The 56,093-nt window shown below is 70.2% G+C and carries 58 protein-coding genes and 4 pseudogenes (1 of these 62 cut by a window edge); 23 read left to right on the forward strand and 39 right to left on the reverse strand.

Annotated features, from left to right (window positions below; genetic code table 11):
* On the forward strand, positions 1 to 642 hold the end of the coding sequence (locus tag ACN27F_RS07315) for a 3-hydroxyacyl-CoA dehydrogenase NAD-binding domain-containing protein (RefSeq protein ID WP_421431846.1). Its footprint begins 1,428 nt before the window's first position; only the last 642 of its 2,070 coding nucleotides appear in the window; its start codon lies off the left edge, out of view; the stop codon is at positions 640 to 642.
* 31 nt (positions 643 to 673) lie between these two features.
* Here the strand turns inward: ACN27F_RS07315 and ACN27F_RS07320 are convergent, their stop codons facing one another.
* From ACN27F_RS07320 to ACN27F_RS07350, 7 genes are all read right to left on the reverse strand, one after another.
* Positions 674 to 1,864, reverse strand: coding sequence for a sensor histidine kinase (locus ACN27F_RS07320; protein WP_421440028.1), 1,191 nt, complete (start codon positions 1,862 to 1,864; stop codon positions 674 to 676).
* An 86-nt stretch (positions 1,865 to 1,950) separates the two neighbouring features.
* Positions 1,951 to 2,634 (reverse strand): response regulator transcription factor, encoded by a 684-nt coding sequence (locus ACN27F_RS07325; RefSeq protein ID WP_421431847.1) that lies wholly within the window; start codon positions 2,632 to 2,634, stop codon positions 1,951 to 1,953.
* An 80-nt stretch (positions 2,635 to 2,714) separates the two neighbouring features.
* Positions 2,715 to 3,047, reverse strand: a complete 333-nt coding sequence (locus ACN27F_RS07330) for a hypothetical protein (protein ID WP_421431848.1) — start codon at positions 3,045 to 3,047, stop codon at positions 2,715 to 2,717.
* Entirely contained in the window at positions 2,995 to 3,942 is a 948-nt protein-coding gene (locus tag ACN27F_RS07335) for a hypothetical protein (protein ID WP_421431849.1), read from the reverse strand. Before ACN27F_RS07335 ends, ACN27F_RS07330 begins: the two co-directional genes overlap by 53 nt.
* The gene (dxs, locus tag ACN27F_RS07340; protein ID WP_421431850.1) at positions 3,839 to 5,872 is read right to left on the reverse strand and encodes a 1-deoxy-D-xylulose-5-phosphate synthase; all 2,034 of its coding nucleotides are present in this window, start codon (positions 5,870 to 5,872) and stop codon (positions 3,839 to 3,841) included. The genes ACN27F_RS07335 and dxs overlap by 104 nt, the downstream gene beginning before the upstream one ends.
* Positions 5,873 to 6,034: 162 nt before the next feature.
* A complete protein-coding gene (locus ACN27F_RS07345) occupies positions 6,035 to 7,327 on the reverse strand; it encodes a class I SAM-dependent RNA methyltransferase (RefSeq protein WP_421431852.1) in 1,293 nt (430 codons plus the stop codon).
* On the reverse strand, positions 7,317 to 9,350 hold the full coding sequence (locus ACN27F_RS07350; RefSeq protein WP_421431853.1) for an APC family permease: 2,034 nt from the start codon (positions 9,348 to 9,350) through the stop codon (positions 7,317 to 7,319). Before ACN27F_RS07350 ends, ACN27F_RS07345 begins: the two co-directional genes overlap by 11 nt.
* A 175-nt stretch (positions 9,351 to 9,525) precedes the next feature.
* On the opposite strand from ACN27F_RS07350, the gene ACN27F_RS07355 reads away from it, so the two are divergent.
* Together ACN27F_RS07355 and ACN27F_RS07360 are read left to right on the forward strand one after the other, a co-directional pair.
* Positions 9,526 to 10,191 carry a potassium channel family protein gene (locus tag ACN27F_RS07355; RefSeq protein ID WP_421431855.1) on the forward strand — a complete coding sequence of 222 codons (666 nt, stop codon included), beginning with the start codon at positions 9,526 to 9,528 and terminating at the stop codon, positions 10,189 to 10,191.
* A gap of 1 nt (position 10,192) precedes the next feature.
* Positions 10,193 to 10,882 (forward strand): potassium channel family protein, encoded by a 690-nt coding sequence (locus ACN27F_RS07360; RefSeq protein ID WP_421431857.1) that lies wholly within the window; start codon positions 10,193 to 10,195, stop codon positions 10,880 to 10,882.
* Positions 10,883 to 10,934: 52 nt separating this feature from the next.
* Here the strand turns inward: ACN27F_RS07360 and ACN27F_RS07365 are convergent, their stop codons facing one another.
* From ACN27F_RS07365 to dut, 4 genes are all read right to left on the reverse strand, one after another.
* Complete coding sequence (locus ACN27F_RS07365) at positions 10,935 to 11,624, reverse strand: DUF3159 domain-containing protein (protein WP_421431859.1); 690 nt, start codon at positions 11,622 to 11,624, stop codon at positions 10,935 to 10,937.
* 62 nt (positions 11,625 to 11,686) lie between these two features.
* Entirely contained in the window at positions 11,687 to 12,064 is a 378-nt protein-coding gene (locus ACN27F_RS07370; protein ID WP_421431861.1) for an OB-fold nucleic acid binding domain-containing protein, read from the reverse strand.
* Between the two features lie 118 nt (positions 12,065 to 12,182).
* Positions 12,183 to 12,836, reverse strand: a complete 654-nt coding sequence (locus ACN27F_RS07375; RefSeq protein WP_421431863.1) for a DUF3710 domain-containing protein — start codon at positions 12,834 to 12,836, stop codon at positions 12,183 to 12,185.
* 89 nt (positions 12,837 to 12,925) lie between these two features.
* Complete coding sequence (dut, locus tag ACN27F_RS07380; protein ID WP_421431864.1) at positions 12,926 to 13,405, reverse strand: dUTP diphosphatase; 480 nt, start codon at positions 13,403 to 13,405, stop codon at positions 12,926 to 12,928.
* A gap of 106 nt (positions 13,406 to 13,511) precedes the next feature.
* Between dut and ACN27F_RS07385 the strand changes: the two genes are divergently transcribed.
* Positions 13,512 to 14,030 (forward strand): DUF3093 domain-containing protein, encoded by a 519-nt coding sequence (locus ACN27F_RS07385; RefSeq protein WP_421431865.1) that lies wholly within the window; start codon positions 13,512 to 13,514, stop codon positions 14,028 to 14,030.
* Positions 14,031 to 14,033: 3 nt separating this feature from the next.
* Here the strand turns inward: ACN27F_RS07385 and ACN27F_RS07390 are convergent, their stop codons facing one another.
* Both ACN27F_RS07390 and ACN27F_RS07395 read right to left on the reverse strand, forming a co-directional pair.
* On the reverse strand, positions 14,034 to 14,849 hold the full coding sequence (locus ACN27F_RS07390) for a hypothetical protein (RefSeq protein ID WP_421431867.1): 816 nt from the start codon (positions 14,847 to 14,849) through the stop codon (positions 14,034 to 14,036).
* A 118-nt stretch (positions 14,850 to 14,967) separates the two neighbouring features.
* A complete protein-coding gene (locus ACN27F_RS07395) occupies positions 14,968 to 15,264 on the reverse strand; it encodes a DUF4193 domain-containing protein (protein WP_282226412.1) in 297 nt (98 codons plus the stop codon).
* A gap of 433 nt (positions 15,265 to 15,697) precedes the next feature.
* Between ACN27F_RS07395 and ACN27F_RS07400 the strand changes: the two genes are divergently transcribed.
* On the forward strand, positions 15,698 to 16,216 hold the full coding sequence (locus tag ACN27F_RS07400; RefSeq protein ID WP_421440029.1) for a LytR C-terminal domain-containing protein: 519 nt from the start codon (positions 15,698 to 15,700) through the stop codon (positions 16,214 to 16,216).
* Between the two features lie 76 nt (positions 16,217 to 16,292).
* Here ACN27F_RS07400 and ACN27F_RS07405 read toward each other — a convergent pair whose 3' ends face one another.
* A complete protein-coding gene (locus ACN27F_RS07405; protein WP_421431868.1) occupies positions 16,293 to 17,108 on the reverse strand; it encodes an inositol monophosphatase family protein in 816 nt (271 codons plus the stop codon).
* A 337-nt stretch (positions 17,109 to 17,445) separates the two neighbouring features.
* On the opposite strand from ACN27F_RS07405, the gene ACN27F_RS07410 reads away from it, so the two are divergent.
* Together ACN27F_RS07410 and ACN27F_RS07415 are read left to right on the forward strand one after the other, a co-directional pair.
* Positions 17,446 to 19,188, forward strand: a complete 1,743-nt coding sequence (locus ACN27F_RS07410) for an RNA polymerase sigma factor (protein WP_421431869.1) — start codon at positions 17,446 to 17,448, stop codon at positions 19,186 to 19,188.
* Between the two features lie 242 nt (positions 19,189 to 19,430).
* Positions 19,431 to 19,661, forward strand: a complete 231-nt coding sequence (locus ACN27F_RS07415) for a DUF7455 domain-containing protein (protein ID WP_123604458.1) — start codon at positions 19,431 to 19,433, stop codon at positions 19,659 to 19,661.
* 149 nt (positions 19,662 to 19,810) lie between these two features.
* Here ACN27F_RS07415 and ACN27F_RS07420 read toward each other — a convergent pair whose 3' ends face one another.
* On the reverse strand, positions 19,811 to 21,535 hold the full coding sequence (locus ACN27F_RS07420; RefSeq protein ID WP_421431871.1) for a DEAD/DEAH box helicase: 1,725 nt from the start codon (positions 21,533 to 21,535) through the stop codon (positions 19,811 to 19,813).
* 138 nt (positions 21,536 to 21,673) lie between these two features.
* Entirely contained in the window at positions 21,674 to 21,892 is a 219-nt protein-coding gene (locus ACN27F_RS07425; RefSeq protein WP_421431872.1) for a DUF3039 domain-containing protein, read from the reverse strand.
* A gap of 92 nt (positions 21,893 to 21,984) precedes the next feature.
* Here ACN27F_RS07425 and ACN27F_RS07430 point away from each other — a divergent pair, with 92 nt between their 5' ends.
* Both ACN27F_RS07430 and ACN27F_RS07435 read left to right on the forward strand, forming a co-directional pair.
* On the forward strand, positions 21,985 to 22,965 hold the full coding sequence (locus ACN27F_RS07430; RefSeq protein WP_421431875.1) for a pseudouridine-5'-phosphate glycosidase: 981 nt from the start codon (positions 21,985 to 21,987) through the stop codon (positions 22,963 to 22,965).
* On the forward strand, positions 22,962 to 23,894 hold the full coding sequence (locus ACN27F_RS07435; RefSeq protein WP_421431877.1) for a carbohydrate kinase family protein: 933 nt from the start codon (positions 22,962 to 22,964) through the stop codon (positions 23,892 to 23,894). Before ACN27F_RS07430 ends, ACN27F_RS07435 begins: the two co-directional genes overlap by 4 nt.
* Here the strand turns inward: ACN27F_RS07435 and ACN27F_RS07440 are convergent.
* Positions 23,875 to 24,237, reverse strand: coding sequence for a DUF3099 domain-containing protein (locus ACN27F_RS07440; RefSeq protein ID WP_421431879.1), 363 nt, complete (start codon positions 24,235 to 24,237; stop codon positions 23,875 to 23,877). The two genes, ACN27F_RS07435 and ACN27F_RS07440, sit on opposite strands and share 20 nt — an antisense overlap.
* Positions 24,238 to 24,309: 72 nt before the next feature.
* On the opposite strand from ACN27F_RS07440, the gene ACN27F_RS07445 reads away from it, so the two are divergent.
* A complete protein-coding gene (locus ACN27F_RS07445; protein WP_421431880.1) occupies positions 24,310 to 26,004 on the forward strand; it encodes an RICIN domain-containing protein in 1,695 nt (564 codons plus the stop codon).
* Between the two features lie 61 nt (positions 26,005 to 26,065).
* On the opposite strand, the gene ACN27F_RS07450 is transcribed toward ACN27F_RS07445, so the two are convergent.
* Positions 26,066 to 26,641: an HhH-GPD-type base excision DNA repair protein gene (locus ACN27F_RS07450; RefSeq protein ID WP_421431881.1), complete on the reverse strand. Its 576-nt coding sequence runs from the start codon at positions 26,639 to 26,641 to the stop codon at positions 26,066 to 26,068.
* Positions 26,642 to 26,703: 62 nt separating this feature from the next.
* Here ACN27F_RS07450 and ACN27F_RS07455 point away from each other — a divergent pair, with 62 nt between their 5' ends.
* The 4 genes from ACN27F_RS07455 to sigB all read left to right on the forward strand — a co-directional run bounded on the left by ACN27F_RS07455 (position 26,704) and on the right by sigB (position 30,410).
* Positions 26,704 to 27,153 (forward strand): cupin domain-containing protein, encoded by a 450-nt coding sequence (locus ACN27F_RS07455; RefSeq protein WP_421431883.1) that lies wholly within the window; start codon positions 26,704 to 26,706, stop codon positions 27,151 to 27,153.
* A 73-nt stretch (positions 27,154 to 27,226) separates the two neighbouring features.
* Complete coding sequence (locus tag ACN27F_RS07460) at positions 27,227 to 28,723, forward strand: DUF7059 domain-containing protein (protein ID WP_421431885.1); 1,497 nt, start codon at positions 27,227 to 27,229, stop codon at positions 28,721 to 28,723.
* Positions 28,724 to 28,736: 13 nt separating this feature from the next.
* Positions 28,737 to 29,210: a D-aminoacyl-tRNA deacylase gene (dtd, locus tag ACN27F_RS07465; RefSeq protein ID WP_421431887.1), complete on the forward strand. Its 474-nt coding sequence runs from the start codon at positions 28,737 to 28,739 to the stop codon at positions 29,208 to 29,210.
* Positions 29,211 to 29,456: 246 nt separating this feature from the next.
* Positions 29,457 to 30,410, forward strand: a complete 954-nt coding sequence (gene sigB / locus ACN27F_RS07470) for an RNA polymerase sigma factor SigB (RefSeq protein ID WP_421440031.1) — start codon at positions 29,457 to 29,459, stop codon at positions 30,408 to 30,410.
* Between the two features lie 113 nt (positions 30,411 to 30,523).
* On the opposite strand, the gene ACN27F_RS07475 is transcribed toward sigB, so the two are convergent.
* From ACN27F_RS07475 to ACN27F_RS07485, 3 genes are all read right to left on the reverse strand, one after another.
* Positions 30,524 to 33,136 (reverse strand): GNAT family N-acetyltransferase, encoded by a 2,613-nt coding sequence (locus ACN27F_RS07475; RefSeq protein ID WP_421431889.1) that lies wholly within the window; start codon positions 33,134 to 33,136, stop codon positions 30,524 to 30,526.
* 5 nt (positions 33,137 to 33,141) lie between these two features.
* Entirely contained in the window at positions 33,142 to 34,326 is a 1,185-nt protein-coding gene (locus ACN27F_RS07480; RefSeq protein ID WP_421431891.1) for an acetoin utilization protein AcuC, read from the reverse strand.
* Between the two features lie 82 nt (positions 34,327 to 34,408).
* A complete protein-coding gene (locus ACN27F_RS07485) occupies positions 34,409 to 35,266 on the reverse strand; it encodes a sulfurtransferase (RefSeq protein ID WP_421431893.1) in 858 nt (285 codons plus the stop codon).
* Between the two features lie 99 nt (positions 35,267 to 35,365).
* Between ACN27F_RS07485 and ACN27F_RS07490 the strand changes: the two genes are divergently transcribed.
* Entirely contained in the window at positions 35,366 to 36,097 is a 732-nt protein-coding gene (locus ACN27F_RS07490) for a metal-dependent transcriptional regulator (protein ID WP_421440033.1), read from the forward strand.
* Between the two features lie 117 nt (positions 36,098 to 36,214).
* Here ACN27F_RS07490 and ACN27F_RS07495 read toward each other — a convergent pair whose 3' ends face one another.
* On the reverse strand, positions 36,215 to 36,823 hold the full coding sequence (locus tag ACN27F_RS07495) for a hypothetical protein (protein WP_421431895.1): 609 nt from the start codon (positions 36,821 to 36,823) through the stop codon (positions 36,215 to 36,217).
* Positions 36,824 to 36,945: 122 nt separating this feature from the next.
* The gene (locus ACN27F_RS07500) at positions 36,946 to 37,194 is read right to left on the reverse strand and encodes a DUF5522 domain-containing protein (protein ID WP_421431897.1); all 249 of its coding nucleotides are present in this window, start codon (positions 37,192 to 37,194) and stop codon (positions 36,946 to 36,948) included.
* Positions 37,195 to 37,219: 25 nt separating this feature from the next.
* Between ACN27F_RS07500 and ACN27F_RS07505 the strand changes: the two genes are divergently transcribed.
* The 3 genes from ACN27F_RS07505 (at position 37,220) to ACN27F_RS07515 (ending at position 41,407) form a co-directional block, all read left to right on the forward strand.
* Complete coding sequence (locus tag ACN27F_RS07505) at positions 37,220 to 38,320, forward strand: TRM11 family SAM-dependent methyltransferase (RefSeq protein WP_421431899.1); 1,101 nt, start codon at positions 37,220 to 37,222, stop codon at positions 38,318 to 38,320.
* Positions 38,321 to 38,483: 163 nt separating this feature from the next.
* Complete coding sequence (gene helR, locus ACN27F_RS07510; RefSeq protein WP_421431901.1) at positions 38,484 to 40,676, forward strand: RNA polymerase recycling motor ATPase HelR; 2,193 nt, start codon at positions 38,484 to 38,486, stop codon at positions 40,674 to 40,676.
* 11 nt (positions 40,677 to 40,687) lie between these two features.
* Positions 40,688 to 41,407, forward strand: coding sequence for a DNA alkylation repair protein (locus ACN27F_RS07515; protein ID WP_421431903.1), 720 nt, complete (start codon positions 40,688 to 40,690; stop codon positions 41,405 to 41,407).
* A gap of 82 nt (positions 41,408 to 41,489) precedes the next feature.
* On the opposite strand, the gene ACN27F_RS07520 is transcribed toward ACN27F_RS07515, so the two are convergent.
* From ACN27F_RS07520 to ACN27F_RS07550, 7 genes and pseudogenes are all read right to left on the reverse strand, one after another.
* Positions 41,490 to 41,921, reverse strand: a complete 432-nt coding sequence (locus ACN27F_RS07520) for an SHOCT-like domain-containing protein (RefSeq protein ID WP_421431905.1) — start codon at positions 41,919 to 41,921, stop codon at positions 41,490 to 41,492.
* A gap of 21 nt (positions 41,922 to 41,942) precedes the next feature.
* Positions 41,943 to 42,203, reverse strand: a complete 261-nt coding sequence (locus tag ACN27F_RS07525) for a hypothetical protein (RefSeq protein ID WP_421431907.1) — start codon at positions 42,201 to 42,203, stop codon at positions 41,943 to 41,945.
* Positions 42,200 to 42,598, reverse strand: coding sequence for a DUF2089 domain-containing protein (locus ACN27F_RS07530; RefSeq protein ID WP_421431908.1), 399 nt, complete (start codon positions 42,596 to 42,598; stop codon positions 42,200 to 42,202). The genes ACN27F_RS07525 and ACN27F_RS07530 overlap by 4 nt, the downstream gene beginning before the upstream one ends.
* 311 nt (positions 42,599 to 42,909) lie before the next feature.
* On the reverse strand, positions 42,910 to 43,566 hold the full coding sequence (locus tag ACN27F_RS07535; protein ID WP_421440035.1) for a GNAT family N-acetyltransferase: 657 nt from the start codon (positions 43,564 to 43,566) through the stop codon (positions 42,910 to 42,912).
* Positions 43,563 to 44,012, reverse strand: coding sequence for a GPP34 family phosphoprotein (locus ACN27F_RS07540; RefSeq protein ID WP_421440037.1), 450 nt, complete (start codon positions 44,010 to 44,012; stop codon positions 43,563 to 43,565). The genes ACN27F_RS07535 and ACN27F_RS07540 overlap by 4 nt, the downstream gene beginning before the upstream one ends.
* 28 nt (positions 44,013 to 44,040) lie before the next feature.
* Positions 44,041 to 44,319 (reverse strand): annotated as a pseudogene (locus tag ACN27F_RS07545) (GPP34 family phosphoprotein); the annotation flags it as partial.
* A complete protein-coding gene (locus ACN27F_RS07550; RefSeq protein WP_421431910.1) occupies positions 44,316 to 44,696 on the reverse strand; it encodes a hypothetical protein in 381 nt (126 codons plus the stop codon). The pseudogene ACN27F_RS07545 and the gene ACN27F_RS07550, both read right to left, overlap by 4 nt.
* Positions 44,697 to 45,108: 412 nt before the next feature.
* Here ACN27F_RS07550 and ACN27F_RS07555 point away from each other — a divergent pair, with 412 nt between their 5' ends.
* From ACN27F_RS07555 to ACN27F_RS07575, 5 genes are all read left to right on the forward strand, one after another.
* Positions 45,109 to 46,383, forward strand: coding sequence for a helix-turn-helix domain-containing protein (locus tag ACN27F_RS07555; RefSeq protein ID WP_421431912.1), 1,275 nt, complete (start codon positions 45,109 to 45,111; stop codon positions 46,381 to 46,383).
* 2 nt (positions 46,384 to 46,385) lie between these two features.
* Entirely contained in the window at positions 46,386 to 46,922 is a 537-nt protein-coding gene (locus ACN27F_RS07560; protein WP_421431914.1) for a flavoprotein, read from the forward strand.
* A 237-nt stretch (positions 46,923 to 47,159) separates the two neighbouring features.
* A complete protein-coding gene (locus tag ACN27F_RS07565; RefSeq protein WP_421431916.1) occupies positions 47,160 to 47,528 on the forward strand; it encodes a hypothetical protein in 369 nt (122 codons plus the stop codon).
* On the forward strand, positions 47,525 to 48,898 hold the full coding sequence (locus tag ACN27F_RS07570; protein ID WP_421431917.1) for a caspase, EACC1-associated type: 1,374 nt from the start codon (positions 47,525 to 47,527) through the stop codon (positions 48,896 to 48,898). The genes ACN27F_RS07565 and ACN27F_RS07570 overlap by 4 nt, the downstream gene beginning before the upstream one ends.
* Positions 48,899 to 49,171: 273 nt before the next feature.
* On the forward strand, positions 49,172 to 50,194 hold the full coding sequence (locus tag ACN27F_RS07575) for a hypothetical protein (protein ID WP_421431919.1): 1,023 nt from the start codon (positions 49,172 to 49,174) through the stop codon (positions 50,192 to 50,194).
* Between the two features lie 17 nt (positions 50,195 to 50,211).
* Here the strand turns inward: ACN27F_RS07575 and ACN27F_RS07580 are convergent, their stop codons facing one another.
* From ACN27F_RS07580 to ACN27F_RS07620, 9 genes and pseudogenes are all read right to left on the reverse strand, one after another.
* Positions 50,212 to 50,400, reverse strand: a complete 189-nt coding sequence (locus ACN27F_RS07580) for a hypothetical protein (protein WP_421431921.1) — start codon at positions 50,398 to 50,400, stop codon at positions 50,212 to 50,214.
* 210 nt (positions 50,401 to 50,610) lie between these two features.
* Positions 50,611 to 50,806: pseudogene (locus tag ACN27F_RS07585) on the reverse strand (LuxR C-terminal-related transcriptional regulator); the annotation flags it as partial.
* Between the two features lie 232 nt (positions 50,807 to 51,038).
* Positions 51,039 to 51,789 (reverse strand): annotated as a pseudogene (locus tag ACN27F_RS07590) (ABC transporter ATP-binding protein).
* 91 nt (positions 51,790 to 51,880) lie between these two features.
* Entirely contained in the window at positions 51,881 to 52,222 is a 342-nt protein-coding gene (locus tag ACN27F_RS07595; protein WP_421431923.1) for an ABC transporter substrate-binding protein, read from the reverse strand.
* Positions 52,223 to 52,385: 163 nt separating this feature from the next.
* The gene (locus ACN27F_RS07600) at positions 52,386 to 53,213 is read right to left on the reverse strand and encodes an MBL fold metallo-hydrolase (RefSeq protein ID WP_421431924.1); all 828 of its coding nucleotides are present in this window, start codon (positions 53,211 to 53,213) and stop codon (positions 52,386 to 52,388) included.
* Positions 53,210 to 54,004 (reverse strand): alpha/beta hydrolase, encoded by a 795-nt coding sequence (locus tag ACN27F_RS07605; protein ID WP_421431926.1) that lies wholly within the window; start codon positions 54,002 to 54,004, stop codon positions 53,210 to 53,212. The genes ACN27F_RS07600 and ACN27F_RS07605 overlap by 4 nt, the downstream gene beginning before the upstream one ends.
* An 18-nt stretch (positions 54,005 to 54,022) precedes the next feature.
* A pseudogene (locus ACN27F_RS07610) lies at positions 54,023 to 54,855 on the reverse strand (alpha/beta fold hydrolase).
* Positions 54,855 to 55,004, reverse strand: coding sequence for a hypothetical protein (locus ACN27F_RS07615; RefSeq protein ID WP_421431927.1), 150 nt, complete (start codon positions 55,002 to 55,004; stop codon positions 54,855 to 54,857). The pseudogene ACN27F_RS07610 and the gene ACN27F_RS07615 overlap by 1 nt, the downstream one beginning before the upstream one ends.
* A gap of 136 nt (positions 55,005 to 55,140) precedes the next feature.
* Positions 55,141 to 56,019 (reverse strand): hypothetical protein, encoded by an 879-nt coding sequence (locus tag ACN27F_RS07620; RefSeq protein ID WP_421431928.1) that lies wholly within the window; start codon positions 56,017 to 56,019, stop codon positions 55,141 to 55,143.
* Positions 56,020 to 56,093 lie beyond the last annotated feature (74 nt).

Here is a 56,093-nt window from a genome sequence, read left to right on the forward strand (position 1 = left end):
CGCGGCGAACAGACCGACGACGCCACCTTGGCGACCGCCTTCGCCGTCGGCAAACAGTTGCGCAAGTCCTGCGTGCTGGTGTCGGACGCGCCGGCGTTCGTGGTGAACCGGCTGTTGACCCGCTTCCTCGGCGAGATCTTCGCCGCGGTGGACGCCGGCACCCCGCTGGAGGTCGCCGACGCGGCGCTGGATCCGCTCGGCCTGCCGATGCGGCCGTTGGCCCTGCTGCAGCTGGTCGGTCCGGCGGTGGCGCATCATGTCGGCGGTACGCTGCACGCCGCCTTCCCGGACCGGTTCGCCCGCAGCGGAAACCTGCGCCGAATCGCCGAGTCCGGGCTGCGGGTGATGATCGACGACGAGATCAACCCCGAACTCGCGGCCATGCTGGATGTCGGCTCCGATCCGCTCGACGCCGAGCAGGTCCGCCAGCGGGCGCTGGAGGCGCTGGCCCAGGAGACCCGACTGATGCTCGACGAGGGTGTGGTCGCCGAGCCGCAGGACATCGACCTGTGCCTGATCCTCGGTGCCGGCTGGCCGTTCCACCTGGGCGGGATCACCCCGTACCTGGACCGTAGCGGCACCGCCGAACGGGTCACCGGCCGACGGTTCCTGCCACCCGGCGTCGCGAGCCTGCCGGAGTAGGCGAGCGTCGCGTCACCGCACGTACGGCAGATCAGCCGGCGGAGCGGACGGTCCGGCCGGCGGGTTCGATGGCCGTCGGCAGCGGGGCGTCGGCGGCCGGCAGCAGCACGGTGACCTCGAGGCCACCGCCGGGCTGGGCGACGGCGGACACCGTCCCGCCGTGCGCGTCGGTCACCGCCCGTACGATCGACAGCCCCAACCCGGACCCGCGCGCGCCGGTCCGTTCCCGCCCACCCCGACGGAACGGCTCGAACAGCCCCGGCACGTCGGCCTGCTCCACCTCGAAGCCGGTGTTGCCGACCAGCAGGTAGACGGTGGATTCGTAGCTGCCGGTGCGCACCCACAGCCGGCCCCGCAGGTGGTTGTAGCGGACCGCGTTCTCGATCAGGTTGCCGGCGAGCCGGTCCAACAGGCTCGGGTCGCCGACCACCAGGGCCGGCTCCAGCACGGTCCGCACGTCCAGCTTGAGCCGGTTCGCCTCGGCCCGCACCGCGGACAGCGCGGCAGCGGCACCGGCGGCCAGATCGGCCGGGACCTTGCGAACCAGCCGACGCCCGGACTGTGCCTCGCTGCTGGCCAGCACCAACAGCGCGTCGAACAGGCCGTTCGCCCGCTCCGAGGCGTCGCGTACGACGGTCGCCATCCGCCGGTACTCGGCCAGGTCGGCGGTGTCGTCGGCCATGGTCACGTCGATCTCGGTACGCATCACGGCGAGTGGGGTACGCAATTCATGGGAGGCGTTGGCGACGAACCGCTTCTGCGCCTCGAACGCCGTGCTGAGCCGGTCGAGCATGTCGTCGAACGTCGCCGCCAGCTCCGCCACCTCGTCGCCGGCGCCCGAGTAGCCGATCCGCTGGTCCAGGGTCTGCTCGCCGAGCCGACGCGCGGTCGCGGTCACCTGCTGCAGCGGGCGCAGCGCGCGGCCGACCACGACGTACGCCCCGGCCACCCCCACCACACAGATCGCCAGCAGCGCGACGAAGGACTTGGCCAGCAGCTCCCGGGACGCCTGGTCGGCGATCTGGTCCTGCCAGGCGGCGGCGTCGAGTTCGCGGCCGTCGGCCAGTACGACCACGGTGCCCGGCGCGAGCTCCTCGGCCGGGCGCAGCGAATCGACCACCAGCAGCCAGGCGAGCAGCACGAACACCGCGCCGGCACCGACCAGCAGCACGCCGTTGAACAGGGTCAGCCGCAGCCGCAGCGTAGGGCGCGGGGCCCGCAGTGCCGGCCGGCGTCGGTGCCGGTCCGACCCGGCCGTCGGGTCGACGCTCGGGCCAGCGGCCCGGTCGGTCGCCGTGATCTTCGCCTTCACGGCTGCTCGCCGCCAGGTGCCGGCGGGCCGACCCGGTAGCCGGCACCGACCACTGTCTCGATCAACGGCGGGTCGCCGAGCTTCTTCCGCAAGGTCATCACGGTCACCCGTACGGTGGTGGTGAACGGGTCGGTGTTGGCGTCCCAGACCCGTTCCAGCAGTTCCTCGCTGGACACCACCGCGCCGCGTGCCTTCACCAGCTCCTCCAGCACGCCGAACTCCTTGCGGGTCAGGTCGACCGGCGCGCCGGCCCGGGTCGCGACCCGGCGGGCCGGATCGACGCTCAGGTCCGCCACGGTCAGCACCGGTGGCGCCGCCGGGGTCGCCCGCCGGCCGAGTGCCTGGACCCGGGCGACCAGCTCGGTGAAGGCGAACGGTTTGGGCAGGTAGTCGTCGGCACCGAGCTGGAGCCCTTCGACCCGGTCGGCGACCGTACCGCTGGCGGTGAGCATCAGCACCCGGGTGAGCGCACCGGAGCTGACCAGGTCGGCGCAGATCTGGTCGCCGTGTACACCGGGCAGGTCACGGTCGAGCACCACGACGTCGTAGCGGGTCACGAACGCCATCTCGTGCCCGGCGGAGCCGTCGTAGGCGACGTCCACCGCCATACCCTGCCGGCGCAGCCCGCGAACGATCGCGTCGGCGAGATTGCGTTCGTCCTCCACCACCAGCACCCGCACGGCGACCTCCTGTCATCGTCCGCTCTCACCCTGCGCAGGACGGCGTTAAGCCCGCGTGAAGCTGCGAGGTGGCTTCAAAACTAGCCGGGCAGCCGCCAGACGCTCAGCGCGCCGTCGGTACGGCGGCAGACCAGCGTGGTGCCGTCGCTCTGGCAGGCGTCGGTCACCCCGGTCAGCCGCAACAGCATCCTGGGTGGGTCCTGATTCGGACCGAGCCGGGCGACCCACACGTCCCTGGTGTCGAGGGTGCGCCGCATCGCCAGCCAGTCCGCCCCGGCAGGGGCGAGTTCGATCCAGTCGAGCCGGCCGCCGGACGGCCAGCCGCCGGCGGTGTGCGCCACCGGCTGCCCGGTCGCCGGGTCAACGACCTGCTCGGCACCGGCCGGTGGGCCGCCACTGGCGCCGGTGGCCACCGCCAGCAGGTTGTCGCCGAACGCGCGGACGCGAAACCAGTCGTGGCGGGTCCACACCAGGGCGCCGTCGGCCGGGTCGACGGCCCGCACTCCCCCGCTCAGTCCCTCGACGCAGAGCAGCTCGCCACAGCCGAACACGTTGCCGACCGGCGGCACCGGCACCGACCACCTCGCCGGTTCCCGCGTCCCGGACGGACACCCGCCCGGCGGGATCCGTCTCCACGACCTGCTGGAGCCGACCGCCGATCGAGTATCCCGCGACGCTGTGCTCCGCCGGTATCCGCCGGCTCCACCGCTGCCGCCCGCTGGCGACGTCCACCGCACGCAAGGTGGCCAGTTCGGCGGGCCACGACAGGTTCCGGTCGTCCCTCGTCGGCGGCTGCCACAGCACCACCGCACCGCTGGCGGTCACCTTCCACACCCACCCGTCCGCCTGCCATCCGACGGTGCCGTCGGTGAGGTCGAGCGCCGTGGTACGCGTCGCGACCGCGGATCCGTACGAGTTGAGTAGCAGATGCCCGGCGACGAGGTCGTACCCGTATCCGGTCGCGCTGCCGTCGTCACCGACGAACTGAAGGCTGGTCCGCCACCGCACCGCGCCCTGTGGCAGCTGGTACGCGGTCACGGTGTCCGTCGGCTCGCCGGTGGTCGCCCGCTCGACCACGACCAGCTTGTCGTCGTGCGGCACGATCAGCGCGTCGGCTCCGGCGCTGATCGTCGCCGGCTCGGGCGGCACCGGCAGTGGGGCGGCGGCGACCAGGCTGGCGGGTGCCCGCTGGTGACGGCGGCCATCAACCGCGACCGGCGCGACGGCCGGCGGCGCTGCGGCCGACCGCAGGGTCCTGGTGGCCGGCGGCAGGGTCCTGGTGGCCGGACGGGTCGGCTGCGGTGGCACCGGCGGGGCCGTGCGCCCCGGCGTCGGTCGGATCGTCCAGTCCGGAGATCCAACCGGTCACGTCCCGAGCCACGTCCTGGGCGGTCAGGCCAAGGTCGGCGAGGATCTGCGCTCGGGTGCCGTGCGGATGCCAGTCGGCGGGTACGCCGAGATCACGCAGCGGCACCCGCACGCCGACGTCACGCATCGCCTTGGCCACCGCGTCACCGACGCCACCGGTCCGTACCCCGTCCTCCACGGTGACCACCAGCCGGTGTGCGGTGGCCAGGTCGACCAGCTCGGCCGGGACCGGGCGCACCCACCGCGGGTCGACCACGGTCACCCCGTAGCCGTGCCCGGCGACCCGGGCGGCGACCTCGACCCCGAGCTGCGCGAACGCGCCGACCGCGATCAGCAGGACGTCGCGGCGGTCGGCCTCGACGAGTACGTCGACCGGGCCGGTGCGGCGCAGTGCCGGCAGGTCCTTGGCGACCGTCCCGGTCGGGAACCGCAGCACGGTCGGGCCGTCGGCGACGGCCACCGCCTCACGCAGCTCCTCCCGCAGGGTGGCGGCGTCGCGCGGCGCGGCGATCCGCAGACCGGGCACCACTCCGAAGACCGACATGTCCCAGATGCCGTAGTGACTCGGCCCGTCGGGCCCGGTCACCCCGGCCCGGTCCAGCACGAAGGTCACCGGCAGCCGGTGCATCGCCACGTCGAGCAACACCTGGTCGAAGGCACGGTTGAGGAAGGTGGCGTACACCGCGACGACCGGATGCAGCCCGCCCATCGCCAGGCCGGCGGCCGAGGTGGCGGCGTGCTGCTCGGCGATGCCGACGTCGTACACCCGCTGCGGGTGCTTGCGGGCCAGCTTGGCGATGCCGGTCGGCTCGGCCATCGCCGCGGTGATGCCGACCACGTCGGGTCGTTCGTCGGCGATCGCGACCAGTTCGTCGGCGAAGACGTGCGTCCACTTGACCGCCGGGGCGGCGAGCAGCTTGCCGGTCTGGACGTCGAACGCGCCACCCGGGCCGTGCAGGCAGTCGGCTTCGTCCTCCTCGGCGGGGCGGTAGCCGTACCCCTTGCGGGTCACCGCGTGCACGATCACCGGGCCGCCGAACCCCTTGGCCCGGTGCAGCGCCGACTCGACCGCGGCCAGGTCGTGCCCGTCGATCGGGCCGACGTACTTGATGCCGAGGTCTTCGAACATGGTCTGCGGGGCCACCGCGTCCTTGATGCCCTTCTTGACCGCGTGCAGCACCTCGTACATCGGCTTGCCGACCAGCGGGGTCGCCCCGAGCGACTCCTTGACCAGGTCGAGCACCCGTTCGTAGCCGGGGTTGAGCCGCAACGCGGCCAGATGCTCGGCCAGCCCGCCGGTGGTCGGCGCGTAGGACCGGCCGTTGTCGTTGACCACGATCACCAGTGGATTGCGGGCACCGGCGATGTTGTTCAACGCCTCCCAGCACATGCCGCCGGTCAGCGCGCCGTCGCCGACCACGGCGACCACGCTGCGCGCCTCGCCCCGCAGCGCGAACGCCTTGGCCAGCCCGTCGGCGTAGGACAGTGCGGTGGAGGCGTGCGAGTTCTCGATCAGGTCGTGCTCGCTCTCGGCCTGGCTCGGGTAACCGGACAGACCGTCGCGCTGGCGGAGCTGGTCGAAACCGGCCTGCCGGCCGGTGAGGATCTTGTGTACGTACGCCTGGTGCCCGGTGTCGAACAGGAACCGGTCCCGGGGCGAGTCGAAGACCCGGTGCAGTGCCAGGGTCAGCTCGACCACGCCGAGGTTCGGCCCCAGGTGCCCACCGGTACGGGAGACCTTGGCGACGAGGAAGTCGCGGATCTCCGCGGCCAATATCGCGAGCTCGTCAGCGGACATCCGCTTGACGTCCTGCGGTGTGCGTACGCTGGCCAGCAACCGGCCGTCGACTCCTGCCTCTGCCTGGCTCATCTCGCTCCCAACTGCCCTCACGCGCGGCCACACGGCACGCCGGACGGCTTCCCGGCGGCGGTGCGCGCTCCGGCCGACGCGCGGCGTCCGCCCATGACCGCAGAGTCTATCGGCATCTCTGCAATGCGCAGCCGTCGCGAGCAGGACGACCGGCGACCGACGCTAGGCCGGGGTCAGCAGGGCGACGCATTCGACGTGCTGGGTCATCGGGAAGCAGTCGTATCCACGCAACTCAGCCAGCGTCCACCCGTACTCGGTGAAGGTACGCACGTCGCGGGCGAACGCGGCCGGGTCGCAGGCCACGTAGGCCACCGCGCGGCGGGCCGCGACCGTGATCGCGCGCACCACCCGGGCACCGGCGCCCGAGCGTGGCGGGTCGAGCACGACCAGGTCGACCGGGCCGGTGACCCGACGCCGGGTCAGGGCCGCCTCGACCCGGGCCGCGACCACCTCGACCTGCGGCAGGTCGGCCAGGTTCGCCCGGGCGGCCGACACGGCGGCGGGAGCGGACTCGACCAGGGTGATCCGGCCACGTGGTCCGGTCCGCCCGGCCACGGCGGCGGCGAACAAGCCGGCCCCACCGTACAGATCCCAGGCGGATTCGTCGTCGCGGGGATCGAGCAGGTCGAGGACCGAGTCGGCGAGAGTCTCGGCGGCGGCCGGGTGGACCTGCCAGAACGCGCCGGCCGGCAACTGCCAACGCCGGCCCAACGCCGTCTCGGTGACCGCCGCGCCAACTCCGGCCCCGGTCACGGCCGGTCCACTGGTCCGGTCCGTCGAACCTGCCGGGACCGTCGAACCTGCCGGGACCGGGGTGACCGTCACCTCACCGGTCCCCGACGCGACCAGTTCCACCGCGTCGACGCCCGGCCAACGGCGACCGGTCACCGACAGCACCGGCTGGTGCTGGATCCGGGGGTGGGCGATCAGACACCGCCGCACCGGGACGACCTCGTGCGAACGGTGCTTGAGCAGGCCCGCCCGGTCGGCGGCGTCGACCGCGTACCGCACCCGGGTGCGCCAGCCCAACGGGCCGCCGGGCAGCTCACGGACCCGGACCGACAGCGCGTCGACCTCGGCCGCGCTCAACCCGCCGAGGCGCAGCAACTGCTCCCGGAGCACGGCCTCCTTCCACTGTCGCTGCCCGGCCGGGCTGACATGCTGCAGGTCGCAGCCGCCGCAGCGGTTCGGGCCGGCGTCCGGGCAGGGCGGGGTGACCCGTTGCGGTGCCGCCTCGTGCACCGCGACCGCCTCGGCCCGCAGGTAGCCACGGCGAATCTCGGTGATCGAAACGGTCACCAGCTCGCCAGGTAGCGCGTGCCGGACGAAGACCACCTGACCGTCGACGCGGGCGACGCAGTGCCCGCCGTGCGCGACCCGGTCGACCCGGGCGACGACCTGGTCGCCCTCGACGAATCCGCCGGGTCGATCCGGACCTGACCGGTCAGCCGTCACCGGGCACCTCCCGGGCGGTGGTGGCCGGATCGCTCGGCAGCGGGCGCGGACCACGGGCCGGGCCACGGCTGAGCGTCTCGTCGTAGCGGTCCAGGTCCCGGTTCGCGCTCGACGCCAACTGCCAGGGCACGCTGGTCACCATCACCCCCGGTTCGAACAGCAGCCGGCCCTTGAGCCGCAGCGCGCTCTGGTTGTGCAGCAGGTTCTCCCACCAGTGGCCGACCACGTACTCCGGGATGAAGACGGTGACCACGTCTCGCGGCGCGTCCCGACGCACCGACTTGACGTAGTCGATGATCGGGCGGCTGATCTCCCGGTACGGCGAGTCGACCACGGTCAGCGGCACCGGTAGGCCGCGCCGCTCCCATTCCGCCTGCACCGCCCGGGTGTCCGCGTCGTCGACCCGCACGGTCAGGGCGGCGAGCGAGTCCGGCCGGGTGGCCTGTGCATACGCCACCGCTCGCAGCGTCGGTAGGTGCACCTTGCTGACCAGGACGATCGCGTGGTTACGGGCGGGCAGCACCGGGCGCCCCTCGGCCGGCGTCAACTCGCGCGCCACCGTGTCGTAGTGCCGCCGGATGGCCAGCATCAGCACGTAGATGACCGACATCGCGGCGATCGCGATCCAGGCGCCGAGGGCGAACTTGGTGACCAGGACGACGATCAGCACCGCGCCGGTGAGCGTCATACCGAAGCCGTTGATCACCCGGGCCCGGTGCATCCGGCGGCGGACGGCACCGTCCCGTTCGGTACGCAACCGCCGGTTCCAGTGCCGCAGCATGCCCGCCTGGCTCAGCGTGAACGAGACGAACACGCCGACGATGTAGAGCTGGATCAGCCGGGTCAACTCGGCCTGCAGGACCACGACCAGCAGGATCGCGAACCCGGCCAGGAACAGGATGCCGTTGGAGAAGGCCAGCCGGTCGCCGCGGGTGTGCAACTGACGCGGCAGGTAGCGGTCCTGGGCCAGGATCGACCCGAGCACCGGGAAACCGCTGAACGCGGTGTTCGCGGCCAGGAAGAGGATCAGTGCGGTGACCCCGGCGACCCCGAACAACAGCGGTCCGGCACCGAAGACGGTCTCGCCGAGTTGGGCGACCACGGTCTTCTGCTCGTACCCGGGCGGACCGGACTCGATCTGCACCGCCGGGTTCTCCACGAACTGCAGCCCGGTCAGCCGGGCGAGCCAGATGATCCCGCCGATCATGGCGACCGACAGGGTGCCGAGCAGCAGCAGCGTGGTGGCCGCGTTGCGGCTTTTCGGCGGCTTGAACGCCGGCACTCCGTTGGAGATCGCCTCCACACCGGTCAACGCGGCGCAGCCGGAGGAGAAGGCGCGCAGCAGCAGGAACGCCATGGCGAACCCGGTCAGGTCGGTCCATTCGGCGCTGATCACCAGGTCGGCGCTCGGGGCGCGCAGGTCGTGACCGAGGACGAAGATCCGTACCAGACCGGTGAGGATCACCGCGCTGATCACGATGATGAAGCCGTAGGTGGGGATGGCGAACATCCGCCCGGATTCCCGTACCCCGCGCAGGTTGAGCGCGGTGAGCAGGGCGATCGCCGCGACCGCGACGGCCACCTTGTGCTCGGCGACGAACGGCAGCACCGAACCGAGGTTGGCCACCCCGGAGGCGACCGACACGGCGACGGTGAGCACGTAGTCGATGAGCAACGCGCTGGCCACCCCGACGCCGAAGCGCGGGCCCAGGTTGACGGTGGCCACCTCGTAGTCGCCTCCCCCGGATGGGTAGGCGTGCACGTTCTGCCGGTAGCTGGCGACCACGGTGACCATCACCACCGCCACCGCCAACGTCACCCAGGGTGAGTAGACGAACGACGCCGCCCCGGCGATGGACAACGTCAGCAGGATCTCGTCGGGGGCGTACGCCACCGACGAGATCGCGTCCGAGGAGAACACCGGCAGGGCCACCCGCTTGGGCAGCAACGTGTGCTGGAGCCGGTCGGAGCGAAACGGCCGCCCCAGCAGCAGCCGTTTGATCAGGGAGGTGGGACTGGCCACAAGCGCTAAGGGTACGGCTGCCCCGGCCGCCGTGAATCCGGGTGCCTGATCACGCGGCGTGCGCGCCGGCAGGGTACGGTCGGCGCGTCACACTGGCTGCCACGTGGCAGGCTGGCAGGTGAGCGCGTGTCCAGGCCGGCACGCGCCCGGCTGATCCCGTTGCGGGAGGGCTCTCGTGCACGTCGTGATCATGGGTTGCGGCCGGGTCGGCTCGACCCTGGCGCAGACCCTGTCCGGTCACGGGCATTCGGTCGCGGTGATCGACAAGGACGCCAACGCGTTCCGCCGGCTGCCGGGCGACTTCACCGGTGCCACCGTCACCGGTACCGGCTACGACCGGGACGTGTTGCGGGCCGCCGGTATCGAACGGGCCGACGCGTTCGCCGCCGTCTCCAACGGCGACAACTCGAACATCATCTCCGCCCGGCTGGCCCGCGAGACGTTCGGCGTTTCCCGGGTCGCCGCCCGCATTTACGACCAGCGGCGGGCCGAGGTCTACGAACGCCTCGGCATTCCGACGGTGGCGACCGTACGATGGACCGCCGACCGGATGCTGCGTCACCTTGTCCCGGAAGGCAACGTCGAGATCTTCCGGGACCCCACCAGCACGGTGTCGATCATCGAGGTGCCGCTGCACCGGGAGTGGATCGGTCGGCCGTTGCGGGCGTTGGAGGACGCCACCGGCACCCGGGCGGCGTACCTGATGCGCTTCGGGATCGGCACCCTGCCCACCTCCTCGACCGTGCTGCAGGAGGGTGACCAGGTGTTCATGCTCGTCACCGACGACATCGCGAACGCGGTGACGTTGGCCGCCAGCAGCCTGCCGGAAGGAGCGCGCTGACATGCGGGTCGCCATCGCCGGAGCCGGCAACGTCGGTCGTTCCATCGCTCAGGAGCTGATCGACAACGGGCATCAGGTGCTGCTCATCGAGCGCAACCCGGACATGCTGCACCACGACCGGGTGCCGGGGGCGGACTGGATCCTCGCCGACGCCTGCGAGGTGGCCAGCCTGGAGGACGCCGACCTGGCCGGGTACGACGTGATGGTCGCCGCCACCGGTGACGACAAGGTCAACCTGGTGGTGTCCCTGCTGGCCAAGACGGAGTTCAGCGTGCCGCGGGTGGTAGCCAGGGTGAACCGGGCCGAGAACGAGTGGCTGTTCACCGAACAGTGGGGGGTCGACGTGGCGGTCAGCAAGCCCCGGGTGATGGCGGCGCTGGTCGAGGAGGCCGTCACCGTCGGCGACCTGGTCCGGTTGATGACCTTCCGGCAAGGTGAGGCGAACCTGGTGGAGATCACCCTGCCGACGGACGCGCCGCACGTCGGGCACGCCGTACACACCGTGCCACTGCCACGCGACTGCGCGCTGGTGGCGATCGTGCGGGGCAAGCGGGTACTGGCACCGGGGCCGGACGATCCGCTCGAACCCGGCGACGAACTCGTCTTCGTCTGCACCACCGACGTGGAGGACGAGGTGCGGGCGGTGGTCCTCGGCGCGGACAGCGTGGAACGCACCCGGCGGGGCGAGTAGCCGACCGCGCGACCGCGCCCGCCGGGGCGCAACCGACCGCGCCGGTGCCCGCTCAGCCCGACGGCGCCAGCAGTGGCTGCATCTCGCGTCGTTCCCGGTCGACCTTGCGGACCACCCAGATCGTGATCGCCAGCAGCGCGGCGTAGGGCGGATAGCTGAGCAGCAACCGGGAGACACCCAGCGCGGTCTCCATCTCGGCCAGGTAGAAGCCGGCCTGGATGCCGACCTTGATCAGCCAGACCACGCCCCACAGCACGGTCAGCCGGTTGAAGGTGCGGATCAGCACCGGATCGGCCCGCCAGTCCGATCGACCACCCGCCGCGATGATCGACCAGATCCAGCCCACCAGCGGTTGGCGGATCGCCACCGAACCCAGCAGGGCCAGCCCGTACCCGATGCCGTAGAGGATGCCGGGCAGGTAGAAGTCGCGCTCCTCACCGGTGCGCCAGGCCAGCAAGGCGCCGATACCGATGCCGAACAGACCGTTCACCGCATGCCGGATCGGCCGCCGCTGGACGAGCCGGATCACCGCGATGCCGACCGCCACCCCGACGGCGGCGACGAGCGCCACCGACAGGTCCCACAGCACGTTGCAGATGACGAAGACGGCGATCGGTACACTGGACTCGGCGAGTCCGCGCCAGCCGCCGAGTTGTTCGGCCATCTGCTCGGTCAGGCTCGGCATCGGCTGGTCGTCCTGGCCGACCACGGCCTCGGTCTCGCCATGCTGCCCCGGGGTCATCAGATTCCAACTTCCGTCGTCGGCTGGGTGAGCGGGCTGGGCCGCCGCTGGCGTCGGCCGGCTCAACGGGTTTCCAACTCGTAGTGCGGGTTGTAGATCACCTTGCGCTCGTCGCGCAGCGCGATCCGCCCCCGAGCGGTGAGCTGGCGCCCGGGTTCGATCCCGGCGATCCGGCGCCGGCCCAGCCAGATGAGCGTGACGACGTCGCTGCCGTCATAGAGGTCGGCCTCCAGGGTCGGCAAATTGGTACGGGGACAGTAGACCACGGTACGCAACCGGCCCGACACGGAGACGATCTCACCACGGCGGCAGTGTCCGGCGAGGGTGGCACCGCACTCGGCGCTCTCCCGTTGGAGTCGTTCGGCGTCCAACTCGGCCTCGGTGGCGGCCAGCCGGCGCAGGAACCGGCGCAGCGACGGGCGACGTTCATCGATCGTCACGATCGTCTGCCCCTTCCTCGACGCTGCCGGTGTGCACGGAGCCCCTGGCGCGGGCGCCACCTCACCAGGGTACGCGGCCAGCCGACCCGCGCGGGGCCGCGGCAGCTCCGGCCCGCGGTCAGGTGTTCGGGGTGTCCGTGGCGTCCGGGCGGGTCGCGGCCTGATCGGCGATTTCCCGTGGCAGTCGGAGCGGCAGTGGCTCCCGTACCGGCTTGGCCTCCTGGCCACGGACGACCACCAGGCCATGCAGCGCTTCGGTGAGCGGGCCGGCCACGGCCGGATCCGCGGCGGCCGGACCCTGGAAGAGACCACGGACCATCCAGCGAGGGCCGTCGATTCCGACGAAACGCAGATCGGTCTGCCCGTCCGGGGTACGCACCCGGGCCACCAGCTCCGGGCCGTAGGCACCAACCGTCTCCTGCACGGAGGCGCCGTCGCGGCGCAGCGACTCGCCGATCTCGGCCCGGACCTCCGCCCAGATGCCTTCGCTGCGGGGTGCGGCGAAGACGCCCAACTGCAGGGCGCTGCCCCGGTTGGCGAGCACCACCTGCTGGATCGCGCCGTCGGGGTTGGCCTGGACGCGGACCTCCACCCCGTCGATCGCGGGAATCTGCAGGCTGCCGAGGTCGAGCCGGCGCACCCCGGCTGGCGCTTCGGTCACGTCGTACGGACCGACCTGCGACGCCGCGGCGGAAACGTCCTCGCGGGGCTCGAGATCCGTCTGCCCGTCCTGGGCGTGCCGGCCGCGCCCGCGACCGCGGGAGAAGACCACGATGCCAACCTTCCGTTCATGCTGTGCGGGTCCGCGGCGGACCGCCGCGACACCGGGTACGTGGGGCTTTCAACAGCGAGTATGGGCCATCAGTCGGTCGGGTTCGCGGTCGTGGTCAGACCGGCGTGCCCACCGGTCGACCCGTGACCGCCGGACCCGCGCACGGAGTCCGGCAACTCGTCGACAACGGAAAAGACCGCTGTTTCGACGCGTTGTATCACAAGCTGGGCGATGCGGTCGCCTCGGCAGATCTTTGCGGGACGCACCGGATCGTGGTTGATCAGGTTCACCATGATCTCGCCGCGATACCCGGCGTCGACGGTGCCCGGAGCGTTCAGCAGTGTCACGCCCAGCCGCGCGGCCAGTCCGGACCTGGGGTGCACCAGTCCCACGTACCCGGTCGGCAACGCGATCGCCACCCCGGTACGGATCAGCGCCCTGGCCCCGGGCGCCAGCTCGACGTCCTGCGCCGCCGTCAGATCGGCGCCGGCGTCGCCTGGATGGGCGTAGCCCGGCAGCGGCGACTCCGGATCGAGTCGGCGCACCAGCACCCGTACCGTCTCGTTCAACTGGCCCCCTCATTCCCGTGTGGTCGACGCACCGGCGCGCCCGGTGACCGGGCGCCCGCCGGGTCGGTCGGCATGTGGTGCCACCCGACCCGTACTCTCGGACGACGTGGCCGCCAGTACCGACCGCGACACACCGTACCGGGCCGAGATCGCCTACCGGGAGCGGCTCCGCCTGCCCTGGTGGCTGTGGGCCAGCGGGCTGGCGCTAGCCGCCTTCCTCGCCGCCGAGATCTGGCTGGGCACCTCGGGGACCCGCGCCTGGCTGCCGTTCAGCGTACTGCTGCCGCTGACCACTGCCGGGCTGTGGTGGCTCGGTCGAGTCCCGATCCGGGTCACGGCCGATGAACTGCAGGTCGACGACGCCCGCCTGCCGCTGCGCTTCGTCGCCGAGGTCGTCGCTCTGGACACCGACGGGCGTCGGGAACTACTCGGCGTGGGCGCTGATCCGCTGGCGTTCGTCATCCAACGGCCCTGGATCGGCGGTGCCGTCCAGATCGTGCTGAACGACCCGGCCGATCCCACCCCGTACTGGGTGATCAGCAGCCGGGAGCCGGTGCGGCTGGCCGCCGCGATCCGTCGGGCCGGGGATCACCCGCAGACCGGCGACAACCCGGCGGACGGCTGAGACTCACGGTCCGATCGCCGGTGGCGCAGGTGGATGCATCACCCCGAGCGCCCGCCGTTGGGAACGCAGATCCGCGCGTACCCGATCGGCGAGTGCCCGGGTCGCCCGGCGGTTGAGGTAGCTGGCCACCGCCGCTCCGGTCAGAAACGGTCCAAGGGTGGTCAGGTTGCGGCCGACGCGACGCATCAGCAGGTCACTCAACTCCCGTCGGGCCGCCGTGCCCAGTACTGCGCCGACCCCGACGCCGGGCACCATCGGATTGACTCCCCGCTGGCTCGCCCACGCGTGGATCAGGTTGACCGCCCGTTCCGTGCCGGTGCCCGGCATCGGCACCCCGTACACCTGATGCAGTTCGCCGAGCAGCTTGAGCTCGACGGCCACCACCGCGACCGTCTCGGCGGCGAGCAGCACCGGTGCGGAGAGCAGGGTCGGGGTGGCCGCCCACTGCACGGCGGCGACGCCGCCGCCGGCCGCCCCGATGCCGGCGCTGGCCCGGGCGGCGTTGCGGATCAACCGGTCGGCCAGCGCCTCGTCATCGAGATCAGGGTGGTGCCGGCGCAGGGTAGCCAGGTCACGGACCGGGATGTACGGAGCCACGTCCGACACCGCCTGAACCAGCCAGCGGACCGCCGCCGTCGGCTTGAACAGCTCGCTCACACCGCGCTGTCGGATCTGCTCGACCAACCGGCCCAGCAGGCGACGCCGCTGGTGAGCCGGTACGTCGTCGGCGGTCAGCTCGGCCACGGTGGCCTCGAAGCGGTCCGCCGTGCCCGGGTCAGGCAGGTCGGGCGGGTCCACCTGGCGGTCGGGGTCGGTCATGCGCACCTCCGGGGAGGTAGGTCGGGGCGCCGGCCAGCGGCCCGGACGGCCCTACGGTGGCTGCGGCGACCTCGATGTCGAGGCCGCCGCGGGTCCCCCTCTTTGTTCCCCGGTGCGATCAGGCGCACTCGCGACAGATCAGCTCGTTGTTCCGCTCGACGGCGAGTTGGCTGCGGTGGTGGACGAGGAAGCAGCGGGCGCAGCGGAACTCGTCCGACTGCATCGGCAGCACCTTCACCGTCAGTTCCTCGTCAGCCAGGTCGGCGCCAGGCAGCTCGAAGCTTTCCGCCACCTCAGCCTCGTCCACATCGACGGCACCCGACTGTGAGTCGACGCGCCGTGCCTTGAGCTCCTCCAGGCTGTCCTCGCCGAGGTCGACCTCGTCGCGACGCGGAGCGTCGTAGTCGGTGGCCATCGGTTCACTCTCCCGTATCGTTCAGTCGCTTCCGGTGATAACGCCGGACGACGGTAATTCGGTTCCCATGCGGGCCCTCGTGGGTGCCACCACCCCGGCGGACGTGCCGTTTTGTCCCGGTTTGCGGCTGCCGCAGGAAACTCCCCCCGCGAGCGCGGTACCTTACCCCCCTCTGGCCGACGCATGTATACCGCCCTTGTGGGTTTCATGGACGCCCAGACGCCGGAAGTTGTTCCCAATGTGATTCAGGCGACACGACAATAGGGGCGTGCCACCACCGATCACCGCCGGCACGCCGCGCACCGGGCACTGTTTCCCGCGCCGGAGGGACAACGGCTAACCTCACCGGCATACTCGGTAGTCGCCGGTGAGGCGGGCCCGTGCCCGGCACCGCCACACCTTGCAGGGAGCCAAACTCATGAGCTTTGCGCGCGTGCGAGCGCTCGTCGTCGTCGGCGGCCTGGTCGTGTTCGCCCTGATCTTCGTGGTCGTCGCCATGTTGCGCGACACCCAGGGCGGCGCCGCCGACGCCGCATCGTGCCCGGACGGTTGGGTGCTGGCCGACGTGCAGCTACGCGAGGCCAAGGACGTGCGACTCAATGTCTACAACGCGACCGACACCAGCGGGCTGGCCGGCAACATCGCCGACGACCTGAGCAACCGCAAGTTCCAGGTCGAGGAGGCCGCCAACGACCCGGAGGGCCGACGCATCGACGATGTGGCCGTGCTGCGCTACGGTCCGAAGGCGGTCGGCTCCGCGCACCTGCTGCGGGCGTACTTCCTCGACCAGGCGAAGACCGAGTACGACCCGGCCCGCGAAGACGACATCGTCGACGTGGTGATCGGCAACGCGTTCCGGCAGCTGGCCACCACTACCGAGGTCAACCAGTCGCTGGCCGCTCTCGGCAAGCCGGTGTTGCCGCCACAGACCTGCGCCGCGCCCGAAGACTGACGCTTCCCGAAGACCGATCCGTCCGGCGCGCGGGCCACCGCGCCGTGCGGACGGATCACGGACCCGTGCGGACGGATCACGGACCGCCGGCGGCGTCGAGCCGGCTCAGGTGCTCGGCCAGGTCACCGAACAGCGGCGGTGGGGCGGCGACCAGCATTCGTGGCCCGGCCGGCGCGTCGCCGAGTCCGGCGACGACCAGGCCGGCCTCAGCGGCGACCAGCCCGCCGGCCGCGTGGTCCCAGAGGTTCAACCCCTTCTCGAAGTAGCCGTCCACCAGTCCCTCGGCGGCCAGGCAGAGGTCGAGCGCCGCGGCGCCGAACCGACGGATGTCGCGCACGTGCGGCATCAACCCGACCAGGACCTGCGCCTGGTGCACCCGACGGGCGGCGTCGTAGCCGAACCCGGTGGCGATGAGCGCCTGGGCGAGGTCGGACTGGGCGGAACCGGACAGCCGCCGGCCGTCGCGCAACGCGCCGCCGTCGCGGGTCGCGGTCCACTCGGCGCCGGTGGCCGCGTTACGCACCACCCCGGCGACCACGGCACCGTCCACCTCGGCGGCGAGCGAGACCGCGTAGTTCGGCAGGCCGTAGAGGTAGTTGACCGTGCCGTCGATCGGGTCCAGAATCCACCGCACCCGGGCGGGTGCCGCCGGTGCGGAGTCGCCGTACTCCTCGCCCAACACGGCGTCGGCCGGGCGTAGCTCGCGCAACGCCGCGACCACCTGGCGCTCTACCGCCCGGTCGGCGGCGGTCACCACGTCGGTGGCGGTGCTCTTGGTGGCCAACCCCCATACGCCGTCGCGACGCATGTCCTGAGCGGTACGGGCGGCGTGCCGCACTACCTCGACGGCGATTTTTACTAAATCGTCCGGATTTGGTGCCTGATCTGTCATGATCTCCCCCTCGTTCCGACCAGACGTGAGACGCTGCCTGCGGACCCCGCCAACCACATCAGCCGGGTGGCCAACGGTAATGACCCGTCTGGCAGGGGTAACATCCTGTCAAAGTCCACGTTCGTCCCAAGTTGGTGGCCCCTGACCGGCGGCTGGCTCGCGCGTGGCGGGATGATGGCCGCAAACGGCGTTACAATTCACGCCTGCCCACGTGTCACGGTTCGCCGGTTCAGCCCGGTGGATCGGCGCGGGGGTCACACAATCACAACCGGCACGTCGCTCCGCGCTGCGGTGGCCGGTCCGGCCGTGCTCGCTCATCGCCTCCGGAAGGTCATTCGTGACAGAACTCCGCCACACCGGCGCCGACGTACGCTCGCTAACCGACACTCTGATTGCGCATGCCGAACAGGCCGGCGGTCAGCTCACGTCGGCCGAGGTCGCACGGACGGTCGAGTCCGCCGAAGTGACTCCGGCCCAGGCCAAGAAGATCCTCCGGGCGCTCGCCGACGCCGGCATCACCGTCGTGGTGGACGGCTCGGCCAGCACCCGGCGCCGGGTCACCGCGGCCCGTGCCGCCACGCCGGCCTCGAAGGCCACCACCGCCAAGACCGCCCGCAAGACACCGCCCGCGCCCAAGCAGGCCCCGGCGCCGGAAACGGCGACTCCGACCGCTGCGGGCACCTCCGGGGCGGTCCCGGCCAAGAAGGCCGCCGCCCGCAAGGCCACCACGGCGGCGGTGCCGACCGCCAGCCAGAACGGTTCTCCGCCGGACGAGGGGTCAGCCACGCCGTCGGCGACGAAGGCGGCCCGTGCCCGTGGCGCCAAGGCGGCGGGCGCGGGCACGGCCGGCAAACCCGCGGCCACAGACGCCAAGCCGGCGGGCGCCGCCGGCAAGCCCGCGCCGGGCAGGCCGGCCGCGGGCAAGGTCCCCGCCAAGGCCGGTAAGGCCACCGCGAAGGACGCCGGCGACGGCGCCGAGACTCCCGAAGAAGAGATCGATCCCGAGTCGCTGGCGGCCGAGATCGAGGACGTCGTGGTGGAGGAGCCGGCGGAGCTGGCGCAGGCCGCCGAAGCCGACGCCACGCGGGACAACGACTTCGAGTGGGACGACGAGGAGTCCGAGGCGCTCAAGCAGGCACGTCGGGACGCCGAACTGACCGCGTCGGCCGACTCGGTCCGCGCCTACCTCAAGCAGATCGGCAAGGTGCCGCTACTCAACGCCGAGCAGGAGGTCGAGCTCGCCAAGCGGATCGAAGCCGGGCTGTACGCGGCCGAGCGGTTGCGTGCCGCCGAGGAGAGCGAGCAGCGGCTGGCCATCCAGCTCTCCCGGGATCTGGGCTGGATCTCCCGCGACGGCGAGCGGGCGAAGAACCACCTGCTGGAGGCCAACCTGCGACTGGTGGTGTCGCTGGCCAAGCGCTACACCGGCCGTGGCATGGCCTTCCTCGACCTCATCCAGGAAGGCAACCTCGGCCTGATCCGCGCGGTGGAGAAGTTCGACTACACCAAGGGCTACAAGTTCTCCACCTACGCGACCTGGTGGATCCGCCAGGCGATCACCCGCGCCATGGCCGACCAGGCCCGCACCATCCGCATCCCGGTGCACATGGTCGAGGTGATCAACAAGCTGGGTCGCATCCAGCGCGAACTACTCCAGGATCTGGGCCGGGAGCCCACCCCGGAGGAGCTGGCGAAAGAGATGGACATCACACCCGAGAAGGTGCTGGAGATCCAGCAGTACGCCCGGGAGCCGATCTCGCTGGACCAGACCATCGGCGACGAGGGCGACAGCCAGCTCGGGGACTTCATCGAGGACTCCGAGGCAGTCGTGGCCGTGGACGCGGTCTCCTTCTCCCTGCTGCAGGACCAACTGCAGCAGGTGTTGCAGACCCTGTCGGAGCGCGAGGCCGGCGTCGTCCGACTGCGTTTCGGGCTCACCGACGGGCAACCGCGGACGCTGGACGAGATCGGCCAGGTGTACGGCGTCACCCGGGAGCGGATCCGCCAGATAGAGTCCAAGACCATGTCCAAGTTGCGGCATCCGTCGCGTTCACAGGTACTTCGCGACTATCTGGATTGACCGGATCCGGTCAACCCAATGTGTAACTTTGGTCACTTGGCGTCTACCAAGGCCAGGTCATCACGCCATTGCCCGGCGGTGATCGTTGACGTGGCACCCTTGGTACACGGCACACTGTGCCTACCAGGTGTGAGCCCGGTCCCGCAGGGGCACACCGGGAAGGCGGGAGCTCCCGCCGGTGTTGGACGATGGGTGACAGACCGAAGAGTGTGTTCATCGGTGACGACCAGAGGAGGAAGGCGATGACCCCGACTCTCACGCCTCCGGAAACGGTGGATGCCCTAGGCGCCGATGAACGGTGCGACCGGTGCAACGCGGCCGGGAAACTACGGGTGACCCTGGCTGGCGGTAGCGAGCTGGTGTTCTGCGGACACCACGCGAACAAGTACGCCGACGATCTGGTCAAGATCGCGGTGCAGTTCAAGGCCGACCCGGAGTTCACCTGGCGTGGTGCCGATCTGATGGCAAACTGACACGAGAAGTACGAGCACGACACATAGTGCGGCCGGGGGTCCCAGCGAAGGGCCCCCGGCCTCGCTGTCCACGTCGCCAGTTCCGTGCCTAGGACCGGACGGGATGAGGCCTGGGCGGCCGTGGTCGGGTGCTGGGCGGCCGACCGGGCCTACAGCGTCTGCACCATCGCGATCCGCTCCTCGAGCTGCTCGATCGTCGCCTGGGCGCTCGGCGGACCACCGCAACGCCGACGTAGCTCCGCGTGGATCTTGCCGTGCGGCAGTCCGGTGCGGTGGTGGTGGGCCGCCACCAAGGCGTTGAGCTGGCGACGCAGCACTATCCGACGCTCTCCGGCAGTACGGGGGGCGGTCGGTTGACGGGCGGCGGGCACTACCTGCTCGACCGGCCGGTCCCGCCGCTGCGCAGCCAGTTGCTCGGCCTGCCGCCGGTTCAGCAGCGCCGCCACCTGATCGGGGGTGAGCAGCCCGGGCAGGCCGAGATACTCCTCTTCCTCCGGGGTGCCGGCCTGGGCGCCGGTGCCGAACGAGGCCCCGTCGAAGATGACCTGATCGAGTTCGGCGGTGGCGGACAACGCCTCGAACCGCTTTTCGAGTTCGCCGCTGGCCTGCTCGTTGCGCTGGGCGCGCTCCAGCAGGTCGTCATCGAAGCCTTCGCGCTTGTTGGCCGCGCCCAGCACGTGGTCCCGCTCGGCTTCCATCTCGCTGGCCAGCCCGAGCAGGTGCGGGACACTGGGTAGGAAGACGGTGGCCGTCTCACCGGAGCGACGGGCCCGCACGAACCGGCCGATCGCCTGGGCGAAGTACAGCGGAGTGGACGCGCTGGTCGCGTACACCCCGACCGCCAGCCGGGGGATGTCGACCCCCTCGGAGACCATCCGGACCGCCACCAGCCACCGCTGCTCGGCGGCGGCGAACGAGGCGATCCGGGCGGAGGCACCGGCGTCGTCGGACAGCACCACCGCCGGCCGGTCGCCGGTGATCCGCTCCAGCAACCGGGCGTACGACCGGGCCGCCGCCTGGTCGCTGGCGATGACCAGGCCGCCCGCGTCGGACATGCCGCCGGCCCGCAGCACGCCGAGTCGGGCGTCTGCGGCGCGCAGCACCTGCGGCATCCAGTCGCCGGCCGGATCCAGCGCGGTCCGCCAGGCCTGGGCGACGAGTTCCTGCGTCATCGGTTCGCCGAGCCGGGCCGCCAACTCGTCTCCGGCGCTGGTACGCCACCGAGTCTGGCCCGAGTACGCCAGGAACAGCACCGGTCGGACCACCCCGTCACGCAACGCGTCCGAGTAGCCGTACACGCTGTCCGCCCGGGACCGGGGCAGGCCGTCGCCGCCGGCCTCGTAGCGGACGAACGGGATCGGGTTGTCGTCGGAGCGAAACGGCGTGCCGGTCAGCATCAGCCGGCGTACGGCCGGTTCGAACGCCGCCTTGATCCCGTCGCCCCAGCTCCGGGAGTCTCCGGCGTGGTGGATCTCGTCGAGGACGACCAGGGTGCGTCGGGTCATCGTCCGCCGCCGGTGCACCTGCGGAGCCATCCCGACCTGGGCGTAGGTGATCACCGCGCCGTGGAAGTCGGCGGCCGAGTGCAGATCGGCGTTGCGGAACGCGGCGTCGAGCTGGATGCCGACCCGACCCGCCGCCATCGCCCACTGCGTCTTCAGATGCTCGGTCGGCGCGACCACGGTGACCGCTTCGACGGTGCCGTCAGCGAGCAGTTCCGCGGCGATCCGCAGGGCGAACGTGGTCTTGCCCGCGCCGGGGGTGGCTACCGCGAGGAAATCCTCGCTGCGTCGCCGTAGATACTCAACCAGTGCCCGACGCTGCCAGCTGCGCAGCGCCGGGAACGTGTCGACCGTCGGCATGGTGGCCGGCACGCGTACCCCTTTCCGCCGCGATCCGGCGGGCCGAGCCACACCGGTCGCCGACGATGACAACCTCACCAGGAACTGTCTGCACCGCACCACGAAAAGGCCCCCGCGACCGTCTGGACGCGAAGGCCGATCAGGTCCGGCTCAGCCGGCCATCGATTCGTAGATCTCCTTGCAGCGCGGGCAGACCGGCGACCCGGGTTTGGGAGTCTTGGTCACCGGGAAGCGCTCACCGCAGAGGGCTATCACGAAGGTGCCCATAACGGCACTCTCCGCAATCTTATCTTTGCGGACGTAATGGAACATCTCCGGGCCGGTGTCGGCATCCTTGACCTCAGGACGCTCGAGAACCTCGGTGCTCACGTCGTCTCCCACCTCCAAGCCGAAAGTCTGGCAGTTCGCGGTGTACGGGTCCAACGTCCGGCACGGCTCTCCGCCCCCGTACCGTGGTGATCATGGCAGATTCCGCAGGCCACACCGGGCCGTTGCACTACGACATCCAGTACGGCGCCGAGGTGGCCGACGCCCGCCGGGACGGACGGGCCATCGTCGCCCTGGAAAGCACCATCATCGCACATGGGCTGCCTCGACCGGACAACCTGCGAGTTGCCCGGGAAATCGAGTCCACGGTGCGGGCCACCGGGGCGGTACCGGCGACCATCGGGATGCTCGACGGCCAGCTGCGGATCGGCCTCGACGACACGCAGCTGGCCCGGCTGGCCGGCAGCGGTCCGGTCGCCAAACTGTCCGCCCGCGACCTGGCGGTCGCCGCGGCGACCGGGGTCAACGGCGCCACCACCGTCGCCGCCACCAGCGCGGTTGCCGCCGCAGCCGGGATCGAGGTGTTCGCCACCGGTGGGCTCGGCGGTGTGCACCGGGAGGCGGCCCAGACCTTCGACGAGTCGGCCGACCTGGTGACCCTGGCGCGGACGCCGGTCACGGTCATCTGCGCCGGGGTCAAATCGATCCTGGACGTGGCAGCGACGTTGGAGCGGCTGGAGACCCTGGGCGTCTCCGTCGCCGGCTATCGCAGCCGCCGGTTTCCCGGCTTCTTCGTCACCGACGGCGGGCACGATCTCGACTGGTCCCTCGATTCGCCGGAGCAGATCGCCCAGGTCATGCGGGCCCGCCGCGAGCACGGCACCGGCGCCGGCGCGCTGGTGGTGGCGAACCCGTTGCCGCCGCACGAGCAACTGGACCCGGCGCTGCACGACGCCACGCTCTCGGCCGGGCTGTCCCGTCTCGCCGCCGAGGGCGTCACCGGAAAGGCGGTGACCCCGTTCCTGCTCGCCCATTTCCACTCCGCGACCGCCGGCGCCAGCCTGGCGGTCAACATCCGGATCATTCTCCGCAACGCCGAACTCGCCGGCCGGGTGGCGGTCGCCGCCGGCCGGGCCGCGACCGGTGAGCGCAGCCCGGACAGTGCGCTGACGTGAGCCAACCGGGTCGGATCCTGGTCGTCGGCGATCTGGTCACCGACGTGGTGGCGGTGCTCGCCGGCCCGCTGGCGACCGGATCGGACACCGCTGCCACGGTTCGGTTGCGCGGTGGTGGTCAGGCGGCGAACACGGCGGCCTGGCTGGCCACGCGGCGCCTGCCGGTCACCCTGGTGGCGGCGGTGGGCGACGACGAGGTTGGCACTGCCAGGCTGGCGGAACTGACCGCCGTCGGCGTGGACCTGGCCGTACGGCGCTGCTCGGGCACGCCGACCGGCACCGTGATCGTGCTGGCCCATGCCGACGAGCGATCCATGATCGCCGACCGGGGAGCCAACCTCTCGCTGTGTCCGACCGACGTCGACACCGCGCTGGCCCGGTCCCCGGACGCCGTGCACCTGCACCTGTCCGGCTATCCGCTGCTGGATCCCCGTACCCGCCCGGCCGGACGGCACGCGCTCGCCGCCGCGCGGGCCGCCGGGCTGACGACCAGCGTCGACGCCGCCTCGGCGGCACCGCTGCGGGCCGCCGGGCCGGCCGGGTTCCGCGCCCTGGTCGCGGGTGCCGACCTGCTGCTGGCCAACACGGACGAGGCAACGGTGCTCGGCGTCGCCGACGGCGGACCGGCGGCGGCCGGCGTACGGCATCTGGTGATCAAGCGGGGCGCCGCCGGCGCCGTCTGGTACGGCCCGGAGGCGGTCGTGGCCAGCAGACCGCCCGCTGCCGAGGTGATCGACGTGATCGACCCGACCGGGGCCGGCGACGCGTTCGCCGCAGGCCTGCTGGCCGCCTGGGTGGCCGGGGCGGATCCGGCGGCCGCACTCGCCGCGGCGGGCCGGCTCGGTGCCACGGCCGTAGGGCTGATCGGCGCCCGGCCGCTGCCGGTGACCACGGCCGACGCCGGCGACCTCACGGATCCACGTCGATGACCGCGCCAGGCGGTGGTGCCTGAGCCGGCACCGCGGTCACCGCCGGGGTGCCGTCGTCGATTCGCCGGTACGACCGCCCGATCAGCCGGTGCCGGTCCTTCGGCGGGCGGTCGTTGGCGAGCAGGACGGCAAGCCAGGGCACCAGGATCATGCCGATCGCGCACAGCGGCAGCCAGAGCCACAGCAGCGGGGCCTCGGCCGTGACCAGGACAGCGCCGACGACGAGGCAACCGCCCCGGATGGACATCATGATCACGTACCGGCGTTGCCGGCTCCGCAACTGGTCGCTCTGGCTCACCGCTGCGTCGGTGATGACGGTGGGGCGGTCGGTGGTTCGTCGCACCGGAGCAGTCCCTCCTGCCGGGTCGTCCCTACCGGGCCGTCCCTGTCATCGTCGCATCCCTCGCCCGGCGATGTGCCGGCCGCCCGGCGATCCCTCGGGCCGAGCGCCGACGCGCGACGCCGTACCACGATCGTGTCACGCTGCTGGAGTGGGCAACCGGTGCAGCTTCACAGATTCTTGACTATCAATGTGATGAACGGCATACTATGCATGGATGTTAGCGCAAACATCGGACTCGGCACCCTCGTCAGGGTAATTCTCACGAGATCGGTCCACACCATGCCATCCACCATCACCAGCTCCCCACCACCCCGCTCCCGTCCCCGCCACCGGATTCTGGCCAGCGCTCTGGGCGCACTGGTCCTGATGCCGGTCGCCGTCCTTGCCGGCACGTCGCCGGCCAGCGCGGACACCCGCCAGTTCAGAGGTGTGAACTGGGCCGTCCTGGGCGACAACTTCGTCACCGGTCCACTCGTGCTCGACGGGCTGAGCCAATCGGACAGCTACTCGACCGTCCGAGCCAAGGCGGACGCCATCTACACCGGGTTCGACAATCAACTCGGCGTCAATACCGTGCGGTTGCCGGTCAACACCCACACCGTCGGTTCATCATGGTGGAACGCCTATCGCGGCACGATCGACGCCGCTACCGCCAGAGGGTTCAAAGTCATCCTCGCCTATTGGGAGGACGGCGCGGCGTCCGGCGGCCGGATCACCAACACCGCCGCCTTCAACTCGATGTGGGACACCGTCATCGCGCAGTACGGTTCCAACAGCCTGGTCCACTTCGAACCGATGAACGAACCCCACGGCTACAGCGCCACCGAATGGACGAACCTCGCCGCCTCGTGGATCAACGCACGTCCGTCGATCCCAAGAGGCCGGATTTTCGTGGGTGGCACCGGTTACAGCCAGGACATCAGGCCGGTCTGCGCCGACAGCCGCCTCGACGGGACCCTCCTGTCCTATCACCACTACACGTTCTTCTACGGCGAGCGGGACTACGCCGGCTGGGTCCAGAGCTTCCGCGAACGTCTGGGCGACTGTGCGTATCGCGCGGTCGCCACCGAGTTCGGCGCCCAAATGGATTTCGGTCTGAACTACAACGACGCCGGCAGCACCAACAACTTCGTCCGGTACTTCCGGGCCGTCACCGACTCCATGCGGGACCTCGCCATGGGTTCGGTCTACTGGCCCGCGATCGGGGGCAAGATCAGCGAGTACGGCTATGACCGGTACTCCATGTTCGTGCTCCAGGGCAGCGGCACCAACCTGACCCTGAGCATCCGCAACGCCACCGGGGCCGACCGCCTCAGGCACGGCTGGGGCGACGGTGGAGGCGACACCGCGACGGTCACCCTCACGATGCGGCACTCGGCCAAATGCGTCGACGTGATCAGCGCCTCGACCGCGGACGGGGCCGAAATCGCCCAGTACGTCTGCAACGGCGGCAGTAACCAGCGCTGGGAATTCCAGGACCTCGGCGGTGGCTACTACCGGATCGTCGCCCGGCACTCCGGGAAATGTGTCGACGTGGATGCCGCCTCGACCGCCGACAGGGCCAGGATCATCCAGTGGACCTGTCACGGCGGCCAGAACCAGCAATGGCAGGTGCAGGACGCCGGCAGCGGCTATGTACGCCTGGTCGCGCGTCATTCCGGCAAGTGCCTCGACGTCGCGAACAGCTCCACCGCCGACGGCGCCCGGCTGACCCAGTTCAGCTGCGGCAGCGGGCAGAACCAGCAGTTCACGCGAAACGCGGCATGAGAATTTCCATCCGTCGGTGTCATCGATGGACGACGCGGGCCTGGCCCGGGGCTGACCCGGGCTAGGCCTTCGCGGCCTTGGCCGCCGCCTTCATCTGCTGCTTGTGCTCACGCACCCGGAGCAGGGAGTCCTCGTCGACGATGTCGGCCACCGACAGATGTGTCCCGGCACGGCCGAACTCCCCTGCCGCCTCGCGCCAGCCCGGCGGTGTCACCCCGTACCGTTTGCCCAGCAATGCGAGAAAGATCTGCGCCTTCTGCTTGCCGAACCCGGGCAGCTCACTGATCCGAACCAGAGCGGTCGCTCCGTCGGTGGCCTCGGTCCAGATCCGCGCCGGATCACCGCCGTACCGGTCCACGACGATCCGGCAGACCTGCTGGACCCGGGCGGCCATCGCCTTGGGGAAACGGTGCAGCGCCGGCCGTTGCGCAAAGATCTCGATCAGTTCCGCCTCGTCGAACTCGGCCAGCTCGCGGGCGTCCGGCCGGTGCCCCAGCCGGACCGTGAGGTCGTACGGTGCGGAGAAGGCCCGCTCCAGGGGCACCTGCTGGTCCAGAATCATCGCGACGAGCACCGCCAGTGGGCTGTGCTGCAGCAACTCGTTCGCCTCCGCCTCGATGGGCAGTGCCAATGTCATGTGTCTTATCCTGCCGGATCGGGCACCGAACACACCCGCCGCAGCCCTACGAAAGGTTCCCCATGACCACGGTGAACCCGTCACCCCGCCCGCCGCTGGCCGAACAGCTCGACCTGGCCGCCCACCCGGAGGGCGGCTGGTACCGGGAGACCTGGCGGTCGACGCATCGGTTCACCCCGGACGGATACCCGGGTTCCCGACAGGCGGCGAGCGCGATCTACTTCCTGCTGCATCCGGGCGAACGGTCGCGGTGGCACGTGGTCCGCTCCGACGAGCTCTGGCTCTGGCACTCGGGTGGCCCGCTGACCCTGCGACTCGCCGGCGACGGCGATCGACCGGCGGCCGACCCGGTCGAGTCGGCCCTCGGTCCCGACCTCGCCGCCGGTCACCGACCTCAGCTGTTGGTGCCCGGCGGGGTCTGGCAGGCCGCCGCGCCGGCCGGGACGGAGCCGGTCCTGGTCAGCTGCGTGGTCGCACCCGGCTTCGACTTCGCCGACTTCCGACTGGTGTGACCAGCCGACACGCACCCCGACATGCATCCGTCAACGAGCCGGATCACCGACTTCGACCAGGCAGGATGGCACCGTGACCGATGAGACGACCGGGTACCCCGCGCTGCTCGACGCGGCCGGGATCGACCAGCTTCGGACCGCGCTGAGCGCAGCCGGGTTCACCTCGACCGGGATCGCGCAGCGGTTGGGGCCGCAGGCCACCTCGGCAGTCGCGCGCAACGACTACCGGACGGCCCTTCGACGCACCGCGGACGGCGACCCGCTCGCCACCTTGATCCGGCTGTACGTCTGCGCGCAGACCGAGTCGACGGCAGCCGTCAGCTCCGCGTTGGCGCCGCTGCCGCTGGCCGACGCGCTGGGCGCCGGTCTGGTCGAGCCGGCACCGGACGGGTCCGGCCTGCGCCAGGGCGTCGACCTGGAGCCGTACGGTGACACCTGGTGGGTCATCTCCGACGTACCGGCGCATGTGCGACCCGGCCGGCCACTCGCCGCCGACCATGTCCTCGGCATCGGTGGTTCCTCGACCACCCTGGCCGGTGCCGTCGCCCGACGCCCGGTCGGCAGCGCGCTGGATCTCGGCACCGGATGCGGCGTGCAGGCCCTGCACCTGTCCGGGCACGCCGAGCACGTCACGGCCACCGACCTGTCCGCCCGGGCACTGCGCTTCGCCGCCACCACTGCCGCCCTCAACGGCCAGCGGTGGGAGCTGCTGCACGGCGACCTGGTCGAACCGGTCACCGGTCGCCGTTTCGACCTGGTGGTCAGCAACCCGCCGTTCGTGGTCGGTCCGGGCACCGCGACCCACACGTACCGCGACTCGGGCCGCATCGGTGACGGTGTCTGCGCCGAACTGGCCGCCGCGGCACCCGACCTGCTGGCCGAGGGCGGCACCATGCAGTACCTGGCCAACTGGATGCACGTCGCCGGCGAGGACTGGACCGAACGCGTGGCCGGCTGGCTGGCCGGCACCGGGCTGGACGGATGGGTGATCCAGCGGGAGGTCGCCGACCCGGTGTCGTACGTCAACCTGTGGCTGGCCGATGCCAGCGAGGGCCCGGACGCACACCGGGCAGCCGCCTGGCTGGACTGGTTCGACGCGCAGAAGGTGGAAGCCGTCGGCTTCGGTCTGGTCACGCTGCGCCGCAGCGGGCACGCCGAGCCGGTGGTGCGGGTCGAGGAGCTGCGCCAGCAGGTGGCGCCGCCGCTGGGCGACCGGATCGACGAATGGTTCGACCGGCAGGAGTGGCTGCGTGCCCGCGACAGCGCTGGGCTGCTCGCGGCACGTTACCGGGCCGCCGACGGACTGCGGCTGGTCCAGGAGGCCAGCATCGGCGAGGATGGTTGGCTGGTCGACCGGCAAACCATCGCCATGACCAACGGGTTGCGCGGCACCGAGGAGATAGACCCGCTGGTACTCGCACTGATCGGTGGCTGCAACGGCCAGCTGGCCGTGCGCGATCAACTGGCGGTGCTGGCCGCCGCGCACGACGTCGCCGAAACCGAGCTCGCCGAGGCCGCCACGCCGATCCTGGCGCGGCTGGTCGAACGCGGCATCGTGATGCCGGTTTGAGCGGCTGACCGGCATGCGGGCGGTGGTACAGACGGTCAGCCGGGCCTCGGTCACGGTCGACGACGACGTCGTCGCGTCCATCGGCCCTGGACTACTCGTGTTGGTCGGCGCGACCCACAGCGACAGCGTCGGCATCGCCGCCGAGCTGGCCCGCAAGGTGTACGAGCTACGGATCTTCCCACCCGACGAGGTGGCCCGTGCCGCCGCGGTCGGCGGGCACGGTGCCGGCGCGGGCGAACGGTCGGCCGCTCAACTCGGCGCTCCGGTACTGGTGGTCAGCCAGTTCACCCTCTACGGCGATACCCGCAGGGGCCGACGGCCGAGCTGGTCCGGCGCGGCCCCGGCCGAGGTCGCCGAGCCGCTCCTCACCGCGTTCGTCGACGCGTTGGCCGCGCGTGGTGCACCGGTACAGACCGGCCGGTTCCGGGCGCACATGCTGGTGGAGAGCGTCAACGTCGGGCCGCAGACAATTCTGCTGGAGCTGTGACCCGCAGTGACCGGCCGGCCGTGACCGCAGCCGAATCGCAGCGGTGCCCGGCCGGAATCCGCCCGGTGCTGCTCCCGGTTTCATGCCACCTCCCGCTCTCCTCACCTCGACTTCACGCCCCAACCGCCAAGCTGGTTGTCACCAGCGGCGCACCGCTGCTGGCCACGACTTGTCGACGCGGGGAGGCGACTGAGAGTGGTTACACGCGTTACCGAGGACAACATCAACTCCACCGTTGCGGTCACCATGGACGGTCAGCACGATCTTGACAGCACCGATGACCGGGGCGCCTCCGCCGATCTGGTCCGCGCATACCTCAACGGGATCGGTCGCACCAAACTGCTGACCGCCGTACAGGAGGTCGAGCTGGCCAAGCGGATCGAGGCCGGGCTGTTCGCGGAGGAGAAACTCGCCACCGTGAGCCGGCTCTCCGCAGCGATGCGAGCCGATCTGGCCGTCATCGTCGCCGAGGGCCGTGCGGCCAAGGACCACCTGCTGGAGGCCAACCTGCGGCTGGTGGTCAGCATCGCCAAGCGCTACACCGGCCGTGGCATGGCCTTCCTCGACCTCATCCAGGAAGGCAACCTCGGCCTGATCCGCGCGGTGGAGAAGTTCGACTACAGCAAGGGTTACAAGTTCTCCACCTACGCGACCTGGTGGATCCGCCAGGCGATCACCCGCGCCATGGCCGACCAGGCCCGCACCATCCGCATCCCGGTACACATGGTCGAGCAGGTCAACCGCATGGTGCGGGCGCGTCGGGACCTGGCCACGACGCTGGGGCGCGAGCCCACGATCGGCGAGATCGCCACCGCGATGGCGGTGCCCGATTTCCAGGTCATCGAGTTGATTTCGTACGATCGAGAGCCGGTCAGCCTGGACCAGGCCGTCGGCGAGGACGGGGAGAGCGCGTTGGGCGACTTCGTTGCCGCGGTCGACCCACGTGACCAGAGCGAGACGTCCGTCTCCGAGGGCAGACTGCGCAACGAGGTGGAGATCGTCCTGGCGACCTTGTCCCAGCGCGAGCAGGCGGTGATCAGGCTGCGGTTCGGCCTCGACGACGGCCGTCAGCGCACGCTCGACGAGGTCGGCCGGGAGTTCGGGCTCTCCCGCGAACGCATCCGCCAGATCGAGAAGGTCACCCTGCTCAAGCTGCGTCACCCGTCGCGCGCACAACGGCTGGAGGCGTACACCGGCTGACCGCAGCCGGTGGATCGGGGGCCGGTGGATCGGGGGGCCGGGTGGTCGGGGGTCGAGGGGGACCCGCCCGACCACCCGGCCACCGCTGGCACCGCTGGCACCGCTGGCACCGGTCAGAGCCGGCGGGGTCCGGTGTCCGGGCGCGGTGTGGGCGGCCCGACGTCGACGCTGGCATGCAGCACCGCCAGTCCGTGCGGCCGGACCAGCACCGGGTTCAGCCGCAACCCGCGAACCCGGGGCTGCTCGTCGGCGAGCCGGCCGACCCGCAGCAACAGGTCCACCAGAGCGTGCCGGTCGACCGATCCGGCACCACGGTATCCGCGCAGCAGTGGTGCGGCCCGCGGCTCGTCGACCAGTTCGGCGGCGTCGCGGTCGGTCAACGGCGCGGTACGCCACGCCCGGTCGCCGAGCAGGTCAGTCGCCACACCACCCAGCCCGAACCCGATCACCGGCCCGAAGGTCGGATCGGTGACCAGTTCCACCACGCAGGCCACGCCCGGCGCCACCATCCGCTGCACCAGCACCTGGCCGCTGCTGAACCGCCCGGCTATGTCGTCGTACGCCCGCTCGACCTCATCCGCTCCGGTCAGGTCGAGCCGCACCGCACCGAGATCCAGCCGGTGCCGCAGGCCCTCCGCCGCCGCCTTGAGCACCACCGGATAGCCCAGCGTCGCCGCGGCGGCCACCGCGTCCGCCGCCGACGCCGCCGGCAACGCGTCGACGACGTCCACGCCGTACGCGGCGAGCAGCCGGGTCGCCTCGACCGGCTCCGCGGCCAAGGCGGCGGTGGCAGCTGCGGGCACGACGCCGGACACATCTGGCAGAGTGCCCGGCGGCTGGCGCAACCAGTCTGCGTAGTCGGCGACCATGGCCAGCGCCCGCACCGATTCCTCGACCGACGGATAGGTCGGCACGCCGGGCGGCGGCTGGCCCACCAGCAACGTCGCCACCGTCGGTTTGTCGCCGGCGAGTGCGACACTGGCCAGGGCCGACGTGAAGTCGGCGTCCTCGTCTGCCAGTTGCCCCGGCAGCGGCGGCGCGAACACCACGACCAGCGCGTCGACCCCGGGGTCGACCGCGGCGTCGGCGAGCGCGTCGGCGAACTCGTGCGCTCCCGCCTCGGGCGCCACCGTCCGCGGGTACCCGCCGGCCACGGTGAGCCGCCGCAGCCGGCACGCGGCGGCGGCCAGCGCGGTCAGCGCCGACGAGTTGCCGACCACGCCGACCCGCCGACCCACCGGCAGCGGTTGATGGGCGAGCAGCGCGCCGACGTCGAACATCTCAGCGACGGTGTCGACCCGGATCACGCCCGAGTGGGCGAACAGCCGGGTGACCCCCGCCGCGTCCGGTCCGCAGGGAGCAGGGTCCGCCGGTCCACTCGGAACCGCGTCCACCGGTCCGCTCGGAACGGGGTCCACCGCAGCCGCCGGTGCCGGTCGGGCCGCGGCGGCCAGCGCCACGATCGGCTTGGTCCGGCCGATCCGGCGGGTCAGCCGGGCGAACTTGCGCGGGTTACCGAACGTCTCCAGGTAGAGCAGGATCACGTCGGTGCCCGGGTCGTCCTGCCAGTACTGCAGCAGGTCGTTGCCGGACACGTCCGCCCGGTTGCCGGCGGAGACGAACGTGGACAACCCGAGCCCGCGCCGGTCGGCCTCGGCCAGCAAGGCCACCCCCAGCGCTCCGGACTGGCTGAAGAAGCCCACCCGGCCGGCGGGTGGCAGGCGGGGAGCGAGCGTCGCGTTGAGCCGGATTCGCGGGTCGGTGTTGGCCACGCCGAGGCAGTTCGGGCCGACCACCCGCAGCCCGGCGACATGCGCGGTACGGATCAGCTCGCGCTGTGCCGCCGCACCGGCCGACCCGGTCTCGGCGAACCCTGCCGAGACCACCACCACGCCGTGGGCGCCGGCCGCCGCCGCGTCGGCGACCACGGCGGGCACGGCGTCCGGCGGGACCGCGACCACCGCCAGGTCCACCGGCCGGCCCGCGTCGGCGGCGTGCCGGTAGGCGGGCAGCCCACCGATGCGGTCGACGCCGGGATGTATCGGAACGACATCGCCGGTGAAGCCGCCGTCGCGCAGGTGGCCGAGGATCGCCGCGCCGATGCCCTGCCCGGTGGCGCTGGCGCCATAGACCGCCACCGCCCGCGGGGCGAGCAGCAGCGCGATCGAGCGTGCCTCGGCACTGTGCTCGCGGTTGCGCTGCACCTGCAGCGAGGCCTCGGTCGGCGCGATCGGGAAGCTCAGGTGGACCACCCCGTCGGCGTACCGCCGGCGGACCTGGTAGCCGGCGTCGGAAAAGACCCGCAGCATCGGCGCGTTGACCGGCAGCACCTCGGCGACGAACGACTCGATGCCCTCGGCGCGGGCCGCCGCGGCCAGGTGTTCCAACAGCACCGAGCCGACTCCCCGACCCTGGTGGGCGTCCTCGACCACGAACGCGACCTCGGCTTCGGCGGCGTCCGGCCCCAACCGGTCGTAGCGGCCGACGGCGAAGATCCGGTCGCCGGAGAGCACCACGAACGCCTCCCGGTCGTGGTGGTCGACGTTGACGAACCGGTGCAGGTCGCGTTCCGGGATCCGCGGGTACGGCGAAAAGTAGCGCAGGTAGCGGGTGCGCTCGGAGAAGCGGGCGTGCATGGCCACGATGGCGTCGGCGTCGCCGGGGCGGATCTGCCGGAGGTGGACGGTGGTGCCGTCGCGCAGCAGCACGTCTGCCGATCGGTCCATCATGCTCAGTCTCGGGGATCGTGCGGATCGAGGCCGTGCAGCGGGAACACCGCCTTGCGGGTCGCCATGATCGCCCGATCGACCGGATCGGGATCGCCACCCGGCTGCCAGGGTCGGTAGGCCAGCTCGACGTCGTCGGTCATCCGCAGCGGTACCTGTCGGCCCGGGCACCGGGCCGCGGCCAGTTCCCGCCAGCGCACCGGGGTCAACGTCGCCGGCTCCAACGGCGCGCCGGTGGCGATCGCCAACAGGTGGGTCCAGGCCCGGGGGACCACCTCGACCAGGGCGTACCCGCCACCGCCGGTGGCGACCCAGCGTCCGGCGCACAGCTCGTCGGCGAGTTCGCGCAGCGCCAGGTACGCCGCCCGCTGGCCGTCCACGCTCAGCCGCAGGTCGGCGAGCGGGTCGAGCCGATGCGCGTCGGCGCCGCACTGGGTGAACAGCACCTGCGGCGCGAACGCCCGCAGCATCGACGGCACCACCGCGTGGAACGCCCGCAGCCAGCCGGGGTCGTCGGTGCCCGACGGCAACGCGACGTTGACCGCGCTGCCGTGCGCGCCACGGCCGCCCACCTCGTCGGGGAAGCCGGTGCCGGGGAACAGCGCCAGTGGCGTCTCGTGCAGGCTGACGGTGAGCACCCGGGGATCGTCGTAGAAGATCTCCTGCACCCCGTCTCCGTGATGCACGTCGATGTCGACGTACGCGATCCGCTCGGCGCCCAGGTCGAGCAGCCGGGCGATGGCCACCGCCGGATCGTTGTAGACGCAGAACCCGGCGGCCCGGCCCGGCATCGCGTGGTGCAGTCCGCCGGCCACGTTGACCGCCCGGCGGGCCCGGCCCTGCCAGACCGCCTCGGCGGCGGCCAGTGTCGCCCCGGCGACCAACGCGCTGGACTCGTGCATGCCGGCGAACGTGGGATTGTCCGGGGTGCCGAGCCCGTAGCCGGAGAAGAACGGGTCGTCGTGGGCCACCCGTACCGCGTGCAGGTAGTCGGGGCGGTGCACCCGGGTCAGCGCGGCGTCGTCGGCCGGCTCGACCGGGCCGTGCACCCGCACGCCGGGACGTTGCAGCAGGCCGTACTCGCGGGCCAACGCGATGGTCAACTCGACGCGTACCGGGTCCAGGGGGTGGTCTCCGAGGTCGTAGCCCAACAGCCGCTCGTCCCAGACCACCAACGTCCCGTCCGCCATCGGGCCATCGTCGCACGCTGCCGGCCGGGCCGGCAGCGTGCGTGACGTTCCGGGGGCGTGGCCGGCAGCGTACGCGTGACGGTCAGCCGGGTGCCTCGCCGGTGGCGACGGGCCGCTGCGGGTCGGTGATCCACTCGCTCCACGAACCGGCGTACAGCGCGGCGTCGGTGCGCCCGGCCCGGTGCAGGGCGAGCACGGTGTGCGCGGCGGTCACCCCGGACCCGCAGTAGGCCCCGACCGGGGTGTCCGGACGCAGCCCCGCCGTGACGAAGCGGTCGGTCAGCGTCGCCGCGTCGTGCAACCGCCCGGCCTCGTCGACGTGCACTCCGGTGGGCAGGTTCACCGCACCGGGGATGTGGCCGGCGACCGGGTCGACCGGTTCGGCCTCACCGCGGTAACGCTCCGGTGTCCGTACATCGAACAGCAGCCCGCCCCGGCCGGCGAGCCGGCCGGCGGCGGTCGCGTCGAGGACCGGGAGTCCACCGACACACACGGTGACGTCGCCGGGAACCGGTGCCGGCACCTCGGTGGTGACCGGCTGGCCGGTGGCCAGCCAGGCCGGATAGCCCCCGTCGAGGACCCACACCGGCCGGTGCCCGGCCCAGCGCAGCGTCCACCAGGCGCGGGCGGCGGCGAGGCCGTCACCGCCGTCGTACACCACCACGGGGTACCCGGCCCGCACCCCGGCGGCGCGCAGTGCCACCTGCAGGCCGGCGGGCTCCGGCAGCGGGTGACGGCCGCCGCTGCCGGGCGGGCCGCACAGCTCAGCGTCGAGATCGACGAAGACCGCACCGGGCAGGTGCCCGGCACGGTAGTCGGCCAGCCCCGGCGGGCCGCCCAGCCGCCAGCGGACGTCGAGCAGGGTGGGCGGCTCGCGGCCGGCGGCGAGTGCGGCGGCCAGGGTACCGGCCTCGACGATAGGGTCATCACCAACAAACACGGGCACAGTCAACACCACACGGCCCGTGCCTGTCCGCTGCCGATCGCCGTTACGGCTGCTCGTCGGCTATGCGGGTAGCATTGAACACCTGGAGGGCAGCTGACCGTGAATGATCTTGTCGATACCACAGAGATGTATCTGCGCACCATACTCGAACTCGAAGAAGAGTCGGTCCCCCCGCTACGGGCGCGCATCGCCGAGCGGTTGCACCAGAGCGGTCCCACGGTCAGCCAGACGGTCGCCCGGATGGAACGTGACGGACTGCTCACCATCGAGGACGACCGGCATCTACGGCTCACCGGCCTCGGCCGGGAACAGGCGGTTTCCGTGATGCGCAAGCACCGGCTCGCCGAACTGCTCCTGGTCAACGTCATCGGCATGCCCTACGAGGAGGCCCACGAAGAGGCCTGCCGGTGGGAACACGTGATGAGCGACGCCGTGGAGAAGAAGGTCTACGACCTGCTCAACCGTCCGACCCGGTCGCCGTACGGCAACCCGATTCCCGGCCTGGACGCGCTCGGCGGTGGGCCGTCGGTGTCCGTCGACGCCGACGGTGGCGCCGAGACCGAACGCAACCTGGCCTTCCCCGGCCTGACCGGGACGGTCGTCGTGCGGCGGATCTGCGAAAGCGTGCAGACCAACGCCGACGTGCTACGCCAGTTGCACGCCGCCGGGGTCGATCCGGGTGCCACGGTCACCGTCGCCCAGGAACGTGACGGGGTGACCATCGACCGGTCCGGCGACAAGATCCACCTGCCGCGCGAGGTCGCCTCACGGGTGTTCGTCGCCGTCGGCGACAACGGCCGGTCCCTGGCCGCCGTGTCCGCCTGACGCCCAGACCCTGACGCCCAGACCCTGACTTGCGGACCCGGCCGGCGGCGCTTCGACGGCCGAGTCCCGTCCCTGCTGGCCGGTCCCGGTCACCGCTGGCCGGTCCGTAGCTGTCAGTCACTTCTTTCGGTTGGCGTGCACCCACCGGGCGAGGTCGACCATCTTCGGTGCGAGTTCCACCGCGGAAAGCTCGTCGTCACCGACCGCGAAGGTCCAGCGGACACTCATCAGCTTCGGGTCCCCGGTGATCCAGTTGACCTCCAGTGCGGCTCCGTACCCGGTGTCCGGATCGGGCTTGATCGGGACCCAGTAGGCCGCCTTGCCGAGATCCTTGATCTCCTTGGCACCGACCGGAGCGACGTCGTTGGCGAAGACCGAGGCGCTCGCCCTGGTTTCCGAGATGGACACCACGAGATCCGGCAACGGCTCTGCGGCCGGGCGCAGGATGCACGACTGCGTCTTGCCGCTGCTGCTGGCCGCCGCTACCTCGAACCGGAACCCCACCTTTTCCTCGATCACGTCGTAGTCGAGCATCGCGCAGGCACCACCGGCCTCGGCGACCGGCGGCCGGGGCACCTCCGGGTACGGCTCGACCGGACTCGGCGACGGGCTGGCCGCTGACCCGCCGGACGGCTGCGCCGTCTCCGTCGCCGCAGCCTGGTTGGTGCAGCCGGTGGCCAGCAGCAGCGACACGCCGGCCCCGATCGCCCGCAGCCGAACGCCCACAGTGACCTCCCACGGGTCAGACTGGTGGAAAAAGCGGATTGTTCGTCGCACACCGTACGGCTTCCGTCGTTGCCACGAAAGCCCGCCATCGGGTGTCGTGCGGCCGGGATCCGCAGCATCCGTCAAACGAGGTAGGGGCAGTGCCGGCAGCCCTGCTCACAGCAGGTGCCGCGGCTGGCGAGAAACGCGGCGGTGAGCACGAACAAGCCGGTGGCCGGGTCGAGGTAGCCGGGCGCACCGGCGTCGAGCGCGGTCGCGTGCGCGGCCAGGATCGCCTGGTGATCAGGGTGATCGGCCGGCAACCGGGCCGGATGCGGTTCGGTGAGCGGGCGGTCCGCCAGCGGCAGGCGCCGCCCCCGCTGGCGTGCCATGCCGGTGACCCTACGCAGTTGACGGGTGTGGTACCACTCGTGGGTCCCCGCCGCTGCCGCCGGCACCGACCAGGAATTGGAACAGACCGCGATGACCGAGTACGCCCTGCTGATCCACCCGTCGGCGAACCGGGTGTACGCCGAGTCCGCCGCCCGCCTGGCAGCCGGTGAGCTGGCCGTCTTCGGTGACCGGGCGTTGGCGCGACGGCTGACCGGGATCGAGGTCACCGCGATCGGCGGAGTGCCGTACGTGACGTTCGACGGCGCCGAGTTGACCGGCCGGGACCTGTCGGTGCTGGCCAACCTGTCCGCCCGGTACGCGCTGTTCGCCCGCGAGGGCGACCTGCTGCGACCGGTCGCGGTGACCGGCCGGGACCGCTTCGACAGCGACCTGATCACCATCCCGAAGTACGCCGGCAAGACCAACGAGCAGTTCACCAAGCTGCTGCTGAACGTGACCGCGCTGGCGACGACCGACCCGCTCGGGCCGGACTCGCCCCCGCTGCGGATCCTCGACCCGATGTGCGGCCGGGGCACCACGCTCAATCAGGCGATGATGTACGGCTGGCACGCCGCCGGGGTGGAGATCGACGGCAAGGACTTCGACGCGTACGCCGGGTTCATCCGTACCTGGCTCAAGCACAAGCGGCTCAAGCACTCGGCCGAGATCGCGCCCGTGCGCCGCAACCGCACGCTGCTCGGCCGCCGGCTCGCGGTCACCCTGGCGGCCAGCAAGGACGACCACCGGGCCGGGCGGACCGTCGATCTCACCATGGTGCACGCGGACACCCGCCGCTGCCGGGACGTCTTCCGCGCCGGCGGCTTCGACGCGATCGTCACCGACGCGCCGTACGGGGTGCAGCACGGCACCCGCGGCCAGGCCGACCGGTTGACCCGGGACCCGCTCGGGCTGCTCGCCGAGGCGTTGCCCGGCTGGGTGACGCTGCTACGACCGGGCGGGGCGCTCGGCATCTCCTGGAACACCCTGGTCGCCGCCCGCGACGACCTGGCCGCGCTGTTGGTCGAGGCGGGTCTGAAGGTGGCGGACGGGCCCGGGTACGACCGGTTCGCCCACCGGGTCGACCAGGCGATCGTCCGGGACCTGATCGTGGCCCGCCGGAGCTGAGCCCCGAAACTCAGGTCTGTTCACGTCGCCCGCCATTATCAACATATATCGCACCTGGGGACTTGTGGCAAGACCCGGGTCGTGCCGCAGAATCGCTGTCCGACAGCAGTTTCTGCGACATTTACCGATCGCTGGACGCTGCGGTTCTTCTTCCGATCCGAGAATGGAGCTGATCGACGTGCGTCCCGCGACCACCAGCGCGTTTGATCTTCCCGACCGGCTGTACGCCAAGGCCGACCCGAAACTGATCGCCGACGACGAGCGGCATTTCGCGGCCGTCGCGGAATGCCTCGACCGATTGTCCACCGACCTGTCCGGTCGGCTCGACGCCGCACGCAAGGCACCCGCCGGCAAGGGGCGGCGGGCGCTGGACCGCGACCAGGAGGTCCGGCGGCTCACCGCACGGGTGCGCACGCTGCGTCGCTTCGGGCTCGACCTGTGCCTCGGCCGGATGGTTTACCCCGACCAAGCCCATCCTGTCTATATCGGACGGCACGGCCTGACCGACGACGCCGGCCGGCGGCTGCTGCTCGACTGGCGCTCCCCCGCCGCCGAGCCGTTCTTCGCGGCCACCCACGCCAACCCGATGGGCCTGGTCAGCCGCCGCCGCTACCGCTGGACGCTGGGCCGGATCAGCGACTACTGGGACGAGGTCTTCACCCCGGAGGGCCTCGACGGGCACGCGGCGCTCGACGACCAGTCCGCCTTCATCGCCAGCCTGGGCGGGCACCGGTCGGCCCGGATGCGTGACGTGCTCGCCACCATCGCCGCCGATCAGGACGCCATCATCCGCGCCGGCTCCCGGGGCGCTCTCGTGGTCGACGGTGGCCCCGGCACCGGCAAGACCGTCGTCGCCCTGCACCGCACCGCCTACCTGCGCTACCACGACCCCCGCCTCGGCCAGCGTCGCGGCGGCGTGCTGTTCGTCGGCCCGCACCAGCCATACCTGGCGTACGTGGCCGACGTGCTGCCCAACCTCGGCGAGGACGACGTGCAGACCTGCACCTTGTCCGACCTGGTCGCCGAAGGCGCGATCGCGGCGGCCGAACCCGACCCCGAGGTGGCCCGGCTGAAATCCTCGGCGGACCTGGTGGCGGCGATCGACACGGCCGTACGGTTCTACGAGGAGCCGCCGGACACCGCGACGACGGTGGCCACCGGCTGGACCGAGCTGACCATCTCCTCCGACGACTGGGCCGACGCGTTCGCCGCACCCGGGCCGGGCACCCCGCACAACGAGGCCCGCGACCAGATCATGGAGGAGTTGCTGACCATCCTGGTCGGCCGCTACGACGGCGACGGACCGGCCGACCAGGTGCGCGCCGCGCTGGCCCGCGACCAGGCGCTGCGTACCGCGGTCGACCGGGCCTGGCCACCGCTCGACCCGGCTGACATCGTCGCCGACCTCTGGTCGGTCCCCGCCTACCTGCGCCGGTGCGCACCGTGGCTGAGCCCGGCCGAGGTCCGTACGCTGCAGCGCGCCGACGCGCGGGCCTGGACGCTCGCCGACCTGCCGCTGCTGGACGCGGCCCGGCTGCGCCTCGGCGACGCGCAGGCGTCCACCCGCGAGCGGCGGCACCGGGCGGCGGTCGCCGTCGAACGCGCCCACCGGGCCCGGGTGATCGACGACCTGCTCGAAGCGCACAGCTACGACGACGGCGAAGGCGTCCTGGCGATGCTGTACCACCAGGATCTGCAGGAGACCCTGATCGACCGGAGCGCACCGGAGGACACCGACCCGGACGCGCTGGCCGGCCCGTTCGCGCACATCGTGGTGGACGAGGCCCAGGAGCTGACCGACGCGCAGTGGCAGATGCTGCTGCGCCGCTGTCCGTCGCGCAGCTTCACCATCGTCGGTGACCGCGCCCAGGCCCGGCACGGCTTCACCGAGTCGTGGCCCGACCGGCTGCGACGGGTCGGACTGGACCGGGTCAGTGTCGCCACGTTGACCGTCAACTACCGGACCCCGGCCGAGATCATGGCGTACGCCGAACCGGTGATCCGCGCCGTGCTGCCGGACGCCAACGTACCGACCTCGATCCGGCACGGCGGCGTCCCGGTCGCTCATCGACCCATCGCCGACCTCGGGCGGCTCCTGGAAACCTGGCTGGCCGACCACGCCGACGGCACGGCCTGCGTCATCGGCGTGGTACCGGTCGAGGCCGACGCCCTGCCGGCGACGCCAAGGGTCCGGTCGCTGACCCCGGAGCTGGCCAAGGGGCTCGAATTCGACCTGGTGGTCGTGGTCGACCCGGCGTCGTTCGGCGACGGCGTCACCGGCGCGGTCGACCGGTACGTGGCGATGACCCGCGCCACCGGTCAGCTGGTCGTGCTCACCGACCCTGAGCAGCGGTAGATTGCCGGTCGATGGCTACCTGTGACGACGTCCGCCGGGACCTCGCCGCCCTCGCCGCCCTCGCCGACCCGGGCCGGGCGGAGCAGGTGGGCAGGTTCCTGCAGATGCACCCCGGCGGGTACGGCGAGGGCGACCGGGCGCTCGGCGTACCCGTGCCGGACCAGCGTCGGGTGGCCGGCCGGTACTGGCGTGACCTGTCGCTGGCCGAGACGACGCGGCTGCTGACCGGCGAGGTGCACGAGGAGCGGCTGACCGCGATCTTCATCCTGGTGCGCAGGTTCACCAAGGGCGACGAGCGGGAGCGGGCCGCCATCTTCGACACCGTGCTGGCCCACACCGACCGGATCGACAACTGGGACCTGGTGGACTCGTGCGCCCCGTACATCGTCGGCCCGTGGCTGCTGGACCGAGACCGCGCCGTGCTGGACCGGCTGGCCGCCTCGGAGCTGGTCTGGGACCGACGGATCGCGATCATGGCGACGTTCGCCTTCATCCGGGCCGGTGACTTCGACTGGACGTTGCGGCTGGCCGAGCGGCTGCTGCGCGACCCGCACGATCTGATCCACAAGGCGGTCGGCTGGATGCTGCGCGAGGTCGGCAACCGCGACCGCGCGGTGGCCGAGGAGTTCCTGACCCGGCACCAACGGGACATGCCGAGGGTGATGCTGCGGTACGCCATCGAGAAGTTCGAGCCGCAGCGCCGCGTGGCGTACCTCGCCGGCACGGCCTGACCGGTCGTGTCCGCTTCCCCGGTGGCGGGTGCCCGCCCGACCCCGTGGTCCGGGCGGGCACCCCTGCGTTGTAGCGACGACGTCACTCGCAGAAGACCTTCACCTTGACGTCGGGCTGGTCGACGTCGACGGTGAGGTCGTCGAGCTGCTCGACCAGCTCCTCGATGTGCTGCGGCTTGAGCTGGGTCAGGTCGATCGGCACACCCGACTTGGCCAGCTCCGCGTTGACGTGGGTCAGCGCCTGTGGCGGGATCAGGCTGGTGAGCCGGACCCCGGCGCGCAGCAGCTGCAACGGGACCCGGACGTTGACCCGGCCCGGCTCGTCGCCGCTGGGTCCGTCGGCGAAATCCGCCATTACCCGCAGATATTTCGGCCGGACCTTCGGGCCGGATGCGCCCCCCGGCGTCGCCTCAGGCTGCCCTCTGTCGAGGGCGTCGATCAGCCGCTCGGCCTCCTCCGCGGTGATCTTGCCTTCGGCCAGCATCTCCAGGATCTGGCGGCGCTGCTCGTTCATCGTTGCTCCCCTTCGTCGGACTTACCTGATGCTTACCTGCAGGGCCGTCCAGCTCTGCTCGATCTCGATCCGGGTGCCGGGCAGCGCGCACAGCAGTCGCCCGGCGCCGCGCAGCGCGCCGACCGGACTGACCCGGTAGATGACACAGGCGACCAGCCCGCCCAGCACCGCGAGCAGCAGCACCGGCGACAGCACCAGCAGCACCGGCAGGACCGGCACGTACAGCCGTCGCCAGTGGCCGTCGCGACGGCGATGGCGCACCGTCACCAGCTGGGGGATCATCGGTCCCGCTCCAGCTCGGCCAGCGCTTCGGCGACGTCGATCTCGCCGCGCCGCAGCCGGTTGACGACGTCGGCGCTGGTGGCTGTGGACCTCGGATCGGGGTCGAGGTCGGGATCGGCGACGTCGAGGTGCTCAGCGAAGTCGAGCTGCCCGGCGATCCGGTTCAGCCGGGACTTGACCGTCGGGTAACTCACCCCGAAGATCCGCTCCATCTCCTTGATCGAGCCGTGCGAGCGGACGAACGCGGCGACGAACACCTGATCATCGACGCTGAGCTGGGCGAGCTGCGGCGGCTCGAACTGGCCCTCGACCGCGACGTCGTTGCCGACGAGGCGGACCCGCTCGACGACGAACGGCTGCCCGCGCGTCAGATCCGTCAACTCCTGCCAGTCCACCCTCGGCTCCCCCAACTCTCGACGCTGCAGCTACCACTCATCATTGCTGCACTTATCTCAGTCGTCAAGCTGGAGAGTTTGAGTTTTTCAAGGTTGATCTTGATTTTCCTAATCCGGTCTGCCGTGGTCCGCTGCTCGCGCGGATCAGGGATCCAACGGCTGCGCCAGCTCAGCGCTCGTCCCACATGCGCCGTCCGACGCGCCCGGCCGGCGTGAGACGTCAAAGTCGAGGCGGCACATCGAGGTGACACTGACGCACGTCAAGACGCGAAGATGACGTGCGTCAGCATCACCTCGGTGTCGCGCACCGTTCATCGGGGAGTGGTTTCGGTGTCGGTGGGTGGGCTGAGCGGCTGCGGTTGGCGCCACATCGGCCAGAGTGGCGGCCCGCTGTCGGGTAGCGCGAGTGGGTGTCGGGTGGTGGGTCGGTAGCCGTGGCGTAGGTAGAGGTCGCGGGCGGCCGGGCTGGTGGCGACGAGATAGCTGGGGAGTCTGGCAATGTCGCAGACCCGGAGCCGGTGGTGCAGCAGCGCGCTGCCGATGCCGACGCGCTGCCGGTGCGGTGCCACCGCCAGGTACGCCAGGTAGGTGTGTGGTTGGCGCGGGGCGTGGGTGTGCAGCAGGCCGGCGAGCTGGAGGAACCGGTCGGCGTGGCGGCCGGTGAGGCGTCGCAGCCGGGCCGCCTGCCGGTCGGTGGTGCTGTGTGCCACCGGGTACGGCAGCCACAGCGCCGCCCCGGCCAGGTCGACGGTCGTGTGCACGGTGCCGGCGGTCATCGCCTGGGCCAGCAGGCCGGGGCTCAGTCGCTGGTAGACGTCGCGCCGCCGTGCCCGGTCTCGGATCAGCCACCGGGCGTCCGGGGTGTCGACGAACGCGTCGACGAGCACCCGGGCCAGGCGCGGCACGTCGTCGACCCCGGCCCGCCGTATCCGCACGGTGCCGGCCGGGCCGGCCGCGGCGGCGGTCACCGCCGGTTCCGTCGGCTCGGTCGGCCCGGCTGGCTGTGCCGGCGGCGTCCGGCTGCGGCGGCGAGCGGCCGCAACAGCTCGTCGACCCCCGGTGGTACGGGTGTGAGCAGGTGCCGCAGTTGCCGTCGGGCGGTGAGCGTGTCCGCACCGAGGATGTGGCCGCCGAGTCCGGTCGCCAGGCACAGTCGGGCCAACGCGCTGTCCCGTGAGGTGAGGCGGGTGTGGCGGCGTACTCGCATCGACAGCCGCGCCCACGGCCAGGCGGCGACGTTCGTGTCCACCGCCGGGTAGACAGTGTCCCGACCTAGCCAGTGGCGGACGGTGCGGGGCCGGACCAGCCCGGCGGCGGTGAGCCGGTCGGCGACGGTGCGGTGTGCGTGTCCGGCGAGCCGGTCGACCCAGGCGGGCGGCGGCTGCGGCGGGTCGGTGTCGATCCAGCGCTGCACCGTGCGGCCCCCACGGGTCGACGGCGCCGGGCGCGGCAGTGCCGGTGACGACGGTGCCGGACGCGGCGACCGTGACCGCGCCGACGAAGGCCAGGTCGGCGAGCATCGCGGCGGCCAGTCCACGCCGGATGGTACGGGCGGCCACGCGCGGCTCGCCGGTGACGTCGCCGTGCGCCACCAGGAACAACTCGTCCGCCAACCATTGCGACGACGCTAACGGCGTCGCCGGTGCGGCCAGCGCCGCCTTCGTCGGTGCCGGCGTGGTGGTGATCGACCAGTCACGGGCGCAGGTGCGGTAGACGGTCACCGGCCGGCCCGCCTCGTCCAGGCCAAGAACCGGGTGAACATCTCCCCCGGTGTCGGCTCCGCCGGTAGGTCGGCGATCGCCTCGACCATGCGCTCGGCCGCGTACATGCTGCGGGAGATCGGGTCCAGGTTCGCGGTCAACTCGGCCCGCGCATACCCGCACGGCCAGTCGACCATCGGGCCGCACCCGGAGCAGTACCAGATCGGCCGTACGGGCAGGTGCAGTACGTCGTCGCGGCCGGTCACCGGTGCTGCGCCCCGGCCTGGTTGCGCCACCGCCGCCCGCCCGGACTCGACTGCGGCGGAGACGGTGGCGTGGTGCCCCAGGTCCGCTCGATCGGCGCGGAGCAGTCCCGGCAGGTCAACGTCTGCCCGCACACCGGACACCACCGGTGCCGACACCGACACAACACAAACCCATTCACCAGGCCGACCAGCCCAGCCAGCACACCGACCGCTGTTGTGAGGAGGAGGCACAAAAGTTCTCCAATCTCCGTACGGGTTTGGGCTTGCCGCCGCCAGCGACGGGGGGCACCGGCGGCGGCGAGCAGTTCGTGGCGCTGGGCGATCGCCGATCGAACCGTGAATACAGTGGACTTCGCGGTTGCCCCGGCAGAAGCGTGAAGCGAGGGGAACTAATACGCGTTCCCGGGAAGAAAATTTGGAGGAAGGATTCCCACCCGGGCCATCAGCCTCGGTCAGGTCAAAGTGCGCTCGGCTGGTCGTGACGAATCGGATCAGTGCATCTACGCTGGGCCTGTGAGCCGACCGTCCGGACGGGGGTACGCCGATGAACGAGTTGTTCCGCGCCGCGAGGGAACGGCAAGGGCTGTCACGCCGGGAGCTTGCCGATGCCGTCAACGTTGTTCGCCACGGCGATCCCGAGCGGGCCGCTCGGGCGGCTTTCGACGCCAACCATGTGGGAAAGATCGAGACCGGCAGAGTGCGTTACCCGGACAACGAGCTGAGGCGTGCATTGCGGAGCGTGCTCAAGGTCAACAGTGACGAGGAGCTGGGCTTTCGGCCGCACCGCCGATCGCGGAACGGCGGTAGTACATCAGCAGGGGGATCGCGTGGCCCGGCCGAGTCCTCCACTCCCATCAGTCAGCTGGCAGCTGAGCTGCGACGGCGACAGATGTTCACCCCCGCCGAACCGGCGGGTAGCGCCGGAGTGAATCTTGTGCAGTTGCGGAACGCTGTCGGTGAGGCGCACCTGGCCTACCAACGGGCGGAGTATGCCAACCTGGTGAGACTGCTGCCGGACCTCGTCCACCGAGCAGACGGTGCTGCCCGGCATGATGCGGAGCAGCATCGCGCGCTCGGTATCCTCGGGGCAGCTCATCTGGCGGTGTCGAAGCTGGCCCTCAAGCTTGGTGATCCCGGCCTCGCCTGGGTAGCGGCAGATCGGGCACTACGCAGTGCGGAGCAGGCCGGTGCCGACAATCTCGCAGCAGCTGCCGTCTATTCGGTGGCGTGCGCTCTGCTTGCCTCCCCTGGGCATGTCGCGGACGCAGCAGACGCAGCAACCGAGGGACTCACCCGGATATCTGAGCAGTCCAGTCCTGCCGCCTTGTCGGTCAGCGGATCATTGACGTTGCTACTGGCACTCGTCGCCGCACGGCGCGGCAGAGCGAAGATCGCGCTCGGTCACCTCGGCGACGCAGCGGTCCTGGCCGACCGGCTGGGGAAGGACCGCAACTACTTCTGGACCGGGTTCGGCCCGACGAACGTGCTGATCCACCGGGTTACCACCGCCGTCAACGTTCGCCAGTTCAGCACTGCGGTCGAGCTCGGAGAACGCACCGACACGTCGACCCTGCCGCCATCGCTGGTCAGCCGGCGGGCTCAGGTCCACCTGGACCTGGCTGCGGCGTTCACCACGCAGCCGGGCGGCGACCCGTCAGCTCTGCTTCACCTTCTGGCGGCCGAACGCACCGCACCTCAGATCTTCCAGGTGCACGATCAGACCCGCACGCTGGTCACCACCATGCTGGCCAGGGAACGTCGCGCCGCCACCCCCGGTCTGCGCGCCTTGGCGGTGCGCGCCAGGATCGATGCCAACTGATCATGGCTGGCACCGGAAAACCGACGCTGTACCTGATCTCCTCCGCTGCTCCGCCGATTCGCAACGTCGACGAGTGCGTCGCCCTGTTGCAAGCCGATGGATGGTCGGTATGCCTGATCGTCACGCCTACTGCGGCGACCTGGATCGACACGGACAAGCTCGCATCCCAGACAGGGTTTCCGGTCGCGTCACGACTTCGCGCCCCTGACGAGCCGGGAACGCTGCCGCGCGCCGACGCCGTCGTGGTGGCACCGGCGTCGTTCAACACGATCAACAAGTGGGCCGGCGGAATCAGCGACAACTTGGCACTGGGCGTGCTCAACGAGACTCTCGGTGCCGGGCTGCCGATGATCGTCTCGCCGTACGCCAAGCCGGCGCTCACCGAGCATCCTGCCTACCAGACCTCCGTCCAGACCTTATCGAGCCTCGGCGTGCACTTCACCGAGGCCGAGGCCCTCAAGTCTGAGCATGAGGGCAGGCAGTTCCGCTGGGATGTCATTACTGAAGCGCTTCGTACGACCAGGCACTCCCATGGATAGAAACGTCCCGTGGCGAACAAGGCCGGACAAGCAGCGCCTTCGTGAGCAGGTGTGGGCTGCGGTGAAGCGCCACGATGCGGTCGAGCCGGGAGTCGCAGGGCACCATCCTCCGGCAACCTGGTTGCGCTTCGACCCTAGACCTGGCCTCCAGCCGACCGACTGAGGCGTTTGCCGCTGGGAGCCGCTAGTGTGTGCCATCCCACACAGTTAGCCTGTAGACCGAATTGAGGACGTTTGATGAATAAGGTGCAGATCTCACTGTTGGTGACCTGCCCCAACCTGGACGTCGACGGCGTGGCGGACCTGACTACTGAGTTGCGCCGAGAAATCATTGAGGCTGATGTCGACAGCGTCGAACCGCCGACCGCAGGCAAGGCTCCAGGTGGGGCAAAGTCCGATACACTGGTCGCCATCGGCGCACTCGTCGTCGCGCTAGCCCCCACCGTGGTGGATAGCTTGATGAGCGCCATCGCCTCGTGGCTAAGCCGCCAACCGAACGACGTAGTGATCGAGGTAGACGGACACCGATTCGAAGGAAGAGTGTCCAAGACACAGCGGGATGAGCTCGTGGCGGCGTACCTACGGCGCTTAGAGATCAAATCGTGACAGCAACACCACGACGACGCAGAGCACTATTGGTCGGCTGTGGCACTTTTGGCGACCCCTCGTTGACGCAGCTCAGATCCCCGCGTTGCGATGTCGAGGAACTAAGTCGAGTATTGCAAAATTCCGGGTACGAGCAACACGTAGCAGCAGAAATTGATTGCACCACCCGGGAAGCACAGCGCGCCGTGGAGGCTTTTCTATTGCAGGCGCGCATTGACGACGCGATGAACCTGATCTATTTTTCTTCACACGGGCTACCCGATCGGCAGGGCAAGCTTTACTTCGCTTTCTCCGACACCGAGAAGGAGTATTTAAGCTCGACTGCTGTAGCCGCAGAATGGGTACGCGATCGGATCTACGAGAGCCGTTCGAGGTCCACGGTTGTGCTGGTCGACTGTTGCTTCAGCGGTGGCTTCATTTCGGGTATGCAGGCGCGGTCCGGAGCCGAGGCGGACATCGACGTACTCGTTCGAGGTCTACCAGAAGGCAGTGGCGTCGCAGTGCTGACCGCTTCCGGCGAGCGGGAGATCAGCTTCGAGGACATCGGCTCAGCGATGGTGCGACCGTCCTACTTCACCGAGGCGGTGGTCGCCGGCATCGAGACCGGCTCTGCGGATCTGAATCGCGACGGCCGAATCACCGTCGATGAGTTGTACGAGTACGTCTACCACCATGTGGCGAGTGGACCGTCGCCGCAACGTCCACGCAAGCTTGGAATGGGCGAGGGATCATTGGTCATAGCCGAAGCAGCGGTGCTCCCAGCGCCCGTCAAACAGGAAGAAGTGGCTAGCGAGGCCCTCGCTCCGGTCGTGCGAGCGCGCGGCGTTCTCGGCTATGCGGCGTTCGATGGTCAGTGGATTGTTATCGGGAAGGACGGCTTTGGACATGTCCTCAAAGGCGAACGGCGGTTGCACGTCAGTCAACTCGCCGGAGTGGCGTTCAAGCCCGCAACAAGCATGCATTACGGGTATCTGCAGGTAATCCAGAAGGGAGTTCAGCCGATGTCGATCGTCCGGTTCGGGCCGAGCGCCGGACGGCCTCCGATGGAAGACGGAGCATCAGTCTCATTCGCCAGGGCTGTGAACAATCAGATGCAGCAGATCCGTGACGGGATCGAGGCGGCCATCGGCAGTCCTGTGAGGGGCGTACGCGCATCACCGGATAAGAAGACAGCTTGGGCGACGTTCGGCCGTGCTCTACTCTGGGCGCTCGGGCTCTTGGCGGTGTTTCTTGAGATGGTCGTGGTAGCCGTGACAGTCACAGACAGCTGGGATGACCACAGTGCTGGAACGTCTATTATGACGAACCTACTCACTGGCCTCGCTGTCTTTGCAATCGGCCGAGTCCTCTACGTAAATCACCGTCGATAACCGGAAGGTTGCAGCCCGTCGGGGATCGCGCTCAGAACTCGATGGCCGTTTGCCGGGTGAGGTCAGAAGGATACTGGGCGGACTTTAAGAATCGACTATGGACCAGCCGCATCCATCAACCAAAACAGCTGTCCGACACGCCTGAACCGCACAGAATCGAGATACCTACCTAACCCGCCCGAGTGAACCTCCTCCACATGGCCCACCGGCATGGTGACGCTATCGACGGAAATCTATTAATATGATCTCACGCGCACCGAAAGCGAGATCCGGATGTACTTCAGCGACTACTTCGGGATTGAGAACCCGGATCAACACGATTGGTTTGATCCTACATTAGAGCGCGACACTCTACTCTTCGTCGATCCATTCCTCCTCTTTAGCGACACTGAGGAAAAGTGGCGCACGTCGCATGATCGCCTCATTGGGCACTTTCAGAATGCGTTTGAATTACTCGCCCAGACCGGGATGAATAGACAGCATCAGTACTACAAACGGGTGCTTATCCTCATGGAGTCCAAGGAGCCGAAGGAGTTCCGGCTCGGGTTTGCGACCAAAAAGGGAGTCGATGGCAGTGGCTCCGGAAAGTGGCTTGCCTCACAGGTAGTAGAGGCGATGGGGGAAGCCATCAAGCGCGGCCTGAGCGAGATCGAGCACTTTGAAGAGCTGGGCATACTCGTAGAAGGTATCGACAAAGATCGAATTTCAGATCTAACGTGCAATCTTTTGAAGCCCGAGTTCATTGAGTACACGCAACACATCTGCCACAGTCTCGGCATCGAGATGCACGAAGTAGAGGTGTCACACAGCAAGTTCGACGAGGGGCGCCGGCGGTGGACGTCATCGACACATTTACTACCGACAGACCAGAAGAACAAAGCAATCATTTTGGTCCCGAAGCGCTTTCTCCGCGAACTGCCCACCTTGAATGGCTGGGACTGGGTCGATGAGGATTCCATTCGCGATGACCTGAATATCGATATTGCACGGAACATCAAAAAGTCAGATATTGTCGCACTTGCCAGGCAAATCCTCAGGCACTACGCGCTTGGATCAGAAGCAAGGCATCTTCCACAGTCCCCGATCCGTACGACGTTCTGCGTGACCCAAAGTTGCTCGTCAAATGGCGACGAGCCGCCACCCAGGCTTTGGCCGCCGAGCCGTTCACCGGCTTCCCACCAGTCCGTACCGAGGACGACCTCATTGAGTTCGTTCGGTTCGGAGTCGAGAAGTTCCGTCATTGGGCGGAAGAAAAAGGTGGATGGCGAGTCTTTTGGCAAGACCCAACCTATGTAAATGCTATTCCGGAGCCTTCAATGCAGCTTCTTTTTCTCGCCGTCATTGATAGCTATTGCGAGATGGCTGGCATACAGGTAGACCGAGAGGTCGAGACCGGAAGGGGTCCGGTCGACTTTACCTTTAGCGGCGACCGACGCATGCGGGTGATCGTGGAGATGAAGAGGTTGACTAGCGGCAGATTCTGGCATGGTCTTCAGACTCAAACGCCCATTTATATGAACAGCCAGCGGGTACGGCGCGCCATCTACCTTGCTGTAAGAGACTCAGACACACCACTCATGAGAAAACGCTGGCGCTCCATGGCGGATGAAGCATCCTTAGTAAGCGACAAAAATTCGGTTCAAGTGCTTGTTGAAGGTGTAGACATACTTCCCAAGGATTCCGCAAGCAATGCCAAGTCGTAGTCAGGGGTGTCAAGCGCTGCGTGAGCCGCGCAGGTAGATGAGAACGGCGGAGAACCGGGCGGTCCGAATGCTGGTCGAGCGGAAGCTTCGCGAAGATGTTGCCGATGTGCTTGCGTACCGCTGCCTCGCTGACGAACAGTTTGCCGGCGATCGCGCGGTTGGTGTGGCCTTCGGCCATGAGCGCGAGCGCTTCGCGTCCGCGTTCGGTGAGGCTGCTGCTCGGCATCGGCGTCACCTTCCTGCTACTCACGGCCGCTGCGGCGACAGCCGGCATCCGTACGCGGAAGCCACCGCACCTTGCCGGCGACCCGGCCTGACCGACCGCAGCTGCAAGATCAGTTGATGTAAATGCGGGCGACACGCCGATGAACGCCCGCATTCACATCAACTGATCTTGGTGACCGGGCAGTGGCACGGGCGATCAGGTCGGCGGGCGATCAGGTCGGTTCGGCTGACAGGGAAGTGCGCCGTTGGGACGACATGACAAGCGAGTAGACCTCTTCCCGGAGTTCGCCGAAGGTCGCCGTCTGTTTGGTCGCGATCTGGTCCCGGGGCCGGTCGAGTGGGACCGGCAGGTCGGCGACGACGGTGGACGGGCCCTGCGACAGGACGATCACCCGGTCGGACAGGTACACGGCCTCGTCGATGTCGTGGGTCACGAACAGCACCGTCGTCCCCGTCTCCGCCCAGATGGTGAGCAGCAGGTCCTCCAGGCTCGCCCGGGTCTGGGCGTCCACCGAGGCGAACGGCTCGTCCATGATCAGCATCTCCGGCCGTACGGCGAGCCCACGCGCGATCGCCACCCGCTGTTGCATGCCGCCGGTGAGCTGCCACGGATACAGGCCGGCGGCGTGGGCCAGACCGACCATCTCCAGCAACTGCCGCACCCGGTCGCGGATCTCGGCGCGCGGCAGCCGCCGGTCCCGCAGCGGCAGGACGACGTTCTTCTCGACCGTCAGCCAGGGGAACAGCGCCCGACTGTAGTCCTGGAAGACGACCGCGACGCCGTCGCGGGGGCCGGACATGGTCTCTCTCCCTCTCGCCCCGGAAGACGACCTCCCCGGTGGAGATGGGCAGGAGCCCGGCGGTGCACATCATGAGGGTCGTCTTGCCGCAGCCGGACGGGCCGACGACCGAGACGAACTGGCCGGCGTGCACGGCGAACTCGATGCTGCGTACGGCAAGCACATCTCCCTTGCGCGAGGGTAGGACTTGCCGACCTTGCGGACGTCGAGCACGGGCGTCGCGCCGCCCGAGGCCTGCTGGTGGTGCGGGATCGTCACCGGTTCCATCCGGTCCTGTTGGGCCTGGTGTGGTCGACCGACCGGTCAGTGGCGTTCGAGGACACGTACGTGGCGTCCACCCGGCCGTTGAGCACCGCCGGGATCTGCTCGGCGAACGGCAGTGCCACGAAGCTGACGCTGTCTGGCTCGACCCCGTTGGCTTTCAGCCAGTTCGAGGTGACGAACTGGTTGATCTCGTTGACGGCGATCTTCTTGCCGACGAGATCGGCGGGAGAGTCGATCGGCGATTCGTTGCCGACGAAGACGCCCTGCGCGGGCTCGGCCGGCGGCAGCGCGTTGACGTTCGCACCGGAGACCATCTGGATCGGGAAACTCATCACCGGGGAGCCACGGAGCGGACGGCAGCCGCAAGATCAGATGACGTAAATACGGAAGTCCATCGGCGTGTCGTCCGTATTCACGTCAACTGATCTTGGCGACCGGCAGGGGCACGCCCCGATCCCGGTGCCGGTGGGGCTGCCACCGGCACCGGGGCACCGGTCAGACCGGCAGGGGCGTGGCGGTGCCTGGGGTCAGCCAGTGCAGGCTGCGGCGTACGGGATCCGGGGCAGCGGTGAACGCGGCCTCGACCGCCGCACGGCCCTCGGTGAAGTGGCCCCAGCCTTCGTAGTGCACCGGCACCACCGTCTGCGCCTTGACCAGGGTGCACAGCTCGACACCGTCGGCCGCTGTCATCGTGTACCGCAGCGGCCCGGTCAGCCCGAACCGCACCGCGCCCAGATGCAGCACCATCGTGCCGACAGAGAACCGCTGCGCCACCTGCCGTACCCCCGGATAGAGGACCGTGTCCCCCGTGATCCACAACGCGCCGTACCGCTGACCAGGCCAGCGCAGCACGAACCCGGTCACCTGACCCACGACCGGGCGGCTCAGCGGCGGCCCGTGCCGACACGGGGTCGCGGTCACCTCGATCGTCGGGCGGCCCGGCGTGGTCAACTCGGTGCCACCCCACGGCGCGAGACCGACCACCGCCCCGGAGCCGACCGCCGACCCGAGACCGGAAGCGGCCGCCCCGAGTCGGCGGCTGCCGGACACTGTGGTGACGATCCGGTCTGCCGACGGCAGCAGCGCCCGGCCAGCCTCGTCGAGGTTGTCGGCGTGCTGGTCGTGGGTCAACAGGATCACGTCGATGTGGCCCAGCGTGTCCGCCGGCACCGCCGGGCCGGCCAGTTTGCGCGACGCCGTACCCCAGCCGAACCGGTAGGTCCGGCCGGGGTCGTCGAATGTCGGATCGGTGAGGATCCGCCAGCCGGCCACCTCGATCAGCGTGGTGGGACCGCCGATGTGGGTGATCCGAACATCGCTCACCGGGCGTGCCGCAGCGCCCAGTCGAGGACCTCGTCGGCGATGCTCTCCCACCCCTTCTGGGCCGGCAGCAGATGGGCGTAACCCTCGTACTCCAGCCGTTCGGTGATCGTGTTCGACTTGTAGTGCTTGGCGTTGGACGCCTGGATCGCCGGCGGCATGATGTGGTCCTCACTGCCGGAGACGAACAGCAGCGGCGCCCGGTTGTCGTTGTGGTAGTCGACCCAGGTGTCCTGGTGACCGGGCTGGAAGTTCGCCAACACGCTGCCCCAGAGGATGCCGCCGCTGGCCGGAATGGCGTACCGCTGCCAGAGTGCCCGGCCCTCCTCCTCGGTGAACGTGTTGGTGAAGGCGTACTGCCACTGCTCGAAGCTCAACGGCACCGCCTTGTGCCGGTTCGCCGGGCTCTTCAGCACCGGGAACGTCGACTTCACCTGCGACAGCGGCACCACGCGCACACCTTCGGTCGGTGCCGAATTCATCGCCACCCCCACCGCGCCGAAGCCGTGGTCGAGCAGGATCTGGGTGAACGCGCCGCCGGCCGAGTGGCCGATGATGATCGGCGGGTTCTCCAGCTCGCCGATGATCGCCTCGTAGTGGGCGATGATCTGCGGCACCGTGGACTGCACGATCGGGGTCGGGTCGGCGTTGAGCGCCTCCACCTCCACCTCGTACCCGGGGTAGGCGGGTGCCAGGACCCGGAAGCCTTTGGCCTCGTAGTGACTGATCCAGTGTTCCCAGCTGCGCGGGGTGACCCAGAATCCGTGGATCAGCACGATGGTGTCGGGTGCCATGTCAGGCGTCCTCTCCGGTCAGGAAATCGAGGTCAGGAAGTCGAGCAGGTCTCGGCCGAGCTGCTCGGGATGGGTGTCGGTGATGCCGTGCGGCGCACCGGGGTAAACGAGCAGCCGGGCGTTCTTGACCCGCGCCGCCGATGCCTGCCCGCCGACCGCGAACGGGACGACCTGGTCGTCGTCGCCGTGGATGACCAGCGTGGGTACGTCGATCGCGTCCAGATCGGGGCGGAAGTCGGTGGCTGAGCGGCGATGCACTCGTACGCGTTGCGGTGCCCGGAGGCCATGCTCTGCAGCCAGAACGCGTCCCGGATGCCCTGCGACACGGCCGCGCCGGGCCGGTTGTTGCCGAAAAACGGCCCGTCGGCCAGGTCCCGGTAGGTCTGGGACCGGTCCGCCAGCGACCCCGCCCGGATGCCGTCGAACACCTCGATCGGTACGCCGTCCGGGTTGTCCGGCGTACGCAGCATCAACGGCGGCACCGCCGAGACGAGGACCACCTGGGCGACCCGGCCGGTGCCGTGCCGGCCCACGTACCGGGCCACCTCACCGCCGCCGGTGGAGAAGCCGACCAGGGTGACGTCCCGCAGGGCCAGGGTGTCGATCAGGGTGGCCAGGTCGTCGGCGTAGGTGTCCATCTCGTTGCCGTCCCACGTCTGGGTCGACCTGCCGTGACCGCGCCGGTCGTGGGCGATCACCCGGAACCCGTTCGCCGCCAGGAACAGCGCCTGGATCTGCCAGCTGTCGGAGTTCAGCGGCCAGCCGTGACTGAGCACCACCGGGCGGCCCGTGCCGGGTCCCCAGTCCTTGTAGAAGATCTCGGCACCGTCGACGGTGGTCACGTACGGCATCAGGACACTCCCCGGATCGCGGCGAGGTTGACGGTGGTGGTCGGGCCGTGCGGGCCACCGGCCACCGCCGCGGAGCCGCTCACCCCGAGCAGGACGGCGACCGCCAGGGCCAGGCGCGGCAGCCGCCGCCGGTGCAGGGATCTGAACATCGGAACTCCTCACGGCACCGGCCGCGTTCGGGCCGGCGATGCGAGCAATGTCGCACCGTGGCGGCTGCCGGAGTTTTCTGACGACGCACACCACTTTCGCCACGTTGCACACTTGGGCTGTCAGCCGGGACGGTCGTCACCGCACGCGGTCACCGGCACGCGTCGATCCGCTGTGGATGGCAGTGGATGTCTGTGACGTCCTCGCTACGAGCTCGGTCCGGGCACCGTGCAGCCGCTGCTCGATGATCGACTGTTCGAGGCTCTGCCCCATCGTCTCGTACAGCTTGTACAGGGCGCGCAGCGAAATGGCGTTGGCCGCCGCGATCCGGGCCGGGGTCAGGTCGGGGTCGCGCAGGTTGCTGCGGACGTACGCCTGGACCCGGGCCTGCATCGACGACTGCATCGTGTCCCTGAGCCGCCGGCCGTCACCGGCCGCCGAGACCACCAGCGCCCGCATCAGCTCGGCGGAGGCCGCCCCGAGTTCGGCCGCGCCAGGGCCGCCGGCCAACTGCTCGGCCTGCGCGGTCACCCGGGCGACGTGGTCGCGGACCAGGTCGTAGAGCGGGCTGCGGCGCAGTTCCCGGGCGGCGGCGTGGATCATGTCCCGGGGTACGCCGAGCACGTCGACGTCGACATGCAGGGCGTACGAGGCACCACCGCCCTTCCAGCCGTAGACGTACGGCAGGGACAGGTCGACCAGGATCAGGTCGCTGGGCCCGTACAGCCGTTCCTCGCGGGCCCAGCTCAGGTGGTTGTCGGTGCGCACCGGCAGGGCCAGCACGATCGACGTCTCGGTGCTGGACCGGGATATCGCCGGGGTGCGGCGCAGCGTGGTGCCCGACGCGTCGATGTTGAAGACCTTCGCGGTGGCGAAGTCGGAGACCGTCATCTTCGCGTGGATTGCGGACGAGTCCTCGAACGTCGCCATGCTGGCGGAACAGTTCGCGCTGACCGTGGCCTGGAACGCCTCGGCGCGGTCGGCGGCCGGCAGTGACCGCGTGTCGAGAACGAGCATGGCACTCCTCATCCGAGCTCCGACAGCGGAAACGTAGCGCCGGAGCCAGGTAGCGCTGAGGGGCCCTGCGTGCA

The sequence above is a fragment of the Solwaraspora sp. WMMB335 genome (genome assembly GCF_049179075.1).
Taxonomy (GTDB): Bacteria; Actinomycetota; Actinomycetes; order Mycobacteriales; family Micromonosporaceae; genus Micromonospora_E.

Coding starts and splice junctions, on each gene's coding strand:
- dxs (WP_421431850.1), bottom strand. CDS start 5,872: ATGAGCCAGGCAGAGGCAGGAGTCGACGGCCGGTTGCTGGCCAGCGTA.
- ACN27F_RS07360 (WP_421431857.1), top strand. CDS start 10,193: ATGCGGGTCGCCATCGCCGGAGCCGGCAACGTCGGTCGTTCCATCGCT.
- ACN27F_RS07365 (WP_421431859.1), bottom strand. CDS start 11,624: ATGACCCCGGGGCAGCATGGCGAGACCGAGGCCGTGGTCGGCCAGGAC.
- ACN27F_RS07390 (WP_421431867.1), bottom strand. CDS start 14,849: ATGACCGACCCCGACCGCCAGGTGGACCCGCCCGACCTGCCTGACCCG.
- ACN27F_RS07395 (WP_282226412.1), bottom strand. CDS start 15,264: ATGGCCACCGACTACGACGCTCCGCGTCGCGACGAGGTCGACCTCGGC.
- ACN27F_RS07405 (WP_421431868.1), bottom strand. CDS start 17,108: ATGACAGATCAGGCACCAAATCCGGACGATTTAGTAAAAATCGCCGTC.
- ACN27F_RS07415 (WP_123604458.1), top strand. CDS start 19,431: ATGACCCCGACTCTCACGCCTCCGGAAACGGTGGATGCCCTAGGCGCC.
- ACN27F_RS07430 (WP_421431875.1), top strand. CDS start 21,985: ATGGCAGATTCCGCAGGCCACACCGGGCCGTTGCACTACGACATCCAG.
- ACN27F_RS07450 (WP_421431881.1), bottom strand. CDS start 26,641: ATGACATTGGCACTGCCCATCGAGGCGGAGGCGAACGAGTTGCTGCAG.
- ACN27F_RS07455 (WP_421431883.1), top strand. CDS start 26,704: ATGACCACGGTGAACCCGTCACCCCGCCCGCCGCTGGCCGAACAGCTC.
- dtd (WP_421431887.1), top strand. CDS start 28,737: ATGCGGGCGGTGGTACAGACGGTCAGCCGGGCCTCGGTCACGGTCGAC.
- sigB (WP_421440031.1), top strand. CDS start 29,457: ATGGACGGTCAGCACGATCTTGACAGCACCGATGACCGGGGCGCCTCC.
- ACN27F_RS07475 (WP_421431889.1), bottom strand. CDS start 33,136: ATGGACCGATCGGCAGACGTGCTGCTGCGCGACGGCACCACCGTCCAC.
- ACN27F_RS07480 (WP_421431891.1), bottom strand. CDS start 34,326: ATGGCGGACGGGACGTTGGTGGTCTGGGACGAGCGGCTGTTGGGCTAC.
- ACN27F_RS07500 (WP_421431897.1), bottom strand. CDS start 37,194: ATGGCACGCCAGCGGGGGCGGCGCCTGCCGCTGGCGGACCGCCCGCTC.
- helR (WP_421431901.1), top strand. CDS start 38,484: ATGGAGCTGATCGACGTGCGTCCCGCGACCACCAGCGCGTTTGATCTT.
- ACN27F_RS07515 (WP_421431903.1), top strand. CDS start 40,688: ATGGCTACCTGTGACGACGTCCGCCGGGACCTCGCCGCCCTCGCCGCC.
- ACN27F_RS07520 (WP_421431905.1), bottom strand. CDS start 41,921: ATGAACGAGCAGCGCCGCCAGATCCTGGAGATGCTGGCCGAAGGCAAG.
- ACN27F_RS07525 (WP_421431907.1), bottom strand. CDS start 42,203: ATGATCCCCCAGCTGGTGACGGTGCGCCATCGCCGTCGCGACGGCCAC.
- ACN27F_RS07555 (WP_421431912.1), top strand. CDS start 45,109: ATGAACGAGTTGTTCCGCGCCGCGAGGGAACGGCAAGGGCTGTCACGC.
- ACN27F_RS07560 (WP_421431914.1), top strand. CDS start 46,386: ATGGCTGGCACCGGAAAACCGACGCTGTACCTGATCTCCTCCGCTGCT.
- ACN27F_RS07565 (WP_421431916.1), top strand. CDS start 47,160: ATGAATAAGGTGCAGATCTCACTGTTGGTGACCTGCCCCAACCTGGAC.
- ACN27F_RS07575 (WP_421431919.1), top strand. CDS start 49,172: ATGTACTTCAGCGACTACTTCGGGATTGAGAACCCGGATCAACACGAT.
- ACN27F_RS07595 (WP_421431923.1), bottom strand. CDS start 52,222: ATGAGTTTCCCGATCCAGATGGTCTCCGGTGCGAACGTCAACGCGCTG.
- ACN27F_RS07605 (WP_421431926.1), bottom strand. CDS start 54,004: ATGGCACCCGACACCATCGTGCTGATCCACGGATTCTGGGTCACCCCG.
- ACN27F_RS07615 (WP_421431927.1), bottom strand. CDS start 55,004: ATGTTCAGATCCCTGCACCGGCGGCGGCTGCCGCGCCTGGCCCTGGCG.
- ACN27F_RS07620 (WP_421431928.1), bottom strand. CDS start 56,019: ATGCTCGTTCTCGACACGCGGTCACTGCCGGCCGCCGACCGCGCCGAG.